At 71.0% G+C, this 54,670-nt stretch carries 58 protein-coding genes and 1 riboswitch (2 of these 59 cut by a window edge); of the genes, 40 read left to right on the forward strand and 18 right to left on the reverse strand.

The genetic code is table 11. From position 1 onward, the window contains the following. Nucleotides 1-1,514, forward strand: the 3' portion of a protein-coding gene (locus tag BG418_RS16930) for an FAD-binding and (Fe-S)-binding domain-containing protein (protein ID WP_188274718.1). The gene continues 1,447 nt to the left of window position 1, outside the view; 1,514 of the gene's 2,961 nt are visible here — the last part of the coding sequence; its start codon lies off the left edge, out of view; the stop codon is at nt 1,512-1,514. 250 nt (nt 1,515-1,764) lie between these two features. Then, nucleotides 1,765-3,186 (forward strand): Gfo/Idh/MocA family protein, encoded by a 1,422-nt coding sequence (locus tag BG418_RS16935; protein ID WP_188274719.1) that lies wholly within the window; start codon nt 1,765-1,767, stop codon nt 3,184-3,186. 47 nt (nt 3,187-3,233) lie between these two features. Here BG418_RS16935 and BG418_RS16940 read toward each other — a convergent pair whose 3' ends face one another. Continuing rightward, on the reverse strand, nt 3,234-4,844 hold the full coding sequence (locus tag BG418_RS16940) for a peptide-N4-asparagine amidase (RefSeq protein WP_317453676.1): 1,611 nt from the start codon (nt 4,842-4,844) through the stop codon (nt 3,234-3,236). 206 nt (nt 4,845-5,050) lie between these two features. Here BG418_RS16940 and BG418_RS16945 point away from each other — a divergent pair, with 206 nt between their 5' ends. Genes BG418_RS16945 through BG418_RS16955 form a run of 3 tightly spaced genes read left to right on the forward strand, consistent with a single transcriptional unit; the run spans nt 5,051 to nt 9,265 of the window. Continuing rightward, nucleotides 5,051-6,913 carry an ABC transporter ATP-binding protein gene (locus BG418_RS16945; protein WP_188274720.1) on the forward strand — a complete coding sequence of 621 codons (1,863 nt, stop codon included), beginning with the start codon at nt 5,051-5,053 and terminating at the stop codon, nt 6,911-6,913. Beyond that, a complete protein-coding gene (locus BG418_RS16950; protein ID WP_188274721.1) occupies nt 6,910-8,691 on the forward strand; it encodes an ABC transporter ATP-binding protein in 1,782 nt (593 codons plus the stop codon). The genes BG418_RS16945 and BG418_RS16950 overlap by 4 nt, the downstream gene beginning before the upstream one ends. 4 nt (nt 8,692-8,695) lie before the next feature. Further along, nucleotides 8,696-9,265, forward strand: coding sequence for a hypothetical protein (locus BG418_RS16955; RefSeq protein WP_188274722.1), 570 nt, complete (start codon nt 8,696-8,698; stop codon nt 9,263-9,265). Between the two features lie 12 nt (nt 9,266-9,277). Here BG418_RS16955 and BG418_RS16960 read toward each other — a convergent pair whose 3' ends face one another. After that, nucleotides 9,278-10,069, reverse strand: a complete 792-nt coding sequence (locus BG418_RS16960; protein ID WP_188274806.1) for a metal-dependent hydrolase — start codon at nt 10,067-10,069, stop codon at nt 9,278-9,280. Between the two features lie 123 nt (nt 10,070-10,192). Here BG418_RS16960 and BG418_RS16965 point away from each other — a divergent pair, with 123 nt between their 5' ends. Genes BG418_RS16965 through BG418_RS16975 form a run of 3 tightly spaced genes read left to right on the forward strand, consistent with a single transcriptional unit; the run spans nt 10,193 to nt 14,133 of the window. After that, complete coding sequence (locus BG418_RS16965) at nt 10,193-12,706, forward strand: RNA helicase (RefSeq protein ID WP_188274723.1); 2,514 nt, start codon at nt 10,193-10,195, stop codon at nt 12,704-12,706. A gap of 28 nt (nt 12,707-12,734) precedes the next feature. Then, entirely contained in the window at nt 12,735-13,613 is an 879-nt protein-coding gene (locus BG418_RS16970) for an acyl-CoA thioesterase II (RefSeq protein WP_188274724.1), read from the forward strand. 31 nt (nt 13,614-13,644) lie between these two features. Continuing rightward, complete coding sequence (locus BG418_RS16975) at nt 13,645-14,133, forward strand: glutathione peroxidase (RefSeq protein WP_188274725.1); 489 nt, start codon at nt 13,645-13,647, stop codon at nt 14,131-14,133. A gap of 195 nt (nt 14,134-14,328) precedes the next feature. Here BG418_RS16975 and BG418_RS16980 read toward each other — a convergent pair whose 3' ends face one another. Next, the gene (locus BG418_RS16980; RefSeq protein WP_188274726.1) at nt 14,329-15,558 is read right to left on the reverse strand and encodes an acyl-CoA dehydrogenase family protein; all 1,230 of its coding nucleotides are present in this window, start codon (nt 15,556-15,558) and stop codon (nt 14,329-14,331) included. Nucleotides 15,559-15,743: 185 nt separating this feature from the next. On the opposite strand from BG418_RS16980, the gene BG418_RS16985 reads away from it, so the two are divergent. Further along, the gene (locus BG418_RS16985) at nt 15,744-16,394 is read left to right on the forward strand and encodes a TetR family transcriptional regulator (RefSeq protein ID WP_188274727.1); all 651 of its coding nucleotides are present in this window, start codon (nt 15,744-15,746) and stop codon (nt 16,392-16,394) included. 183 nt (nt 16,395-16,577) lie between these two features. On the opposite strand, the gene def is transcribed toward BG418_RS16985, so the two are convergent. Beyond that, a complete protein-coding gene (gene def / locus BG418_RS16990) occupies nt 16,578-17,132 on the reverse strand; it encodes a peptide deformylase (protein ID WP_188274728.1) in 555 nt (184 codons plus the stop codon). Nucleotides 17,133-17,249: 117 nt separating this feature from the next. On the opposite strand from def, the gene BG418_RS16995 reads away from it, so the two are divergent. The 7 genes from BG418_RS16995 (at nt 17,250) to BG418_RS17025 (ending at nt 23,586) form a co-directional block, all read left to right on the forward strand. Beyond that, nucleotides 17,250-18,488 (forward strand): MurT ligase domain-containing protein, encoded by a 1,239-nt coding sequence (locus BG418_RS16995; protein WP_188274729.1) that lies wholly within the window; start codon nt 17,250-17,252, stop codon nt 18,486-18,488. A gap of 22 nt (nt 18,489-18,510) precedes the next feature. Beyond that, nucleotides 18,511-19,239, forward strand: a complete 729-nt coding sequence (locus BG418_RS17000) for a type 1 glutamine amidotransferase (protein ID WP_188274730.1) — start codon at nt 18,511-18,513, stop codon at nt 19,237-19,239. Nucleotides 19,240-19,396: 157 nt separating this feature from the next. Continuing rightward, nucleotides 19,397-20,422 carry a 6-phosphofructokinase gene (locus BG418_RS17005; RefSeq protein ID WP_188274731.1) on the forward strand — a complete coding sequence of 342 codons (1,026 nt, stop codon included), beginning with the start codon at nt 19,397-19,399 and terminating at the stop codon, nt 20,420-20,422. 105 nt (nt 20,423-20,527) lie between these two features. After that, a complete protein-coding gene (locus BG418_RS17010) occupies nt 20,528-21,478 on the forward strand; it encodes a cytochrome c oxidase assembly protein (RefSeq protein WP_188274732.1) in 951 nt (316 codons plus the stop codon). A 96-nt stretch (nt 21,479-21,574) separates the two neighbouring features. Beyond that, nucleotides 21,575-21,733 carry a hypothetical protein gene (locus BG418_RS17015; protein ID WP_188274733.1) on the forward strand — a complete coding sequence of 53 codons (159 nt, stop codon included), beginning with the start codon at nt 21,575-21,577 and terminating at the stop codon, nt 21,731-21,733. Between the two features lie 40 nt (nt 21,734-21,773). Next, a complete protein-coding gene (locus BG418_RS17020; protein WP_188274734.1) occupies nt 21,774-22,475 on the forward strand; it encodes a 1-acyl-sn-glycerol-3-phosphate acyltransferase in 702 nt (233 codons plus the stop codon). 64 nt (nt 22,476-22,539) lie between these two features. Then, a complete protein-coding gene (locus BG418_RS17025; protein ID WP_188274735.1) occupies nt 22,540-23,586 on the forward strand; it encodes an NAD(P)-dependent oxidoreductase in 1,047 nt (348 codons plus the stop codon). A gap of 61 nt (nt 23,587-23,647) precedes the next feature. On the opposite strand, the gene BG418_RS17030 is transcribed toward BG418_RS17025, so the two are convergent. From BG418_RS17030 to BG418_RS17065, 8 genes are all read right to left on the reverse strand, one after another. Then, nucleotides 23,648-25,225 carry an alpha/beta hydrolase gene (locus BG418_RS17030; protein ID WP_188274736.1) on the reverse strand — a complete coding sequence of 526 codons (1,578 nt, stop codon included), beginning with the start codon at nt 25,223-25,225 and terminating at the stop codon, nt 23,648-23,650. 108 nt (nt 25,226-25,333) lie between these two features. Next, nucleotides 25,334-26,128, reverse strand: coding sequence for an urease accessory protein UreD (locus BG418_RS17035; protein ID WP_188274737.1), 795 nt, complete (start codon nt 26,126-26,128; stop codon nt 25,334-25,336). Continuing rightward, the gene (gene ureG, locus BG418_RS17040) at nt 26,116-26,793 is read right to left on the reverse strand and encodes an urease accessory protein UreG (protein WP_188274738.1); all 678 of its coding nucleotides are present in this window, start codon (nt 26,791-26,793) and stop codon (nt 26,116-26,118) included. The genes BG418_RS17035 and ureG overlap by 13 nt, the downstream gene beginning before the upstream one ends. 190 nt (nt 26,794-26,983) lie before the next feature. Next, nucleotides 26,984-27,658 (reverse strand): urease accessory protein UreF, encoded by a 675-nt coding sequence (locus tag BG418_RS17045; protein ID WP_188274739.1) that lies wholly within the window; start codon nt 27,656-27,658, stop codon nt 26,984-26,986. Nucleotides 27,659-27,670: 12 nt separating this feature from the next. Then, nucleotides 27,671-29,392, reverse strand: coding sequence for an urease subunit alpha (locus tag BG418_RS17050; protein WP_188274740.1), 1,722 nt, complete (start codon nt 29,390-29,392; stop codon nt 27,671-27,673). Then, complete coding sequence (locus BG418_RS17055; RefSeq protein WP_188274741.1) at nt 29,385-29,696, reverse strand: urease subunit beta; 312 nt, start codon at nt 29,694-29,696, stop codon at nt 29,385-29,387. Before BG418_RS17055 ends, BG418_RS17050 begins: the two co-directional genes overlap by 8 nt. Nucleotides 29,697-29,712: 16 nt before the next feature. After that, a complete protein-coding gene (locus BG418_RS17060; RefSeq protein ID WP_188274742.1) occupies nt 29,713-30,015 on the reverse strand; it encodes an urease subunit gamma in 303 nt (100 codons plus the stop codon). Between the two features lie 210 nt (nt 30,016-30,225). Then, a complete protein-coding gene (locus BG418_RS17065; RefSeq protein ID WP_188274743.1) occupies nt 30,226-30,507 on the reverse strand; it encodes a type II toxin-antitoxin system Phd/YefM family antitoxin in 282 nt (93 codons plus the stop codon). A 357-nt stretch (nt 30,508-30,864) separates the two neighbouring features. Here BG418_RS17065 and BG418_RS17070 point away from each other — a divergent pair, with 357 nt between their 5' ends. The 6 genes from BG418_RS17070 (at nt 30,865) to BG418_RS17095 (ending at nt 33,603) form a co-directional block, all read left to right on the forward strand. Then, a complete protein-coding gene (locus BG418_RS17070) occupies nt 30,865-31,068 on the forward strand; it encodes a hypothetical protein (protein WP_188274744.1) in 204 nt (67 codons plus the stop codon). A 2-nt stretch (nt 31,069-31,070) separates the two neighbouring features. After that, nucleotides 31,071-31,607: a DUF6879 family protein gene (locus tag BG418_RS17075; protein WP_188274745.1), complete on the forward strand. Its 537-nt coding sequence runs from the start codon at nt 31,071-31,073 to the stop codon at nt 31,605-31,607. Next, entirely contained in the window at nt 31,604-32,449 is an 846-nt protein-coding gene (locus BG418_RS17080; protein WP_188274746.1) for a Scr1 family TA system antitoxin-like transcriptional regulator, read from the forward strand. Before BG418_RS17075 ends, BG418_RS17080 begins: the two co-directional genes overlap by 4 nt. Nucleotides 32,450-32,536: 87 nt before the next feature. Beyond that, nucleotides 32,537-32,752: a hypothetical protein gene (locus tag BG418_RS17085; protein WP_188274747.1), complete on the forward strand. Its 216-nt coding sequence runs from the start codon at nt 32,537-32,539 to the stop codon at nt 32,750-32,752. Further along, nucleotides 32,749-32,961, forward strand: coding sequence for a hypothetical protein (locus tag BG418_RS17090; protein ID WP_188274748.1), 213 nt, complete (start codon nt 32,749-32,751; stop codon nt 32,959-32,961). The genes BG418_RS17085 and BG418_RS17090 overlap by 4 nt, the downstream gene beginning before the upstream one ends. A gap of 480 nt (nt 32,962-33,441) precedes the next feature. Continuing rightward, complete coding sequence (locus BG418_RS17095) at nt 33,442-33,603, forward strand: hypothetical protein (RefSeq protein WP_188274749.1); 162 nt, start codon at nt 33,442-33,444, stop codon at nt 33,601-33,603. Nucleotides 33,604-33,750: 147 nt separating this feature from the next. Here the strand turns inward: BG418_RS17095 and BG418_RS17100 are convergent, their stop codons facing one another. After that, nucleotides 33,751-33,924 (reverse strand): hypothetical protein, encoded by a 174-nt coding sequence (locus BG418_RS17100; RefSeq protein ID WP_188274750.1) that lies wholly within the window; start codon nt 33,922-33,924, stop codon nt 33,751-33,753. A 194-nt stretch (nt 33,925-34,118) separates the two neighbouring features. Then, entirely contained in the window at nt 34,119-34,313 is a 195-nt protein-coding gene (locus tag BG418_RS17105) for a hypothetical protein (protein ID WP_188274751.1), read from the reverse strand. A 113-nt stretch (nt 34,314-34,426) separates the two neighbouring features. Between BG418_RS17105 and BG418_RS17110 the strand changes: the two genes are divergently transcribed. From BG418_RS17110 to BG418_RS17125, 4 genes are all read left to right on the forward strand, one after another. Next, on the forward strand, nt 34,427-34,786 hold the full coding sequence (locus tag BG418_RS17110) for a tyrosine-type recombinase/integrase (protein WP_317453678.1): 360 nt from the start codon (nt 34,427-34,429) through the stop codon (nt 34,784-34,786). Between the two features lie 162 nt (nt 34,787-34,948). Then, nucleotides 34,949-35,581 carry an ATP-dependent Clp protease proteolytic subunit gene (locus BG418_RS17115; protein ID WP_188274752.1) on the forward strand — a complete coding sequence of 211 codons (633 nt, stop codon included), beginning with the start codon at nt 34,949-34,951 and terminating at the stop codon, nt 35,579-35,581. A 5-nt stretch (nt 35,582-35,586) separates the two neighbouring features. Continuing rightward, nucleotides 35,587-35,892 (forward strand): hypothetical protein, encoded by a 306-nt coding sequence (locus BG418_RS17120; RefSeq protein WP_188274753.1) that lies wholly within the window; start codon nt 35,587-35,589, stop codon nt 35,890-35,892. A gap of 337 nt (nt 35,893-36,229) precedes the next feature. Then, a riboswitch (cyclic di-AMP (ydaO/yuaA leader) is annotated at nt 36,230-36,395 on the forward strand. A gap of 3 nt (nt 36,396-36,398) precedes the next feature. Beyond that, on the forward strand, nt 36,399-36,872 hold the full coding sequence (locus BG418_RS17125) for a C40 family peptidase (protein ID WP_188274754.1): 474 nt from the start codon (nt 36,399-36,401) through the stop codon (nt 36,870-36,872). A gap of 98 nt (nt 36,873-36,970) precedes the next feature. On the opposite strand, the gene BG418_RS17130 is transcribed toward BG418_RS17125, so the two are convergent. After that, nucleotides 36,971-37,402, reverse strand: coding sequence for an ATP-binding protein (locus BG418_RS17130; protein WP_188274755.1), 432 nt, complete (start codon nt 37,400-37,402; stop codon nt 36,971-36,973). Nucleotides 37,403-37,645: 243 nt separating this feature from the next. Between BG418_RS17130 and BG418_RS17135 the strand changes: the two genes are divergently transcribed. Together BG418_RS17135 and BG418_RS17140 are read left to right on the forward strand one after the other, a co-directional pair. After that, the gene (locus tag BG418_RS17135) at nt 37,646-38,503 is read left to right on the forward strand and encodes a helix-turn-helix transcriptional regulator (RefSeq protein ID WP_188274756.1); all 858 of its coding nucleotides are present in this window, start codon (nt 37,646-37,648) and stop codon (nt 38,501-38,503) included. Nucleotides 38,504-38,515: 12 nt separating this feature from the next. Beyond that, complete coding sequence (locus BG418_RS17140) at nt 38,516-38,761, forward strand: DUF397 domain-containing protein (RefSeq protein WP_188274757.1); 246 nt, start codon at nt 38,516-38,518, stop codon at nt 38,759-38,761. A gap of 24 nt (nt 38,762-38,785) precedes the next feature. On the opposite strand, the gene BG418_RS17145 is transcribed toward BG418_RS17140, so the two are convergent. Further along, entirely contained in the window at nt 38,786-39,928 is a 1,143-nt protein-coding gene (locus BG418_RS17145; RefSeq protein WP_188274758.1) for an 8-amino-7-oxononanoate synthase, read from the reverse strand. 144 nt (nt 39,929-40,072) lie between these two features. Here BG418_RS17145 and bioB point away from each other — a divergent pair, with 144 nt between their 5' ends. The 10 genes from bioB (at nt 40,073) to BG418_RS17195 (ending at nt 51,207) form a co-directional block, all read left to right on the forward strand. After that, on the forward strand, nt 40,073-41,290 hold the full coding sequence (gene bioB / locus BG418_RS17150) for a biotin synthase BioB (RefSeq protein WP_188274759.1): 1,218 nt from the start codon (nt 40,073-40,075) through the stop codon (nt 41,288-41,290). After that, a complete protein-coding gene (locus BG418_RS17155; protein WP_188274760.1) occupies nt 41,283-42,596 on the forward strand; it encodes an adenosylmethionine--8-amino-7-oxononanoate transaminase in 1,314 nt (437 codons plus the stop codon). Before bioB ends, BG418_RS17155 begins: the two co-directional genes overlap by 8 nt. Before the next feature lies 1 nt (nt 42,597). Beyond that, entirely contained in the window at nt 42,598-43,290 is a 693-nt protein-coding gene (bioD, locus tag BG418_RS17160; protein WP_188274761.1) for a dethiobiotin synthase, read from the forward strand. Continuing rightward, complete coding sequence (locus BG418_RS17165) at nt 43,290-43,643, forward strand: VOC family protein (RefSeq protein ID WP_188274762.1); 354 nt, start codon at nt 43,290-43,292, stop codon at nt 43,641-43,643. Before bioD ends, BG418_RS17165 begins: the two co-directional genes overlap by 1 nt. A gap of 94 nt (nt 43,644-43,737) precedes the next feature. Next, nucleotides 43,738-44,409: a class I SAM-dependent methyltransferase gene (locus BG418_RS17170; protein ID WP_188274763.1), complete on the forward strand. Its 672-nt coding sequence runs from the start codon at nt 43,738-43,740 to the stop codon at nt 44,407-44,409. 81 nt (nt 44,410-44,490) lie between these two features. Next, nucleotides 44,491-45,387 carry an ABC transporter ATP-binding protein gene (locus BG418_RS17175; RefSeq protein ID WP_188274764.1) on the forward strand — a complete coding sequence of 299 codons (897 nt, stop codon included), beginning with the start codon at nt 44,491-44,493 and terminating at the stop codon, nt 45,385-45,387. A 6-nt stretch (nt 45,388-45,393) separates the two neighbouring features. Then, nucleotides 45,394-47,958 carry an ABC transporter permease gene (locus BG418_RS17180; RefSeq protein ID WP_188274765.1) on the forward strand — a complete coding sequence of 855 codons (2,565 nt, stop codon included), beginning with the start codon at nt 45,394-45,396 and terminating at the stop codon, nt 47,956-47,958. A 170-nt stretch (nt 47,959-48,128) separates the two neighbouring features. Then, nucleotides 48,129-48,554, forward strand: a complete 426-nt coding sequence (locus BG418_RS17185; protein WP_188274766.1) for a GNAT family N-acetyltransferase — start codon at nt 48,129-48,131, stop codon at nt 48,552-48,554. 176 nt (nt 48,555-48,730) lie between these two features. Continuing rightward, entirely contained in the window at nt 48,731-50,191 is a 1,461-nt protein-coding gene (locus tag BG418_RS17190) for a hemolysin family protein (protein ID WP_188274767.1), read from the forward strand. Further along, on the forward strand, nt 50,188-51,207 hold the full coding sequence (locus tag BG418_RS17195) for a hemolysin family protein (protein ID WP_188274768.1): 1,020 nt from the start codon (nt 50,188-50,190) through the stop codon (nt 51,205-51,207). The genes BG418_RS17190 and BG418_RS17195 overlap by 4 nt, the downstream gene beginning before the upstream one ends. Before the next feature lie 91 nt (nt 51,208-51,298). Here BG418_RS17195 and BG418_RS17200 read toward each other — a convergent pair whose 3' ends face one another. Then, nucleotides 51,299-51,550, reverse strand: coding sequence for a holin (locus BG418_RS17200; RefSeq protein ID WP_188274769.1), 252 nt, complete (start codon nt 51,548-51,550; stop codon nt 51,299-51,301). A 266-nt stretch (nt 51,551-51,816) separates the two neighbouring features. Then, nucleotides 51,817-52,833, reverse strand: a complete 1,017-nt coding sequence (locus BG418_RS17205) for a maleylpyruvate isomerase family mycothiol-dependent enzyme (protein WP_188274770.1) — start codon at nt 52,831-52,833, stop codon at nt 51,817-51,819. Between the two features lie 64 nt (nt 52,834-52,897). Here BG418_RS17205 and BG418_RS17210 point away from each other — a divergent pair, with 64 nt between their 5' ends. Next, entirely contained in the window at nt 52,898-53,698 is an 801-nt protein-coding gene (locus BG418_RS17210) for an SGNH/GDSL hydrolase family protein (RefSeq protein WP_188274771.1), read from the forward strand. An 89-nt stretch (nt 53,699-53,787) separates the two neighbouring features. After that, on the forward strand, nt 53,788-54,670 hold the 5' portion of the coding sequence (gene purB, locus BG418_RS17215; RefSeq protein ID WP_188274772.1) for an adenylosuccinate lyase. The gene runs 560 nt beyond the window's last position; only the first 883 of its 1,443 coding nucleotides appear in the window; it begins with the start codon at nt 53,788-53,790; its stop codon lies off the right edge, out of view.

The raw sequence follows: 54,670 nt of genomic DNA on the forward strand, positions 1-54,670 counted from the left end.
CCCGCTACGCCGCGTTCATGGACGCCTTCTGCCGACTGACGGTGGAGCGCTTCGACGGCTCGCTCAAGGCCGAACACGCCACCGGCCGCAACATCGCGCCGTTCTTGGAGCTGGAGTGGGGGCCGAAGGCCACCGAGCTGATGTGGCGGACCAAGCAGGTCATCGACCCGGACGGGGTGCTCGCGCCCCGGATCGTCCTCGACCGCGACCCGCAGGCCCATCTGCGCGGCCTCAAGACCATCCCGAGGATCGAGGCGATCGGCGACCCGTGCATCGAGTGCGGGTTCTGCGAGCCGACCTGCCCCAGCCGCGACCTGACCACCACACCCCGTCAACGGATCGTGCTGCGGCGGGAGATGACCCGCCAGCCCGTCGGCTCGCCCGTCGAGGAGGCGCTGCTCGACGCGTACGGCTATGACGCCGTGGACACCTGCGCGGGCGACTCGACCTGTGCGCTCGACTGCCCGGTGGGCATCGACACCGGCGCCCTGATGCGGGAGTTGCGCCATCGGCGGCACAGCGCACGCGAGGAACGCGCCGCGGCGCTCGCCGCCCGTCACTTCAAGGCCGTCGAGTCCTCGGCGCGCCTCGCGGTCGCGGCGGCGCGCACGATCGGCGACCGTCTTGGCGACCGCGCCCTCGCGCGCGTGACGGGCCTCGCCCGCAAGGCCGTCCGCCCCGATCTGGTGCCCGAGTGGCTGCCGGAGATCCCGGGAGCGGCCGCCCGCGCCCTGCCGCGTACGCGACGGGTCGGCGCCGTGGCCGTCTACTACCCGGCGTGCGTCAACCGGATCTTCGGCGGACCCGAAGGACACCGTGGCCCGTCCCTGCCGCAGGCCCTGGTGGCGCTCGCCACGCGCGCGGAGCGGCCCGTATGGATCCCCGACGATGTGCCGGGCACCTGCTGCGCCACCATCTGGCACTCGAAGGGGTACGCCGAGGGCAACGCGGTGATGGCCAACCGGATCGTCGAGGCCGCCTGGGGCTGGACGGCGGGCGGCACGCTTCCGCTGGTCGTCGACGCCTCGTCCTGCACGCTCGGCATCGCGCGCGAGGTGGTGCCGTATCTCACCGACGACAACCGGGAGTTGCATGCCGCGATGAACGTCGTCGACTCGGTGGTCTGGGCCGCCGAGGAGCTGCTGCCCCGGCTCACCGTGCTGCGCAGGGCGCGCTCGGCGGTGCTCCACCCGACGTGCTCCATGCGGCACTTGGGCGACGAGCCGCAGCTGCGGGCCGTCGCCGAGGCGTGCGCCGACGAGGTCGTGGTGCCGCACGACGCCGGGTGCTGCGCCTTCGCGGGCGACCGGGGGATGCTCCACCAGGAGCTCACGGCGTCGGCCACCGCGCGCGAGGCCGCGGAGTTGAGTGGCCGTCACTTCGACGCGTATCTCTCGGCCAACCGCATGTGCGAGCTCGGCATGGAGCGGGCGACGGGGCATGGCTATGTCTCCGTGCTCCTGGAGCTCGAACGGGCCACCAGGCCGGGGCCGGAGTACCTGCGCCGCACCTGATCCGGCCCACTTCTGACGTATCGTCAGCGACCCGGCCGCGCCGTTCCCCCACGCCTCCCACGCCCCGGACGGATCCGGACGTACCGTGACGTCGTGCAGCGGTGTACCTCCCCGGGGCTGCCCCTGGCGTCGACAGGCCCCCTTGCGCGGCAGCAGTCCCAACAACCATGGTCCTTACCGAGGTTCGTGTAACGCCGCGCAGAAATCAGCTCCCTCATTCAGGAGACTCGCTCCCTTCCCAGGAGACTCGATGAACGACGCAGCATCGCAGAACCACGACATCAGCCGACGCACGGTCCTGGGCGCCGCGGGGGCCGCGGGCGCCGGGCTCGGGATCGGCGGCCTGGGCGCGGGCAGCGCCTCCGCCACCGAGCGTACGAGCGTCCCGGCGCAGACCCACGAGGCGCCCGCGCCGAAGCGCCAGGGCCGGTCCATGATCGGCGTGCCGTTCCAGCGGCGCTCCACGGTACGGGTCGGACTGATCGGGCTCGGCAACCGCGGCGGCAGCATGATCGACCTGTATCTCGACGTGCCCGGCGTGCGGGTCGTGGCGCTCTGCGACCCGGTGAAGGCCAAGACGCAGAGCGCCGCCGCGAAGGTGACCGCCGCCGGACAGCCCGCGCCCGCGCTCTACATGAACGGCGAGCACGACTACGAACACCTGCTCAGACGCGGCGACATCGACTTCGTGCACATCGCCACGCCCTGGGACTCGCACTTCGAGATCACCAAGGCCGCCTTGCTTGCGGGCGTCCACGCGGGCGTGGAGTGTCCCGCCTCGATGCACCTGGACCAGCTGTGGGAGCTCGTCGACCTCTCCGAGCGCACCAGACGCCACTGCATGCAGCTGGAGAACTGCTGTTACGGCAGAAACGAGATGCGTGTGCTGCGGATGGCGCACGCCGGGAAGTTCGGCCAACTGCTGCACGGCGCAGGCGCGTACATCCACGATCTGCGCGGCCTGATGTTCGACCCGAAGTACTACGAGGGCCCCTGGCGGCGGCTGTGGCACACGCGGATGCGCGGGGACCTCTACCCCACCCACGGCTTCGGCCCGGTCGCCAACTACATGGACATCAACCGCGGCGACCGCGTGGTGTCCATCGTCAGCGTCGGCTCGCCCACGCTCGGACTCGCCGAGTACCGCGCGGCCCATATGCCGGCGGGCGACCCGAGCTACAAGGAGTCGTACATCGAGAGCGACCGCACGATCAGCCTGGTCCAGACGGCGAAGGGCCGCGTCATCCGGCTCGAACACGATGTGTCGACGCCCCACCCGTACAGCCGGATCAACAGCCTCGGCGGCACCAAGGGCCTCTTCGAGGACTATCCGGAGCGGATCTACATCGAGCCGGACCAGCACGACGACAACTGGGGCGACTTCTCGAAGTACACGGACTGGGACCACTGGCTCTGGAAGGAGCATGCCAACCCGCCCGGCGGCCACGGCGGCATGGACTACATGCTGGTCTTCCGGCTGATGCAGTGCATCCGGCTCGGCCTGGTCCCCGACTTCGACGTGTACGACGCCGCCACCTGGTCGGCGCCCGTGCCGCTCAGCAACCAGTCGGTCAAAGCGAAGGGCATGCCCCAGCCGATCCCCGACTTCACCCGGGGCGAGTGGCACAAGTCCCGCCCCGGGATGGACTCCGAGAAGCCCAAGGAAGCCTGAGGGACGGGGCCCGCCCTATACGGCACGAGCCCCGCACAACAACCCGCTCAGCAGCGCCGCAGGTCCTCCGTGAGGGTGCCCTGGGCGGTCTTGAGACTCCGGTCGTAGCAGCCGTCCGAGCCGTAGAGGCGGTAGCGCTCGGCGGAGGTGCCGGTGGCGTGCCGCTGCTCGCGCGGCACGTTCATCGTCCAGGACGCGTCGCCCCGGTAGGTGTCGTCGAGGTGCGACCACGCGGTGGCGTGCCCACCGCGCGCGGTGGCCGTCTCCGCCCGGTCCCCGAGGGTGATCACCGTCCGCAGCCGGTTGTCCGTGCCGATGGTCGTGGTGCCGTCCATCGTGTACGTCCGGTCGACGCGCGCCGTGACGGCCGGGCCGCGCCCGTCCGTGGTGACCGCACTGTCATCCGTCCAACTGCCCTTCAGCCCATCGGTGTTCTCACCATCGATCCACCGGTGAACCGATTCGGCGGAGACGCTCCGGGCGACCGTGGTCGTGACGCGGCCGTGCGAGGTGTTCAGGTATCCGGCGGTCGTCAGCCGATGGCTCGCCGTGGCGTCGAGGCGAAGTTCCGTACCCGGTGTGTACGTGGTGGACGCGGCCGGGGCGCCCTCGTCGTGGCGGGTGAGCGCGCCGGTGACGACCGCGCTGCCCTTGTCCTGCCACACCAGCACATTGGTCGGCGTCGACCAGCCCGACTGCCCCTCGGGGACGCCCGCCACGGACACCTCCACGCGGTGCGCGCGGCCGTCGTTCAGAAGTGCCGCGTACGGCGTCAGGTCGTACTCGATCGGCCGTACGTCGAAGGCGTGGGGCGCGGGGACGACGTACCAGAGGAAGGGGTTCGACCAGCCGCCGGTCCATACGTTCGGGAACGGGCTGGCTATTCCGGCGAGTTGGCCGTCGACCTTGATCTGGACCTCGCGGTTGGGGCCCGCGGGCGCCTTGCAGGAGTACGGCGCGGGCTCCGGCACCGCCAGGTACCAGAACTCCTCGCAGCCGCCGCCCGACCCGGTCGCGTACACCTCGGCGACGATCCGCTCGGAGTTGCGCGGGGTCGTCAGCTGCGTGCCGTCGAGCGGGAGCACCTTGTCGGGGGCCGGGGCGGGCTTGGTGCGGCCCTCGGCGGCGTAGAACGTCAGCGTGACCTTGACGTCGATGACACCCGTGTACGTGCTGTCGACGACGTTGCCGATCAGCATCTCGACGGGCTGCGCGGAGCGGAACGTGTCGCTGTAGCGGGTGACGTCCTTCTCCACGTTCCAGGCGATGCCGTCCGGCGACGGCTCGGGGGTGGAGGTGCGCAGCACCTCGACGCCGCCGACGTGGAGGTAGCCGAGGCGGTCGTACTGACGGCCCTTGACCTTGCCGTCGAGCCGCAGCACCACCTTGCTCCACCGGTCGCCGCATCCCTTGGGGGGCGCGTAGGAGCCCTTGTAGGGCGTGAAGTCGCGGAACTGCGCCTCGGCGAGGGTGACTTGGCAGGACGTGGTGTGCGGCGTCGCGACCGGCGGCGCGGCGGTGACCGGGTCGTGCCAGTCGGTTCCGAACTCGGCGGGCGGCACGGGCGGCTGTACGGCCGTTGCCGGTCCGGCGCCCAGCAGCGTCCCCGCCACGAGCACCGCCCCGCCGATCATGGACATGATCCTCAGTCGTCTCATGCGTCAGGAGTGAAGCGTGAGAAGGGGCCTCGACGCTAGGCCCCGACCGCCGACCTTGGCGCGTTCCGGTCCCGCGGGCGGGAAATTCGATTGCTTCCGGGTGTCCGGAAGGGCGAACCTTGATCGGACTCAGCCGCTCATCCGGCCACTCTCACCGAACTCATTCCGCGGCTCACGAGGCCGCCCTTTCCGATCCTTGGGACGTCATGCAGATTCGCGATCTTCCTTATACGGATCCAGGCGAACCGGACGTCCGCTCGGGTCCCCGGTTCCTGCTCTGGCTGGGCCGCAATCAGCTCGCAGGGCAGCTCAAGTCGACGGCCTGGGGGCTGCTGCACCAGTGCGGCATCGCCGGGCTGCCGCTCGGCGTGGGCGTGGCCGTACAGGCCGTGATCGACCGTTCCGGGGCGCGTCTCGCGCTCGCGGGCGGCCTGATCGCGCTGCTCGCGGCGGCGATCGCCATCGGCGACACGATGCTGCACCGCACGGCCGTCACCAACTGGATCACGGCCGCCGCCCGCGTCCAGCAGCTGCTCGCCCGCAAGACCGCCGAGCTCGGTTCGGTGCTCACGCACCGGGTCGCCGCAGGCGAGGTCGTCGCGGTCTCCACGGGTGACGTGGAGAAGATCGGCTGGTTCGTGGAGGCGCTGTCCCGGTTCGCGGCGGCCGCCACCACGCTGGTGATCGTCTGCGTCGCGCTCGTCTTCTACCAGCCGGCGCTCGGCGTGGTGGTCGCGATCGGCGTACCGGTGCTGGCCCTGGCCGTACTGCCGCTGCTGCCGCACGCCACCAAGCGGGCGGACATCCAGCGCGAAAAGGCGGGCCGGGCCACCGAGTTGGCCTCGGACACCGTGGCCGGACTGCGGGTACTGCGCGGCATCGGCGGCGAGGAGCTGTTCCTCGGCCGCTACCGCGAGGCCTCCCAGGAGGTCCGCAAGGCCGCCGTGCGCAGCGCCCGCATGTGGTCGCTGATCTCCGCGCTGCAGGTGCTGCTGCCGGGAATCCTGCTGATCACGGTCGTCTGCTACGGGGCGGTGCTCGCCCGCGACGGCCGGATCGCGGTCGGCGAACTGGTCACCGTCTACAGCGCGGTGACGCTGATGCTCTTCCCGCTGAGCCACTTCGAGGAGATCGCCATGGCGTACTCCTTCTCGCGGCCCTCCGCCAAGCGCGCCGCGCGCGTACTGGCGCTCCAGCGGGTCGCGCAGCCGTCCGGGACGGGCACGGGGGTGTCGTCCGGGGCGGGTGCGCAAGCGGCGGAGGGGTCGTCCGGGACGACTACGGGGGTGTCGTCCCGGACTACCGCGATCCCCTCCGGGGATCTGTACGACCCGGCGACCGGGCTGCTCGCGCCGAAGGGCCGGTTCACGGCCGTCGTGTGCGGCGACCCGGACGCGGCCGGACGGCTCGCCGACCACCTGGGCGGCCATGCCGCCGAGGCGGGCGGGAAGCCGTCCGCGCTGCTCGGCGGGGTCGCGCTCGACGAGCTGCCGCTCGACGGGGCGCGTACCGCGGTCCTGGTGCAGGACAAGGACCCGGTGCTGCTCTCGGGCACGCTCCACGAGCTGCTCGACGTGCCGTCGTCCGGGCAGGTCACGGCCGCCGAGGCGCTGACGGCGGCGCAGTGCGCGGACGTCCTGGACGCGCTGGCGCAGGCGTCGGTGGACACCGACGGCGACCCGATGCGGACCCGGATCACCGAGCGCGGCCGGTCACTCTCCGGCGGACAGCGCCAACGCCTCGCCCTGGCACGCTCGTTGGTGACCGACCCGGAGGTGCTGGTCCTGGACGAGCCGACCTCGGCGGTCGACTCGCACACCGAGGCGCGGGTCGCGGCGGGCGTCAAGCGTCTTCGGACCGGCCGTACGACGGTCGTGTTCTCATCGTCGCCGCTCCTGCTGGACCTGGCCGAGCGCGTGGTGTTCGTGCACGACGGCGAGGTGGCGTCGGTGGGGGTGCACCGCGAACTGCTGCACACCGACGACCGCTACCGGGCGGTGGTCACCCGAGAGACGGACGAGTCGGCGCAGGCCGAGAAGACACTGGAGAAGTGGGAGGAGACGGCATGATCGGCGTGGCGGCACCCTCATACGACCCGGCGGCCCCGGAGTCGGCCACCACCCTGCCCGTCGGCACCCCGGCGACGGTGCGCGCGTACGTACGTGAGCTGATGCGGCGTCACCGCAAGGCGTTCGCACTGCTCGTCGGGGTCAACGCGGTCGCCGTGATCGCCTCGATGGTGGGCCCGTATCTGCTCGGCTCGATCGTCGAGGACCTGTCGCACGACGTACAGGAGCTCCATCTGGAGCGCACGGCCGCCCTGTTCGCGGGCGCGCTGCTCGTGCAGACCGTGTTCACCCGGATGGTGCGGCTGCGCGGGAGCATGCTCGGCGAGGAGATGCTGGCCGATCTGCGCGAGGACTTCCTGGTGCGCTCGGTCGGGCTGCCGCCGGGCGTCCTGGAGCGCGCGGGCACCGGCGACCTGCTGTCGCGGATCACCACCGACATCGACCGGCTGGCGGAGGCGATGCGGGAAGCCGTACCGCAGCTGGCCATCGGGGTGGTGTGGACGCTGCTGCTGATCGGCGCGCTCGGGGTCACCGCGCCGCCGCTGGCCCTCGCGGTGCTGGTCGCGGCTCCCCTTCTTGTGGTCGGGTGCCGCTGGTACTTCAAGCGGGCGCCCTCGGCGTACCGCTCGGAGGCGGCCGGTTACGCGGCGGTCGCGGCCGTGCTCGCCGAGACCGTCGACGCGGGCCGCACCATCGAGGCGCACCGCCTCGGTGCCCACCGGGTCGAGCTGTCGAACCGGCGGATCAAGGAGTGGACGGCCTGGGAGCGGTACACGCTGTGGCTACGGTCGGTCTTCTTCCCGGTTATCAACCTCACGCACACCACCATCCTGCTGGCGGTCCTGATGATCGGCGGGTCGTTCGTCCTCAACGACTGGATGACGGCGGGGCAGTTGACCACGGGCTCGCTGCTCGCCCTGATGATGGTCGAGCCGGTCGGTCTGATCCTGCGCTGGTACGACGAGTTGCAGGTGGCCCAGGTCTCGCTGGCCCGGCTCGTCGGCGTCCGCGACATCGAGCCGGACGCGGGCGACGCCGGGGTGCGGCCGGACGGCCGTGACGTCGAGGCCGACGACGTGCGGTTCGGCTACCGCGAGGGCGTGGACGTGTTGCACGAGGTGTCGCTCTCGGTGGCGCCCGGCACCCGGCTCGCCCTGGTCGGGCCGTCCGGGGCGGGCAAGTCCACGCTCGGCCGGCTCCTCGCGGGGATCTACGCCCCGCGCGAGGGCCGGGTCACGCTCGGCGCGGCCGAGCTGTCCCGGATGCCGGCGGAGCGGGTGCGCGAGCATGTGGCGCTGGTCAACCAGGAACACCATGTGTTCGTGGGCTCGCTGCGGGACAACCTGCTGCTCGCGAGGATCGGCGCCCAGGACGCCGAGCTGTGGGCGGCGCTCGGCGCGGTCGACGCCGACGGCTGGGCGCGGGCCCTGGAGAACGGCCTCGCCACCGAGGTCGGCTCCGGCGGGCTCGCCCTCACCCCGGCCCAGGCCCAGCAGATAGCGCTGGCCCGGCTCGTCCTCGCGGACCCGCACACGCTGGTCCTGGACGAGGCGACCTCGCTGCTCGACCCGCGTGCCGCCCGCCACCTGGAGCGCTCGCTGGCCCGGGTGCTCGACGGCCGCACGGTCGTGGCGATCGCCCACCGGCTGCACACCGCGCACGACGCGGACGTTATCGCGGTGGTCGAGAAAGGCCGCATCAGCGAGCTCGGCAGCCATGACGCCCTGGTCGCGGCGGACGGCGCGTACGCGGCGCTGTGGCGCTCCTGGCACGGGTGACGGCATGGCACGCAGAAGCAAGCGGCGTCCGCATGTCGACGCCTTCGTCGAGTTCGGCCGCACCGGCCGCCTCGGCGCGCTGCACGGCGGGGCCTGGCTGACGGAGGTCGCCGCCGTGCACGGCACGCCGTGGACCGGCGGGCGGGTGTACGACAAGCGGCGGTGGCCGCACTGGTTCGGCTACGGGGACGTGTCGCTGTGCGTGTGCGGCTGCCGCCGGATCGAGATGATCAGCATTCCGACCTGGCACCGCAAGTGCCTGGTCCCCGGGGACCGGCCGGACCGGCTGCGCCGGGTGCCGCCGCTCACGTACGGGATGATCGTGCCCGCGCTGGACACGGCGGGCGTCGAGTGGCACCTGGACGAGTATCCGGGCCTGCCGCAGCGCACGGTGGTGACCGAGCCGGTCGACGGCCGCGTCGAGTTCGTCTTCACCACCGAGGAGTACTGCTACGAGAGCGACCGGGAGATCCCGCTGCGCACCCCGGTGCTCAACAAGATCGTGGCCGCCGCGGCGCCGCACGAGTGCCCGCCGATCCCGCCGGGCACCCCGGACGACGGCTGGGGGTCGTGACCGGGACCGGCGCTAGATGACGTCCAGGGCTCCGGCCGCGCCGATGCCGCCGAGCACCATGAACACCGGCATCAGCACCTTCAGCTCCACCCAGCTCCCGGCCCGGAAGCGCATCGCCTTCGGCGGGCCCAGCGGGTACCAGCGCTTGCGGCCGAGCGGGATCGGCCACAGGATCGGGCAGCCCGAGACGGTCAGGGCGTCGCCGATGTCATGGACGAGAGCGCCGAGCACGATCGGCAGGCCGAGCCACAGATACTCCTGGCCGGAGCCGGAGAAGAGCCAGTCCGAGCCGTTGCCCGGCTTGTCCAGGATCCCGGCCATGATCCAGGCGCCGGCCGCGCCGAGCAGCCACACCAGGACGTCGCTGGACATCCGGGCGGCCCGCCACAGCAGGCCCTCCACGGCGAGCACCACATGGACGAAGAGGATGCCGAGCACCGCCCAGCGGCCGCCGAACATCGCCGCCGCCGAGGCGCCCGCCCCGATCAGGACCGCCCACAGCCAGGTGTGGGTGAGCGTGCGGTGGCCGCCGTTGCGGCGCGGGTCGCCGGGTCCCCTGGTCGCCTTGTAGACGGCGTGCGAGAGGTCGTCGACAAGGCCGCACAGCGCCCGCGAGACCGGCCCGAAGGCGCGCGATATGGTCGCGGACTTGTGGTCGAGGTCGGGCGCGAGCGCCGCCCCGGCGCTGATCAGCGCGCCGACGACGAGCACCGGCCAGGGCATGGCGTGCCCGGCGGCCGCGGTGGCGGCCCCCACCCCCAGCCAGGCTGCCGCTCCTGACAGTGAGTGCGCAGGTCCCATCATGACCGTGCCCCGCCCCATTTCCTGTTGTCCCATGGCCGAGTTGAGAGGGCAGCCTATCGTTCATGATCTTCTTGCCCCTCCACCGGTTCCCGCTTACGCGGTGAAGCCAGGCAAGATGGGGGCGTGACCCTTATCGATCAGCTGCCGCCGAGTGCCGACCCCGATGCCCTTTTCGAGGCCTTCTCCACCTGGGCCGAGGAGCGGGGTATCTCCCTGTACCCGGCTCAGGAAGAAGCGCTGATCGAGGTGGTCTCGGGCGCGAACGTGATCCTGTCGACCCCCACCGGATCGGGAAAGAGCCTGGTGGCGGCGGGTGCGCACTTCGCGGCGCTGGCCCGGGACGAGGTCACGTTCTACACCGCGCCGATCAAGGCGCTGGTCTCGGAGAAGTTCTTCGACCTCTGCAAGCTCTTCGGCACCGAGAACGTCGGCATGCTGACCGGCGACGCGTCCGTGAACGCGGACGCCCCGGTCATCTGCTGCACCGCCGAGGTCCTCGCCTCCATCGCGCTGCGCGACGGCAAGCACGCCGACATCGGCCAGGTCGTGATGGACGAGTTCCACTTCTACGCCGAGGCCGACCGCGGCTGGGCCTGGCAGATCCCGATCCTGGAACTCCCCCAGGCCCAGTTCGTCCTGATGTCGGCGACCCTCGGCGACGTCGCGATGTTCGAGAAGGACCTGACCCGCCGCACCGGCCGCGAGACCGCGGTGGTCCGCTCGGCGACCCGACCGGTCCCGCTCTCGTACGAGTACGTCACCACGCCGATCACCGAGACCCTGACCGAGCTCCTGGAGACCCGGCAGTCGCCGGTCTACATCGTGCACTTCACCCAGGCGCAGGCGGTCGAGCGCGCGCAGTCGCTCATGTCGATCAACATGTGCACGCGCGAGGAGAAGGACGCCATCGCCGACCTGATCGGCAACTTCCGCTTCACCACCAAGTTCGGCCAGAACCTCTCCCGTTACGTACGCCACGGCATCGGTGTGCACCACGCGGGCATGCTGCCCAAGTACCGCCGCCTGGTGGAGAAGCTGGCGCAGGCGGGCCTGTTGAAGGTGATCTGCGGTACGGACACGCTCGGCGTCGGCGTCAACGTGCCCATCCGTACCGTGCTGTTCACCGCCCTCACCAAGTACGACGGCAACCGCGTGCGCACCCTTCGCGCCCGTGAGTTCCACCAGATCGCGGGCCGGGCCGGGCGGGCCGGGTTCGACACCGCCGGGTTCGTGGTCGCCCAGGCGCCCGAGCACGTCATCGAGAACGAGAAGGCGCTCGCCAAGGCGGGCGACGACCCGAAGAAGCGCCGCAAGGTGGTCCGCAAGAAGGCCCCCGAGGGCTTCGTCGCCTGGTCGGACACCACCTTCGAGAAGCTGATCGCTGCCGATCCCGAGCCGCTGACCTCGCGTTTCCGCGTCACCAACATCATGCTGCTCTCGGTGATCGCCCGGCCCGGCAACGCCTTCGAGGCGATGCGCCGCCTGCTGGAGGACAACCACGAGCCGCGCAAGGCCCAGCTGCGGCACATCCGCCGCGCCATCGCCATCTACCGCTCGCTGCTCGACGGCGGTGTGGTGGAGCAGCTGGAGACGCCGGACGCCGAGGGCCGCACCATCCGCCTCACCGTCGACCTCCAGCAGGACTTCGCACTCAACCAGCCGCTCTCCACGTTCGCGCTCGCGGCCTTCGACCTGCTCGACCCGGAGTCGCCCTCGTACGCGCTCGACATGGTCTCGGTCGTCGAGTCGACGCTGGACGACCCGCGCCAGATCCTCGCCGCCATGCAGAACAAGGCGCGCGGCGAGGCCGTCGGGCAGATGAAGGCGGACGGCGTCGAGTACGAGGAGCGCATGGAGCGGCTCCAGGACATCTCGTACCCCAAGCCGCTGGAAGAGCTGCTGTGGCACGCGTACAACGTCTACAAGAAGTCGCACCCGTGGGTCGGCGACCACCCGGTCTCGCCGAAGTCCGTCATCCGTGACATGTACGAACGGGCGCTCACCTTCACGGAGTTCACCTCCTGGTACGAGCTGGCGCGCACCGAGGGCATCGTCCTGCGTTACCTCGCGAGCGCGTACAAGGCGCTCGACCACACCATCCCCGACGACCTGAAGACCGAGGACCTGGAAGACCTCATCGCCTGGCTCGGCGAGATGGTCCGCCAGGTCGACTCCAGCCTCCTGGACGAGTGGGAGCAGCTGGCCAACCCGGAGATCGAGACCGCCGAGCAGGCCCAGGAGAAGGCCGACGAGGTCAAGCCAGTCACCGCGAATGCCCGCGCCTTCCGCGTCCTGGTGCGCAACGCGATGTTCCGCCGCGTGGAGCTGGCCGCGCTCGACAACGTGGACGCGCTCGGCGAGATGGACGCCGAGTCCGGCTGGGACGCGGACGCCTGGGGCGAGGCGATGGACAAGTACTGGGACGAGTACGAGGACCTGGGCACCGGTCCGGACGCGCGCGGCCCGAAGCTGCTCGCCATCGAGGAGGACGCGGCGCACGGTCTGTGGCGCGTCCGGCAGACCTTCGCCGACCCGAACGGCGACCATGACTGGGGTATCAGCGCGGAGATCGATCTCGCGGCCTCCGACGAGGAGGGCCGCGCGGTGGTCCGCGTCACCGACGTAGGCCAGCTCTGACCGTCCGCTTCGAGAGGACCGCGACGCCATGACCAATCCCGCCGAAAGACTCGTCGATCTGCTCGACCTGGAGCAGATCGAGGTCAACATCTTCCGCGGCCGCAGCCCGCAGGAGTCCCTGCAGCGCGTCTTCGGCGGGCAGGTGGCCGGCCAGGCGCTGGTCGCGGCCGGGCGCACGACGGACGGCGAGCGCCCGGTGCACTCGCTGCACGCCTACTTCCTGCGCCCCGGCCACCCCGGCGTCCCCATCGTCTACCAAGTCGAACGGGTGCGGGACGGCCGGTCGTTCACCACCCGCCGGGTCACGGCGGTCCAGCAGGGCCGCACGATCTTCAATCTGACGGCCTCCTTCCACCAGCCGGAGCCCGGCAGCATCGAGCACCAGCTGCCGCCGCGTCTGGACTTCCCGGAGCCGGAGTCGCTGCCGACGGTCAGCGACGAGATCCGCGAGCACCTGGGGGCGCTGCCGGAGGCCCTGGAGCGGATGGCGCGGCGCCAGCCGTTCGACATCCGGTACGTGGACCGGCTGCGCTGGACCCCGGACGAGATCAAGGACGCGGACCCGCGCAGCGCGGTGTGGATGCGCGCGGTCGGCCCGCTGGGCGACGACCCGCTGGTGCACACCTGCGCGCTGACGTACGCGTCCGACATGACGCTCCTGGACGCGGTACGCATCCCGGTGGAGCCGCTGTGGGGGCCGCGCGGCTTCGACCTGGCCTCACTGGACCACGCGATGTGGTTCCACCGCCCGTTCCGGGCCGACGAATGGTTCCTGTACGACCAGGAGTCCCCCATCGCGACCGGCGGCCGGGGCCTGGCCCGCGGCCGCATCTACGACCGCGAGGGCCGCCTCCTGGTCTCGGTGGTCCAGGAGGGCCTGTTCCGCCCGCTGTCCACCCAGGTCTGATCAACTCACTTACTGCCATGAGGAGTTACGCATGTCCCTGTACGACATCCCGCTGCGCACCCTGACCGGCGAGCCGACCTCGCTCGCCGCCTACAAGGGCAAGGCGGTGCTGGTCGTGAACGTGGCGTCCAAGTGCGGCCTGACCCCGCAGTACGCCGGTCTGGAGCGCCTGCAGAAGCAGTACGGCGAGCGCGGCTTCACCGTGCTCGGCGTGCCCTGCAACCAGTTCCTCGGCCAGGAGCCCGGCAGCGCCGAGGAGATCCAGAGCTTCTGCTCGACGACGTACGGCGTGACGTTCCCGCTCCTGGAGAAGACGGACGTCAACGGCGACGACCGCCACCCGCTGTACGCCCGGCTGACCGAGGTCGCGGACGCGGAGGGCGCGGCCGGGGACATCCAGTGGAACTTCGAGAAGTTCCTGATCTCACCGTCCGGCGAGGTCGTCTCCCGCATCCGCCCGGCCACCGAGCCGGAGGCCCCGGAGCTGGTCGCGGCGATCGAGGCGCTGCTCTCGGCGTAAGCGCTCCGCTGGAAGTGGGGTCATTCGGCTGCGGACCGTGCGTGGCCGATCGCGCCCACGCGGCGGAGCCGCACAATGTCACAGCCCCGCGCCCCTCAGTAGGTGCGCCGGACCGCATCGGACTCCCACAAGTCCGCTGGGATCGGGCCGCACGACGGCCGGCGCGGGCTTCGGCCCCGCCGGCCCAGTGCCGATTCAACGGATCGGCATGCCCGACAGCGTGCGGGCGATCACCAGGCGCTGGATCTCGCTGGTGCCCTCGAAGATGGTGTAAATAGCCGCGTCGCGGTGCATGCGCTCGACCGGGTACTCGCGGGTGTAGCCGTTGCCGCCGAGGATCTGGATCGCCTGGGCGGTGACCTTCTTGGCCGTCTCGCTCGCGTACAGCTTGGACATCGAGCCCTCGGCCGAGGTGAACGGCTTGCCCGCGGTGGCCATCCAGGAGGCGCGCCACACCAGGAGGCGGGCCGCGTCGATCTGGGTGCGCATGTCGGCGAGCTGGAACGCGACGCCCTGGTTGTCGATGATCGGGCGGCCGAACTGCTCGCGGCCCTTGGCGTATTCGAGCGCGTAGTCGTACGCGGCGCGAGCCGTGCCGACCGCCATCGCGCCGACGGCCGGGCGGGAGGCCTCGAAGGTGGCCATGGCGGCGTTCTTGACGCGCTCGCCGCCGCCCGCCTTGGCCTTCTCGTGAGCCCGTGCCAGACGTTCGTCGAGCTTCTGCTTGCCGCCGAGCAGGCAGTGCCCGGGGACCCGCACGTCCTCCAGCACGACCTCGGCGGTGTGCGAGGCGCGGATGCCGTGCTTCTTGAACTTCTGCCCCTGGGACAGGCCCCGGGTGTTCGGCGGGACGATGAACGAGGCGTGCCCCTTCGAGCCGAGCTCGGGGTCGACGACCGCGACGACGACGTGGACGTTGGCTATGCCGCCGTTGGTGGCCCAGGTCTTGGTGCCGTTGAGGACCCACTCGTCCTTGGCCTCGTCGTAGACGGCCTTCGTACGCATCGAGGCGACGTCGGAGCCCGCGTCCGGCTCGGACGAGCAGAAGGCGGCCACCTTCACGTCGTCGACGTCGCCGTACATCTGCGGGATCCAGGTGCCGATCTGCTCCTCGGTGCCGTTGGCGAGGACGCCGACGGCGGCCAGGCCCGTCCCGACGATCGACAGGGCGATGCCCGCGTCGCCCCAGAACAGCTCCTCCATCGCGACCGGGATGCCGAGGCCGGTCGGGTCGAAGAACTGCTGGGCGTAGAAGTCCAGGGAGTAGATTCCGACCTTGGCGGCCTCCTGGATCACCGGCCAGGGGGTCTCCTCGCGCTCGTCCCACTCGGCGGCGGCGGGCCGGATGACGTCCTTGGCGAATCCGTGCAGCCAGTCCTGGACCTGCCTCTGGTCGTCGTTGAGTTCCATCGTGAACTCGGCCATGTCGTCTCCACCACTCCCTGTGCCACGAGCAAGCGTTACTTGCGGTAACAGCAGTATGTTACCGGTCGGTAGAACATGTCAACCAGCCGTTCACCACTCAGCGGACGACCTGGTCGGGGTGTTACGTTGCGCAGGCATCGCGCAAGACCGAAAACGCACAACGCAGTACGGGCGGGGAGACAGCCATGGACACCACCAACCAGGCCGAGCAGCAGCGGACGTCGGCCGAAACCCGCCGGCGCGAACTGCTGGAGGCGGCGGACCGGGTGGTACTCCGGGACGGGCCCAAGGCGTCGATGAACGCGATCGCGGCGGAGGCGGGGATCACCAAACCGATCCTTTACCGCCACTTCGGGGACAAGGGCGGGCTGTACCGCGCGCTCGCCCAGCGCCACACCGACGCGCTGCTCGCGGCGCTGCGGGCGGCCCTGGACGCGCCGGCCGAGCGCCGGGAGCGGGTGGAGGCGACGCTCGACACCTACCTCGTGGCGATCGAGGCGCGGCCGCAGGTGTACCGGTTCCTGATGCACCCGGCGGAGGAGTCCGGTGCCGGTGAGCAGCCCGGGTTCGACGTGGGGCGGCACTCGGCGCCGCTGCTGCGGCGGATGGGCGAGGAGCTGGGCGTCGTGATCGCCGAGCGGATCGACCTCGGGCCCGGCAGCGAGGCGCTCGCGCGGGTGTGGGGGCACGGGATCGTCGGCATGATGCACGCGGCGGGCGACTGGTGGCTGGGCGAACGCCCCTGCTCGCGCGCCGAGTTGGTCCGCGGCCTGGCGGACCTGCTGTGGGGCCGACTGGCAGCGGCGGGCGACCGGGCGGGCGGCCCGGGGTTTTGAGCCCCCACCCCTGGCGGGGGCTGCGCCCCCTGCACCTCGCTCTGTGGCTGCGCCCCTTCAGGGGCGCGGGGAACTGCGCGATCAGCCCCCACCGGCCCGCAGGCGGACACGTGCCCCGGGGTCCGGGGGCGAAGCCCCCGGGAAACCACCTTCACCCACAACCCCGGCCGCCCGCCCAGGGCTTCAGGTAACGGGCGGGGTGGGGGACAAACCCGCCTTGGCGGCCGACCGCACCAGCCGACGCCGCCGCCACCCCGTCAAGCGGTCCACGTACATCAACCCCTCCAGATGGTCCGCCTCGTGCTGGAGGCAGCGCGCGAAGAAGCCCGTACCGGAGACGCGGACCGGCTCCCCGGACACCGACACCCCCTCCACCACCGCCTCGTCGTACCGCTCCGTACCGGCCTCAAGTCCGGGAAGGGACAGACAGCCCTCCGACCCCCGGACCACGACCCCGTCCGTCGACACCAGACGCGGATTGACGATGTGTCCGATATGCCGGACGTCCTCGTCGTCGGGGCAGTCGTACACGAACACCCGCAACCCCACCCCGATCTGATTCGCCGCGAGCCCCACCCCGCTCGCCGCGTACATCGTCGCGAACATGTCCTCGACCAGCCGGCCGAGGGACGGACCGAAGTCGGTGACGGGCTCGCAGGGGGCATGGAGGACCGGGTCGCCGAGGAGAGACATCTCTCGTACGGTGCCGGAACTGCCGGGAATCGGACGGTGGCGCATGGCCGCAAGCGTACGTTCCGGGCCACCCTGAGCCGTCCGCGTGGTGGCGCGGTTCGGGCCGCTGTCCGGATCTCGATAGGCTGAGGTCCGACCCAGGCGCAAGGAGGATCAAGGACGATGGCAGGCAACGCGGAGCCGCTGTCACCGCGGGCCAAGCTCGCCGTGACGGCGGGCAAGGCCGCTGCGGCGGTGTCGCGCGCGGCGGGGCGGGGCAGTGGATCGGTGATCGGCGGCCGGGTGGCGCTCAAGCTGGACCCCGATCTGCTGGGGCGGCTGGCGAACCACCTGGACGTGGTCCTGGTCTCGGCGACGAACGGCAAGACGACGACGACCCGGCTCATCGCCGAGGCACTGCGGGCCAGCGGCCCGGTGGTGTCGAACGCGCTGGGCGCCAATATGCCCGCGGGCATCACCTCGGCGCTGGCGGGCGGCTCGGACTCCCGCTTCGGCGTGATCGAGGTGGACGAGAAGTACCTCTCGGGGGTGGCGCGGGATGTGACGCCCAAGGCGATCGCACTGCTCAACCTGAGCCGCGACCAGCTCGACCGGGCCGCCGAGACCCGGATGCTCGCCGAGAAGTGGCGCGAGGGACTCCAGGGCACCAAGGCCGTGGTGATCGCCAACGCCGACGACCCGCTGGTCGTCTGGGCGGCGTCCTCCTCCCCCAATGTGGTGTGGGTGGCGGCCGGCCAGGAGTGGAAGGACGACGCCTGGTCGTGCCCCGCCTGCGGCGGTGTGATGCAGCGGCCCGGCGACGACTGGTTCTGCGGCGAGTGCGGCTTCCGCCGCCCCGCCCCGAGCTGGGTGCTCAGCGGCGACTACGTCCTGGACCCGCACGGCTCGGCCTGGCCGATCCACCTCCAGCTGCCCGGCCGCGCCAACAAGGCCAACGCCGCCACGTCCGCCGCGGTCGCCGCGGTGTTCGGGGTGCCGCCGCAGGTCGCGCTGGAGCGGATGTACCAGGTGCAGGCGGTCGCGGGACGCTATGACGTCGTCTCCTTCCAGGGCCGTGAGCTGCGGCTGCTGCTGGCGAAGAACCCGGCGGGCTGGCTCGAAACGTTTTCCCTGATCGACCCGCCGCCGACGCCGGTGATCCTCTCGGTCAACGCCCGGGGCGCGGACGGCACGGACACCTCGTGGCTGTGGGACGTCGACTACACCCGGCTCGCCGGTCACCCGATCTTCGTGATCGGCGACCGCAAGCTGGACCTGGCGGTCCGCCTGGAAGTCGCCAACCTGGACTTCCGGGTCTGCGAGAGCCTGGCGGAGTGCGTACAGCTGGCGCCGCCCGGACAGATCGAGCTGATCGCCAACTACACCGCCTTCCAGGACGTGCGCCGCACGGTCGGCAACTGAGACCCCCCAAGGAGAAGCGAGCATGAGCGACAACAGCCTGCGCCTCGTGTGGGTCTACCCCGACCTGCTGAGCACCTACGGCGACCAGGGCAACGCGCTGGTCGTGGAGCGCCGGGCCCGTCAGCGCGGCCTCGACGTGGCGCGCGTCGACGTCCGCAGCGACCAGCCGGTGCCGTCGTCCGGCGACATCTATCTGATCGGCGGCGGCGAGGACCGGCCGCAGCGGCTGGCGGCCGAGCGGCTGCGCCGCGACGGCGGTCTGCAGCGCGCCGCCGCCAACGGCGCGATCATCTTCTCGGTCTGCGCCGGGTACCAGATCCTCGGCCACGAGTTCATCAACGACCTCGGTGAGCGCGAGCCCGGCCTCGGCCTGCTCGATGTGGTCTCCACCCGGGGCGAGGGCGAGCGCTGCGTCGGCGACGTCCTCGGCGACATCGACGAGCGCCTCGGGCTTCCCCAGCTCACCGGGTTCGAGAACCACCAGGGCGTCACCCATCTCGGCCCGACCGCCCGCCCGTTCGCGCGGGTGCGCCTGGGCCGGGGCAACGGCACCGGCGACGGCACCGAGGGCGCGTACAACGAGACGGTCTTCGGCACGTACATGCACGGTCCCGTCCTCGCGCGCAACCCGCAGATCGCGGACCTGCTGCTGAAGCTGGCCCTCGATGTGAACGCGCTGCCGCCGACCGACGACCGCTGGTACGAGGCGCTGCGCGCCGAGCGCATCGCCTCCGCGACCCAGCCCGCCTGACCCGACGCCGCTCTTCGGAGCGGCGTCGGACGTTTCCACGACGTCCATCAGTCGGACGTCTGATTCGGCCCCGTCACCCTGCGCCGGTAGGGTGGCGGGGATCCAACCGGACGACGTGGTCCGGTCGTCGGCCCACGTTGCAAAGGTTTTCCGGGCAATGCGAATTGGTGTGCTCACCTCCGGCGGCGACTGCCCCGGCCTGAACGCCGTCATCCGTTCCGTCGTGCACCGCGCGGTGGTCGACCACGGCGACGAGGTCATCGGCTTCCACGACGGCTGGAAGGGTCTCCTGGAGGCCGACTACCGCAAGCTCGACCTCGACGCGGTCGGCGGCATCCTCGCGCTCGGCGGCACCATCCTCGGCTCGTCCCGGGTGCAGCCCGCGCATCTGCGCGACGGCGTCGAGCGGGCCAAGGGCCATGTCGCCGAGCTCGGCCTCGACGCGATCATCCCGATCGGCGGCGAGGGCACGCTGAAGGCCGCCCATCTGCTCTCCGAGGCGGGCCTGCCGATCGTCGGTGTGCCGAAGACCATCGACAACGACATCGCGTCGACCGATGTCACCTTCGGCTTCGACACGGCCGTCGGTGTCGCCACCGACGCGCTCGACCGTCTCAAGACGACCGCCGAGTCCCACCAGCGCGTCCTGATCGTCGAGGTCATGGGCCGTCACACCGGCTGGATCGCGCTGCACTCCGGCATGGCCGCCGGCGCCCACGCGATCGTCGTGCCGGAGCGCCCCTTCGACATCGACGAGCTGACCGAGCTGGTCGGCCGCCGCTTCTCGGCGGGCAAGAAGTTCGCGATCGTCGTGGTCGCCGAAGGCGCCAAGCCGCGCGAGGGCTCGATGAGCTTCGACGTGGGCGGCACCGACATCTACGGCCACGAGCGGTTCGCGGGCGTCGCCAGCCAGCTCTCCGTCGAGCTGGAGCGCCGTCTGAACAAGGAGGCCCGCGCGGTCATCCTCGGCCACGTCCAGCGCGGCGGCACCCCGACCGCATACGACCGCGTCCTGGCCACCCGCTTCGGCTGGCACGCCGTGGAGGCGGTGCACCGCCGTGAGTTCGGGATGCTGACCGCGCTGCGCGGCACCGACATCACCATGGTCCCGCTGGGCGAGGCGACGGCGACGCTCAAGACGGTCCCGGCCGAGCGGTACGCCGAGGCGGAGTGCGTGCTCTGACGTACGGGTAGTTTCACACGCAACGAGCCGCCCCCGGTCGCACCAGCGACCGGGGGCGGTTCTACTCTGGGTCCGGACAACCGGTACGAAATCAGGAGTCAGCGGATGGATCACAGCGGGCACGGCATGACCATGGATCTGCCGCCGTTCACGCTGGCGCGGGGTATGGAGTGGTCCGCGGACCCGTTCTTCCTGATCGGCTGTGTGCTCGGGCTCGGTCTGTACGGCTACGCGGTCGTGCGGCTGCGCAGGCGCGGCGACAGCTGGCCGGTCAGCCGGATGATCTTCTGGACCCTCGGTGTGCTGAGCATCGCCCTGGTGATGTGCACCAAGCTGAACGACTACGGCATGGTCATGTTCAGCGTCCACATGGTCCAGCACATGGTCATCAGCATGCTCTCGCCGATCCTGCTGCTCCTGGGCGCGCCGATCACGCTGATGCTTCGCGCGCTGCCGGTCGCGGGCCGGGGCCGCAAGGGCCCGCGCGAGCTGCTGCTCGCGCTGCTGCACAGCCGGTACATGAAGATCATCACGCACCCCGCGTTCACGATCCCGCTGTTCATCGCGAGCCTGTACGCGCTCTACTTCTCACCCCTGTTCGACTTCCTGATGGAGTCGAAGACCGGCCATATCGCGATGATGGTCCACTTCCTCGCCGTCGGCCTGGTCTTCTTCTGGCCGATCATGGGCGTCGACCCGGGCCCGCACCGCCCCGGCTACATCATGCGGATGCTGGAGCTCTTCGCGGGCATGCCGTTCCACGCCTTCTTCGGCATCGCGCTGATGATGGCGACCCAGCCGATGATCGGCACGTACAAGAACCCGCCCGCCTCCCTCAACATCGACGCGCTCTCCGACCAGGAGGCGGCCGGCGGCATCGCCTGGGCCTTCAGCGAGATCCCGTCCGTGGTCGTCCTGATCGCGCTGGTCTTCCAGTGGTACGCGACCGAGAAGCGCGAGGCCAAGCGCCAGGACCGGGCCGCCGACCGCAACGGCGACAAGGAGCTGGCGGCGTACAACGCCTATCTCGCCTCGCTGAACGCACGCGGGCAGTAACCACCCGTACGCCGCCCGTGCGCACGTCTGGCGCCGGGGGCGTCCCCGGGGCGACCATGGACTTCCACGGCAGCGGCCGGTCGGAAGGGGACGCCCATGCCCGGCACGACGAAGGCGATGGTGGTGCTCACCGTCGTGGCGCTGGTGGTGATCACGGCCTACACGGTGGCGCTCGGCAGCAGCGGCTGGCTCTGGTTCGGCTGGGTGGTCCTCGGCCTGTCCACGGTCGGCATGGCGGCTTCGCGCAGCGCCTGAACGACGGCCCGGCGGGCGGGCCGAGTGAGGAGCCGGTGCGTTGCTGTACTACGTGCTCAAGTACGTCCTGCTCGGGCCACTGCTGAGGCTGCTGTTCCGGCCGAGGATCGAGGGGCTGGAGCACATTCCGCAGGACGGCCCGGCGATCGTGGCGGGCAACCACCTGTCGTTCTCCGACCACTTCCTGATGCCCGTGATGCTGAAGCGCCGCATCACCTTCCTCGCCAAGCAGGAGTACTTCACCGGCCCCGGCATCAAGGGCCGCCTCACCGCCGCGTTCTTCCGCGCGATAGGTCAGATCCCGGTCGACCGGTCCGGCAAGGAGGCCGGGCAGGCGGCCATCCGCGAGGGTCTGGGGGTGCTGGCGAAGGACGAGCTCCTGGGCATCTACCCGGAGGGCACCCGCTCGCACGACGGACGCCTCTACAAGGGCAAGGTCGGGGTCGCCGTGATGGCGCTCAGGGCCCAGGTCCCGGTGATCCCGTGCGCGATGGTCGGCACGTTCGAGATCCAGCCGCCCGGCCAGGTGATGCCGAAGATCCGCCGGGTCACCATCCGGTTCGGCGAGCCGCTGGACTTCTCCCGCTACCTCGGGATGGAGAACGAGAAGGCGGTGCTGCGGGCCGTCACCGACGAGCTGATGTACAAGATCCTTGAGCTCTCCGGGCAGGAGTACGTGGACCGGTACGCGGCCGACGTGAAGGCCGAGGAGGCCGGAAAGTTCCCCAGGATCCTCGGCTGACAGCGGATCCGCCCAGGGCACAAAGGGCTGGCCGCCAAGATCGTACGGTCGTAGCGTCCCGTCCATGGACACGGGAGACAAGGGAACGGCGTTCGTCGTAGGGGCCACGGGACAGATCGGGCGGGCCGCCGTGCGCGCGCTCGCCGAGGACGGCTGGCGGGTGCGGGCCGCCTCGCGCGGCGGCGGGACGGATCCCGACTGGCCGGACGGGGTGGAGGCGGTCGCGCTCGACCGCGACGCGGACGGGGCGCTCGCCACCGCGCTGGGCGACGGCGTCGACGTCCTGGTCGACATGGTCGCGTTCGGCCGCGACCACGCGCGGCAGCTGACCGCGCTCAAGGACCGGATCGGCTCCGCGGTGGTCATCTCCACCGGCGCGCTCTACGAGGACGACCAGGGCCACAGCTTCGACACCCAGGACGAACCGGGCAAACAGCCGCGCTATCCGGTCCCGTTGCCGGAGACCCACCGCACGGTCGCGCCCGGCGACAGCACGTACGGGAGCCGGAAGGTGCTCCTGGAGCGGGAGTTGCTGGCGTCCGGGCTGTCGACGACGCTGCTGCGGGCCGGTGCGGTCCACGGGCCGCACTCGCGCTTTCCGCGTGAGTTCTACTTCGTCCAGCGGGCGCTGGACCGTCGGCCCGTGCGGGTCCTCGCGTACGGCGGACGCAACCGGTTCCATCCGGTGCATGTCTCCAACCTGGCCGAGATGATCCGCCTGGCGGCGCTCAGGCCCGGCGCGCGGGTGCTCAACGCCGGGGATCCCGAGGTGCCGACGGTCGCCGGGATCAGCGCAGCGATCGACAAGGTGATGGGCGTGCGCAGCGAGCTGGTGACGGTGGAGGGACCGGCCCCGGTGGGCACCGTCGGGCTCACACCGTGGAGCCTGGAACATCCCATGGTGTACGACATGTCCGCCGCCGAGCGGGAGTTGGGGTACCGGGCGGTGACCGGGTACGAGCAGTCGCTGCCGGGGACGGTCGCGTGGCTGGTGGACCAGGTGCGCGAGCGCGACTGGCGGGAGGCGTTCCCCAGGATGGTGGAGCTGTACGGCGCGGTGGACCCGTTCGACTACGCGGCCGAGGACGCGTGGCTGGCGGGGCGCGGGTAGCGAAAGGGGCGGCCGGAGTTCCGGCCGCCCCTCCTTGCTGCTTCTTACCGCTGATTCGCCGTTACGGCTTCGGCGTGGCGTGCGGGGTGCACGTCACATCGGCGGCGTCGACCTTGCCGGTGAGGAAGTAGGCCTCCACCCGCGAGTTGATGCAGGGGTTGACCAGACCGGTCACACCGTGCGAACCGGCGTCCTTCTCGGTGATCAGACGCGATCCCTTGAAGCGCTGGTGCAGCGAGACGGCGCCCTGGTACGGCGTCGCCGCGTCCCGGGTGCTCTGGACGATCATGACCGGCGGCAGGCCCTTGCCGGTCTTGACCTCGACCGGGGTCTGCTGCGGCGCCTGCCAGGTGGCACACGGCAGGTTCATCCAGGCGTTCGCCCAGGTCATGAACGGGTTGGTCTTGTTGAGCCGGGTGTTGTCCCGGTCCCACTTCTTCCAGCTGGTGGGCCACTTGGCGTCGGCGCACTCCACGGCCGTGTAGACCGCGTTGCCGTTCTCGGAGCTGATGTTGCCCGCGATGTCCGACATGTCGGCACCGGCGGCCGCGATCAGCGCCTTGCTGTCACCCGCCACGTACTGGCTCCACGCCTTGGCGACGGGCACCCACGACGAGTCGTAGTACGGGGCCTTCTGGAAGTACCCGATGAGCTCGGCCGGGCCGACCACACCACCGATGGGGCTCTTCTTGGCCGCGGCGCGCAGCTTGACCCACTGCTGCTCGACCTTGGCCGCCGTGTCGCCGAGGTGGAAGGTCGCGTCGTTCTTGGCGACCCAGTTCTCCCAGTCGTTCCAGCGGCCCTGGAAGGCGATGTCCTGGTTCAGGTTGGCCTGGTACCAGATGTTGTCGCGCGCCGGGTCGACGACGCTGTCCACCAGCATGCGGCGCACGTGCGACGGGAAGAGCGTGCCGTAGACCGCGCCCAGGTAGGTGCCGTAGGAGACGCCCAGGTAGTTGAGCTTCTTCTCACCGAGCGCGGCGCGGATGACATCCAGGTCGCGGGCGGTGTTCGGGGTGGTCATGAACGGCAGCATCCAGCCGCTGCGCTCGGCGCACCCGTCCGCGTACTCGGCGGCGAGCTTGCGCTGGGCGCGCTTGTCGGCCTCGCTGCCGGGCACCGGGTCGGCCTTCGGCGTCTTGACGAACTCCTGCGGGTCCATGCAGGAGATCGGCGTCGAGTGGCCCACACCGCGCGGGTCGAAGCCCACGAAGTCGTACGCCTTGGCCGTGTTGGCCCACAGCGGGTTCTTGCCGGTCACCCGGGTCGGGAACCGCATACCGGAGGCGCCGGGGCCACCGGGGTTGTAGACGAGGGCGCCCTGGCGCTCGGCCGGGGTGCCGGTCGAGGAGATCCGGTCCACGGCGAGCTTGATCTGCTGGCCGTACGGGTGGGCGTAGTCGAGCGGGACGCTGACGTAGCCGCACTGGATCGGCTTGGCGAAGCCCCAGTCGGCCGGGCAGTCGGTCCAGTCGATGCCCTTCTTGGCGGCCCGCTCGGCGGCGAGCTGTACGCCGCGCGCCTCGGACGTGCCGTGGTGACGGCTCTCGGCGGTGGCCGCCGGGGCCGCGATCGCGCCGGCTATGAGCGTGCCCGCGATCAGAGTGCCGGCCGAACCGAGCACTGCGGTGCGTCTCAAGTGGTTCCTCCCCCTGCTGCTGTGCGCCACCTGTGGTGGCGCATTTTGTGGTCTCGGGGGATCCTCGCGCCTCTGACCTTGTCCGGAACAGGTCGTACTGGCGTTTCTTTACCGAACCGATAGACGGGACGCCGTGTCCCGCTGAGCGGTCAGGACGTCATCCAGCACGCGATCGAGTACGCGCCGCAGCAGCCGGGCGTCCGGCGCGAGGGCCGTCACCAGGAAGGCGGGCCCGACCAGCGGCGTGAGCACGGCGTTCTCGCCGAGCAGTTGCGGCTCGGCGGGTTTGTCCACCAACTCCGGGTCCACGACGAGCAGTTGCCCGACCGCCCGATGGCCGCCGAGCACAGCCCCGCCGTCCCATCCTCCGGGCGCGCCGGGCCCGTACGCGAGTTCCTGGTCGAGCAGCGGGCGGCCCGCCAGGTGGACGGTGAGGCGGGTGGCGAGCGTACCGGGGTCCTCGCCATGGCGTCCGAGGATCTGCTCCTCGCGCAGCACGAGGCGCGCGCCCGGCGCGAGGTCGACGCGGGTGCGCATCCGCAGATCGCTGCCCCGGGCGGAGATCAGCTGCTCGGGCAGCCAGTGCAGCTCGGCGTCCTGACGAACCGTCAGACATATGTCGTACTGAGCGCGCTCACCGTCACGACCCGGCAGGGCGATGGTGGCGGCGGCCGAGTCGACGGTGAGCCGCGCCCCGTCCATCACCTCGGCCTCGACGGCGATGTGGTCGCCGCCGAGCGGGGCGCTCATCGCACCGACGACGGTGACGCGATGACGGTCCGGGGTCCCCCGGGTGCGGCGCAGCGCGAGCGGCCCCTCCCCCGCCAGGACGGGCAGCCCCTCGCGGGTGGCGACGATGCGGGCGGTGGCGCGCACCCCCGCGCCGGTGGTCAGCCCTGCCATGCGGCGAGCCGCTCCCGTACCCACTCGGCGACCGCGTCCACGCCGCCCTCGGACCGCAACGACTGGAAGACGACGGGGAGTTCGGTCCGCTGCTCCTTGGCGTCCCGGGCCATCCGCTCCAGGTCGGAGCCGACGTACGGGGCGAGGTCGGTCTTGTTGACGACGAGGAGGTCGGCGGTGGTGACGCCGGGACCGCCCTTGCGCGGGATGTCGTCGCCGCCCGCCACGTCGATGACGAAGATCTGCGCGTCGACCAGACCCTTGGAGAAGGTGGCGGTGAGGTTGTCGCCGCCGGACTCGACCAGGATCAGATCGAGCGGCCCGACCGCGTCCTCCAGGTCCTCGACGGCTTCGAGGTTGGCGGAGATGTCGTCCCGGATGGCGGTGTGCGGGCAGGCCCCGGTCTCCACGGCCTGGATCCGCTCGGGCGGCAGCACCGCGTTGCGCAGCAGGAACTCGGCGTCCTCGCGGGTGTAGATGTCATTGGTGACGACGGCGAGCGAGAACCGCTCGCGCAGGGCCCGGCAGAGCGCGGCAACGGTGGCGGTCTTCCCGGACCCCACGGGCCCGCCGAGCCCGATGCGCAGCGCACGGCGGGTCCCGTCGGGGCGATGGGCGTCGGCGCTGATGGCGGCAGGGCCGTCGTGGGAGTGGTCGAGGTGCATGAGGCGGCTCCACTTTCGGTTCGCCGGGCGACTTCGGTCATTTCAGCCCGCCCGGGGACTTCAGCCCGTCCGGCGTTTGAGGACGAGCCCGTTAAGGGCGATAAGGGGGGTCCGGGGGCAGAGCCCCCGGCAACGGCGCCCCACCCCCACCGGCCCCCGGCAGGGTTTCGGGAAGCGGCGGGGTGGGGGACTAAGACGCGAACAGCCGCACCGCCCAAGCCGCATGCGCCTCCGCCATGACATCGAGCAGCGGCGCAGAGGCGGCAGGCAACACACCCACCCCCTCCACGGCGGCCGAGGCCGCCAGCCGCGCGGCCCGCGAAGCCACCGCATCCAGCTCGGGCGCCAACCGCGCGAGCACAGACGTCGCATCGAACGGGTCGAGGCTCAACAACCGCACCACCGCGGTCGCGGGCCCACTCACACACTCGTACGCCACACAGTGCGCCGCATCCTCCGCCCCCAGCCCCGCCGCCCGCGCGGCGAGCCCGAGCACGATCGGCTGATGCGCACCCCGCGGCCGGGCGGCGGCGAGCGCGGCCAGCTCCTCGCTCGGCCAGGTGGCCCGCGCCGCCCGCATCATCTGCCGCCCGAGCTTGCGCGCGGTGACCCGCAACGCGGGAGACGGCGTGCGGGCATCGGCGGCCTCGTCGAGGGCGAGCGGATCGAGCCCGAGGGCGGCCGCCGCGGCGAGCGAGGCGGACACCAGACCCGCCGTGTGCAGCCGCCCCCGGCAGAACTCCGCCAGGGAGGCCGCGTCCCGGACACGACCCGCCTTCACGGCGGGTTCGGCACCGCCCGAGTGGGCGTGGCCGCCCGCCGGGAAGCGGCCGTCGGCGAGGACGAGCAGAGCCGCGCGAGACATGTTCAGCCGCTCTCAGAAGAGGAAGTACCGCTGGGCCATGGGCAGTTCGGCGGCGGGCGCGGGTTCGACCGCGTCGCCGTCGATGGTCACCGTGAAGGTGTCCGGGTCGACCCTGACGTCCGGCAGGGCGTCGTTCTCGCGCATGTCGGCCTTGCCCACCCGGCGGGTGTTCTTGATGGCGACGAACTCCTTGTCCAGGCCGAGCCGTTCGGGCAGCCCGTCGTCGAGGGCGGCCTCGGACACGAAGTTGAGCGAGTTGGCCGCGGGTGCCTTGCCGTACGCGCCGAACATCGGGCGCGGCAGGATCGGCTGCGGGGTGGGGATGGACGCGTTGGCGTCGCCCATCTGCGCGTACGCGATCTGGCCGCCCTTGATGACGAGCTGCGGCTTGACGCCGAAGAACGCGGGCTCCCACAGCACCAGGTCGGCGAGCTTGCCCGGCTCGACCGAGCCGATCTCGCCGTCGAGGCCCTGCGCGACGGCCGGGTTGATCGTGTACTTGGCGACATAGCGACGCGCCCGGTGGTTGTCGGCCCGTCCGTCACCGGCGAGCGCGCCCCGGCGCACCTTCATGACGTGCGCGGTCTGCCACGTACGCATGATGACCTCGCCGATCCGCCCCATCGCCTGGGAGTCGGAGGACAGGATCGAGATGGCGCCCAGGTCGTGCAGGATGTCCTCGGCCGCTATGGTCGACGGCCGGATGCGGGACTCGGCGAACGACAGGTCCTCCGGCACGGCCGGGTTGAGATGGTGACAGACCATCAGCATGTCGAGGTGTTCCTCGATGGTGTTGATGGTGTGCGGCCGGGTCGGGTTGGTCGAGCTGGGCAGGACGTACGGCTCGGACACCACGGTGATGATGTCGGGCGCGTGCCCGCCGCCCGCGCCCTCGGTGTGGTACGCGTGGATGGAGCGGCCCGCGATGGCGGCGAGGGTGTCGCCGACGAAGCCCGCCTCGTTCAACGTGTCGGTGTGGATGGCGAGTTGGGCACCGGTCTCGTCGCAGACGCTCAGACAGGCGTCGATGACGGCCGGGGTCGCCCCCCAGTCCTCGTGGATCTTGAACCCGAGCGCGCCGCCGCGCAGCTGGGAGTGCATCGCCTCGCGCGACATGGTGTTGCCCTTGCCGAGCAGACCGATGTTGACGGGCGCGTTCTCCAGCGCCGCGAACATTCGGGCGAGGTGCCAGGGGCCGGGCGTGATCGTGGTCGCCTTGGTGCCCTCGGCGGGGCCGGTGCCGCCGCCGACGAGGGTGGTGATGCCCGAGGAGAGCGCCTGGTCGATCAGGGTCGGCGAGATGAAGTGGACATGGGTGTCCACCGCGCCGGCCGTGAGGATCTTCCCGTTCCCGGCGATGATCTCGGTCTCGGGGCCGATGACCAGATCGGGGTGGACCCCGTCCATCGTGTCGGGGTTGCCGGCCTTGCCGATGGCGGTGATGCGGCCGTCCCGGATGCCGATGTCGGCCTTGACGATCCCCCAGTGGTCGAGGACGACGGCGCCGGTGACAACGGTGTCGGGTGCGCCTTCGGCGCGGGTGGTGCGAGCCTGGCCCATCGACTCGCGGATCACCTTGCCGCCGCCGAACACCGCCTCGTCGCCGGAGCGTCCGGGCCCGCCGCAGCGGTCCTCCTCGATCTCCACGAGCAGATCGGTGTCGGCGAGCCGGATGCGGTCGCCGGTGGTGGGGCCGAACAGGTCGGCGTACACGGCACGGTTGAGCTCAGCCATCGAGAGGACCTCCGATCTCGCCGCGCAGCCCGGGCACGACCCGGCGTCCCGTGAAGGGGACGAGTTCGACGTCCACGGGGATGCCGGGTTCGAAGCGCACGGCGGTGCCCGCGGCGATGTTCAGCCGCAGCCCGCGGGCGGCGGCGCGGTCGAAGTCCAGGCCGGGGTTGGCCTCGGCGAAGTGGTAGTGCGAGCCGACCTGTACGGGCCGGTCGGCGGCGTTCAGGACGGTCATCCGGGTGACCTCGCGGCCCTCGTTGAGGGCGACGGGCTCGTCCGCGAAGAGGATCTCTCCTGGGATCATCGGCTCCGCTCCCCCGTCAGACGATCGGCTCGTGCACGGTGACGAGCTTGGTGCCGTCGGGGAAGGTCGCCTCGACCTGGACGTCGTGGATCATCTCCGGGATGCCGGGCATGACCTCCTCGCGGGTGAGCACCTTGCGCCCGGACGCCATGAGTTCGGCGACCGTACGACCGTCGCGGGCGCCTTCGAGGATGTGCGAGGTGATCAGCGCGACGGACTCGGGGTGATTGAGCCTCACCCCGCGCGCCCGGCGCTTCTCCGCGACGTCCGCGGCGACATGGATGAGCAGTCTCTCCTGCTCGTGCGGCGTCAGTTGCACGCTTCCCACCTCACTGTCGTGCCCAGAGCGGGTGACTCCCGCCTCGACGCTGCGGGACCCTATCCGAGTTCAACACTCTGTTGACCTGGGGTTCCCTGCTCCGCAGCGAGGCATTGCACGTTACGGCGGAAGTTTTTCCGGCTCGTTAACTGACGCTTTGCATATTCATGGCCAATACATCCATCGTCGGCTCCGGCGATCCGGAAGCGTTCAGTCACCCGCCGGCGGCTGCCGGTGCTCGGCTGCGATGCCGAACCGTCGCCGTTCGCCGGGAGCGGATGCGACCTGGCGCACCGACGACACCGAGCTGATCACCCGCTCCTCGTCCGACTCCGTCGCACCTTCGAGTCGTTCCAGGTCAGCGGCGGACACCAGGGCGACGAGGGGCTTGCCGTGCCGGGTCACGACGACGCGCTCCCCGCCGTACACCACGCGGTTGATCAGCTCGGCGAGCTCAGCTCGGGCTTGCGTCACCGGAATCTCGTAGGCCATGCTCCCCAGCTTATCCGGGGGTCAAGCAGTCCGGATGGTCCACGGAGAGACATAAAAAGGCAGGTCAGAGACTCTTTGCGCGCACGCGCGCAAGCTGACGCCCCTGACATGTCAGAGGTGTCAGCTGCTTTCGGGGCGCCGGTCGTAAGCTCCAGGGTCGCCTTCGCGGTCGACGATGAACTCCAAGGGCCCCACTCCCGTCCGGAGTGGGGCCCTTCGGCATGTCCGGCTACCGGCTGCCGTCGTTGCGCGCAACACTCCGGTGTGGCCGCCGATTCGCAATCGGCCGCAATCCCCGCCACAGGCGCGGATGTCTGTCGCATCCTGGTTGCCCGACCAGCGCAGATGGAGGGCGACATGACGCTCAGGTTCATCGGCACCACCAGCGAGTACGGCAACTGCCCCACCCTGTACGAGGTCGTTGAGACCGGCGACATCGTCGTACAGGGGGACCAGCTGACGGACCCCGAGCACCTCGGGCAGCTCCGCGACGTCGGAGCGGGTGAGGCGTTTGTCGTCATCCCTCGCGATCTGCTCACGCGATTCGCGCCGAAGGAGTGACCTTGCCGCCTCTGATCCCGTTCGACGAGATCATCCACCTGTTCTCAGAGTTCCAGCACACGGCCTTTCGACTGGAGACACGCCGCGGCTACGCCTCCGACCGGCAGGGGCAACGCTTCCAGGCATTCATGCAGGGCATCGCCCCGCAGCCCGAGCCGGACCATCCGTGGAACATCAACGTGCGCGAACGGGCGGCGCAAGGTGCCCGGTTCTCCCGAGTCCGCATCATCGACGAACCTCCAACCGACGGACAGCGGTTCCTGATGGCGGCGGCGGCCGGAAACATCGCGGCCGGCGAAGACATCCGTGTTCTGCGTCGCTCCGAGGCCGAGCGGCTGTACTTGCCCGGCTTCGACCTGTGGCTGTTCGACTCGCGCATCCTGGTTCGCCTCGACATCGACGACACAGACACCACGCTCGGCGTTGAGGTCATCGAGGACCCCGCCGAAGTGCTGGCTGCGTGCCGGGCACGGGATGCGGCTTGGCGCTGCGCAGTGCCTACTGCCGAGGTCTGGGCGCAGGTACGTTCGTCCGTGTGAGCACGGACTTTCAGAGCGCCAGGATCGCCCTCGGTGCGCGCTTGCGAGAGCTGCGTACCGAGGGTGGCCTCAACGGCAAGGACATTGCCGCCCGTCTCGGCTGGGCACGGTCCAAAGTGTCGCGGCTGGAGAACGGCAAGCAGACGGCGACCGCCGAAGACCTCGACGCCTGGGCAGCCGCGGCAGGCGCGCCAGAGCAGGCCGACGACCTCAAGAGCCGTCTGCGTGGCCTGGAATCCCAGCAACGTTCGTGGCGGCGTCAGCTGGCCGCTGGGCAGCGTCCCGTGCAGGACCGGTACGTCGTCGAATACCGCAGCACCACCGTCGTGCGCGGGTACGAGGCCACCGTCATTCCCGGGCTGTTCCAGACCCCGGACTATGCCCGCCACCTGATGGCCAAGAACGCCGAGTTACTGCAGTCCACCCCGCGCGATACCGACGCGGCTGTCCAGGCGCGGATGAGACGGCAGGAAGTCCTGTATGAGACGGGCAGGCTGTTCCGGGTCCTGATCTGGGAAGGCGCCCTCCATGCACTGATCTGTCCGCGCGAGGCGATGGCCGGCCAGTTGGACCGGATCGTCGGTCTGATCGGCATGAGCACGGTGGAGCTCGGGATCGTACCGTTCGGCGCGCCGCTCAAACTGAGCCCGAAACACGGCTTCTGGATCTTCGATGAGGAGCGCGTGGTCGTCGAAACCATCAACACGGAGCTGCAGTTCGAGTCCGCCGACGACGTTGCTCTGTACGGGCGGGTGTGGGACGGGCTCAACGAGGCGGCGGCCTACGGCCCGCACGCGCATCGCCTGATCGCGCGTGCTCGGACCCAGATGCACCCCGGATAAGCAATCGGCGCGAACCGCCTCACATGTACGCGCAATCCGGCGCAATCGGTCAGCCGGGCCGCAATCGCGGTGCCTAGCGTGCTGGCCATGCCTTCAGATGCACCCCACCAGCAGCAGTCGGTCGACGCGGCGCAGTACCGGATTTGCGAGATCTGCAAGGAACCGGGTGCCGACGTCATCACGTACATGTACATCAGCGAGAGCGGCGGCGGGCAGTCCCGCTACGCACATCGCCCCTGCGCCGCGACAGCCGAGATCTCCGCTGTCGACGCACCGGCATCGGCGCCGACGGTCTTGCCATGACGGCCGCGCTCAGACGCCTGCCGCACTACAACACCCTGTCGCAGGCGCAGCGCCGCGGCATCACCTGCGTATGGTGCGGCCTCGTGCTCACCGCAGCATCAGCGGTCGACCTGGGGCCGCAACCACTTCGCATCCTCGACTACACGACGAGCTGGTTCCCAAGAACCTGCCGTCAGCACGCCAACGGACCGGAGGGCGAAGCATCGTGACCCGCATCTGCTGCGTCTGCGACAAGCCCATCGAGGGGAAAGCCGAAGTACTGCCGAGGTTCTCGTCGAGCGGTGCCCGGCCCGACGCCTACCGGCACCCCGCCAACACCCCCGGCTGCGGCCTTAAGCCGCGCCGTACTCCCTAGCCTCGTCAAACCCCTGCGGCCCGCAGCACCCCCTCGGCGGGCCGCAGACGGGAAAGCCCCGGCCGGGGCTTCTGCGTGCGCTACGCGCCTGCGTCTGGACGCCGTGGAGTGCCCGGCGCCCCTGAAACCGCTGATCCGCAGACGTCGGCGCTGCCCCGACGGTACCGTCCTGCCTTCGACGATTCCTGGGGGAACCATGGGGTGGATCAAAGACGCCAAGGCAGAAGCGATCAGCAAGGAAGCTCAACGAGCCATAGACGAGGGCCGGACGGTGTTCGTGTGCCGCGTCAACCAGGGGGCACTGCAAAGCAACTTCTCGGGATCCTTGTCAGGGGTGGCTGAGCAGATCGAGGCGATCGAGGCCGTGGGCTGGCAGCTCGATCAAGCGTCCTTCTCCCACGACCACAAGGACCACGCCTCGGCGTTCCTGATCTTCCGTAGGCCGAAGGCTGCCGCGCCGTCCGTACAGCGCCAGGCCACTTGGGGCGGTCAGTGACACCCGCGCCGCCCTCGGCTACGACACCTAGGGCTCTCCAACGGGTCTGGGTCGACCCGCCGGACTCTGCAAGGAAACGTCCACCCCAGTTTTCCGGGCCATGGTCGGGTTGAGCCCGGAACCCTATGGGGTGGACAAGGCACGCTTTCAGGCAAGGACCTGCTTCACGAAGGTGATGATCGCTTCGGCGCTGTCTCGCAGGAAGGAAAGACCGTTGTTTACGGTGCCTGCGGCGTCTGCCGCGTTGGCGGGTGCCACCGCGACCGCAAGGACAACTGCCGTGGCTCCGAGGGTGGCCGCTACGCGCTTGAAGGTAGTCATATCCGATGAACGAGGAGCGGTTGCTCCGGCTCTTGAAGCACGCCGACAGCCACTCGGACCGGTGGGTTCCGGTCTCTCTGACCAGATCGCACCTCCGGCAAGTCGGTCACACGACCCGTCAGACACACCCTAGGACGCCTACTGCACCGCCGAGTTCAGAAGGCCCCGGCCGGCCGCTACCCCCGGCCGGGGCTTCAACGTACGGCGTCCAACTCGGAGATGACGTCATCCAGATCGGCCAGACGGGCAGGAGCGGCACCGAACCGGCGGCCCGTCACCGCGATGTACCGCTCCCGCGAGTAGAGCTCGGGGTCTGCGGCCGGCGGAGTCGCCGGGCTCCGGTGGGCCGACCTCGACTTCGAGGCGGCAACCCTCGCGGTGGCCAACACCCGGACCATGGTGGGGAATGCGCGGGTCCTGGAGAAGGACACCAAGTCCGAGGCCGGCGAGCGGACCCTGCCCCTGCCCGAGCCGGTACGGCTGGCCCTGCTGAACTTCCGGCGTGATCCAGGCGGCCGAGCGCGCGGCGATGGGGTCGTACTACATCGACTCGGGTTACGTGTTCGTCGATCTGCTCGGCCAGGCGATGAGCACCCGTCAGCTGCGGGAGCATGCTTACGCGCTGATGGCGAAGCTGGATCTGCGCCGGGTCCGGCTGTACGACGCCCGGCACTCCTGCCTGACCTTCCTGGCGGTCAACGGAGTCGCCGACACGATCCTCGCGGCGTGGGCCGGGCACGCGAACGCCTCGTTCACGAAGCGCGTGTACGTCCATCCGACGGCCGCCGACATGGGCACTGCGGTGATCCATCTCAACGAGCCTCTGGGCGTCGCCAACGTCCAGCCTGGCACCACTATGTGAGAGAAGGTGAGATTTCAGCTCTCACGCCGAGAGCGAAACCGCCTCTGACCTGTTGCCTCTCCTCGATCGCTAGGCCATGCTCCCCATCATATCGGCCTGTACGTCCTGTACATTTTTTACAGAGACCCCGGGTCATGAGTCCGGTACGAGATGAGGTACGTCATGCACGGCCCAGCCGCCCGCTATGTCCTGCCCGAGTTCACCGAGCGCACCTCGAACGGGGTCCGCACCCTCGACCCCTACTCCGAGCTGCTCGAAGAGCGCATCGTCTTCCTCGGCACCCCCGTCGACGACACCACCGCCAACGATGTGATGGCCCAGTTCATGCATCTGGAGCACGCGGACCCCGACCGGGACATCTCGCTCTACATCAACTCCCCCGGCGGCTCGCTCACCGCGATGTCGGCGATCTACGACACGATCCGGTTCGTCACCTGTGACGTGGAGACGGTCTGCATCGGCCAGGCCGCGTCCGCCGCAGCGGTGCTGCTCGCCGCGGGCACCCCCGGCAAGCGGCTCGCGCTGCCGGGTGCGCGGGTGCTGATCCACCAGCCGTCCGTCGAGGAGCCGTTGCGGGGCCAGCCGTCCGATCTGGAGATCTACGCGGCCGAACTCCAGCGCGGGCGCGCGATGTTGACCGAGCTGCTTGCCAAGCACACCGGCCGGTCCGTCGAGCAGGTGAGCGCCGACATCGAGCGGGACACCATCCTGGACGCCCAGGGCGCCGCCGCGTACGGCCTGGTCGACCATGTCGTGTCCAGCCGCAAGAACTCCCGTACGCAACCGGGGAGGTAGAGCACGTGGTGCCCGAACTGCCGCCGCTGCCCGCGCTCACGCGCGCGGAGGGCGAGTTCATCGACGCGTATCTCGACGCCCTGGACCAGTTGGGCCGGATCAACCCCGCCCGGCACTCGGACACCTATGGCGCGCTGCGGGCCGCGCAGGCGCTCGTGGGGCGCGCGGTGGCGCTGCGGGACGCGCTGACGACGATGCATCTGCGCGGCGAGAGCCAGCTGCACTCCGAGACGCTGGCGCGGGCCCTGCGGGTGCTCGACGGGGAGCGCCGGGCGGGTCGCGTCACGGTGCCGCCGCCCTCCGCGAGTTGATGCCTCACAGGCGCCCGGACGGCACCTTCGTTGGTACGAGTCGGCGTCCCCCGTTCGCACCATCCGATGGTCCGAACGACGTATCAGTTCCCTTGCGCCATATGGGCAGACACGCGACGGAACATGTCATTCCGACGCTGGTACGGGGCTGGTCGGACCCCCTGCGGAAGGCTTCAAAACATCCGCGTCCACCCGAACGGGTCAGTCGTGAGGAGCCTCACAAAACGCCGTTTCGGCTCGGAAATCCGACACTTCGTGGGTCAAGATCCCTTCCGACGACAAGCCCCCGCCACCGAGGCGGGGCGGTCCGGGCGGACGCCGAGTCCTGCCGCCGTACCCGGATGACTGGTCGACTGATGGATCGGCAGGAGTGGAGGACCCGAGCAGTGCGGGCCGACCGGGCAACCGGGAGGCCCTTGGGGTGAAGCCGCGTGAGCGGCCGGGCATCTTCGCCAGTCCGAACCCGACAGGTCATCCTTCGCAGGCGGTTTGACGAAGGGTCGCGCATGTCTGCGCAGAATCACGTCCCGTCCCTGCTGACTCGTGTCGGCGCGGTCTCCGCACTCACTCTGGCCGCCGTGGGCGGCACCTTGCTGGCGCCGGGCGCCACGAGTGAGGCGAGCGCCGCGACACTCGCGACGAAGGCGCTCAATGTCGCCGCGTCGAAGAAGGGATCGCCCTACCAGTACGGGGCCAGCGGCCCGTACCGGTTCGACTGCTCGGGGCTCGCCGCCTACTCGTACAAGCAGGCGGGCAAGAAGCTGCCGCGCACCACGCAGCAGCAGTACAACAGCACACGCCACATCTCGTCGTCCTCGCGCCAACGCGGTGACCTGGTCTTCTTCCACTCCGGCTCGAACGTCTACCACGTGGGGATCTACGCCGGCGAGGGGAAGATCTGGCACTCCCCCAAGACCGGGTCCGTGGTCCGGCTGGAGAAGATCTGGTCCAGCAGCGTCTGGTACGGCCGCGTGCGCTGACAGCGGCTCGTACGGGGCGGTGAGCGCGGGCGCCCGCGCTCACCGCCTTCGCCCGGCGGCCGGACGGCCCCGGCTCCGGGCGTTCGGTTCCGGACCGCTCAGCTCTGGACGGGGGCCGTCCACGGCAGAGCGATCCAGACGGTCTTGCCGCCCTCGGGCGTCGGCGTCACCGACAGACGCCCCCCGCACTCGGCGGCCAGCCAGCGAATGATCACCATGCCCCGCCCGTTGTCCTGCTGGACGGCGGCGGGAAGACGTTTCGGCCAGCGTGGATGGCTGTCGGTCACGCCGATGTGCAACTGCTCGTCGCACTCCAGGCGCATGTCCACGGTGAATGTGGGCGACTGGCCGAAAGTGTGCTGTACGGCATTGGTCGCGAGTTCGGAGACGATCAGGCGGATCGTATCCGCGGTTTCGCCGTCCGACGCGAGACCCCACTCGGTGAGTACGCCGGCGACATATCTACGGGCGGCGGAGACCGAGGCGGGATCGCTCGGCAGAGTGACGGTTGATTCCTGATGGTCTGCCATGGCGACGCTGTCCCTTTCCCACCCGGACCGGCCCGCTTGACCCGCGACGAGCGGACAAACGCGAGGACGGCCCGGACATGTGCTTCGCGCCAGAGTGCCACTCATCGTGCCGTTGGATGCGCCGATCCACCAAGATATGCATATATCTGTCGCTCAAAGCGGTGAACTCTGCGCCGAAGGACCGTATTTGGGCGCCACACTTGCCCATCGCCCGAATCGCCGCCGGGTGGGAGGAGACCCAAGATGTGGCACGGTCCCGCGGTACGCCGCCGCAAGCTCGGTGAGGAGCTGCGGCGGCTGCGTGTCGCGGCCGCCCTCACCAGCGCCGAGGTGGCCCGGCAACTCGGCTGGCACCAGTCCAAGGTGAGCCGGATCGAGACCGGCCGCAGCGGTGTGAAGCCGGCCGACGTGGCCCGGCTGCTCGAACTGTACGGCGTCGACGACCCGCGCCTCCGCGCCCTGCTGGAAGCGCTCGCGGGCTCGGCCGACGGGCGCGCGGACCAGTGGTGGCAGGCCTATCGTGGGCTGTTGCCGCCGCAGTACCGGGACTTCATCAGTCTGGAGTCGCAGGCGTCGGCGGCGCGCACCCTGGAGACGTCGGTGGTGCCGGGGCTGCTCCAGACGCCCGAGTACGCCCGGGCGGTGACCCGGGCCGCGCTCCACGGGCTCGACGCGGCACGGGTGGACTCACTGGTCCAGGTGCGCCTCGCGCGCCAGGAGGTGCTGCGGGCGGATCCGCCGCTGCGGCTCAGCGCGGTGGTCGACGAGGCGGCGCTGCGCCGCGAGGTGGGCGGGGCGGCCGCGATGCGACGGCAGTTGCGGTATCTCGTGGACATGGCGCAACTGCCCCAAGTCCGGCTGCGGGTGCTGCCTTTCAGCAGCGGTGGCCATATCTGTCTCACCGGGCCTTTCGTTATCTTCTCCTTTCCGCACATTTCCGATCTGGACGTGGTTGTTATCGACCACTTGACGAGTAGCCTCTATCTCGAACGGAAAGAAGACCTTGAGGCGTACGGCGCCGCGTTCCACACGGTCGAGGCGCAGGCCCTTTCGTACAAGGAATCGTTGAATCTCATCGCCGGGCTCGCTGACGGCGCGTAAGGGAGGCATGTGATGCCCGAACCCCCCGCGCATGTACCTTCCAGCACTTCTCTGAACGGCGCGCAGTGGCGGCGCAGCAGCCGCAGTGTAGGAATGAACAATTGCGTCGAGACAGCACGTATCGACGCAGCGACGCTGGCCGTCCGTGACTCCAAGAGGACCACCGGACCCGCGCTCCTCTTCGGAACGCGGGCCTGGCACGGTTTTCTCACGGGTCTGTCCACCGGGCTCGACGAGGCGCCCGACAGCAGGAGTTGAGTACGTGAACGGGGGAACGGGGGACTAGGCGGTGGGCGCGGTCCGCAGGATCGTGTCCACCGCCCACTCGATCTGACTCTGTGTCAAATCTGCTCGGGCGGTCAGCCGCAGCCGGGAGATGCCGTCCGGCACCGACGGCGGGCGGAAGCACCCGACCACGAGCCCGGCGGCCCGGCAGTCGGCCGCCCAGCCCACCGCCGCCTCCGGCGAGGGCGCCCGCACCGACACCACGGCCGCGTCCGGGCGTACCGCCGTCAGACCCGCGGCCGTCAGCCGTCCGTGCAGCTCGGCCGCCACTTCGCGGGCCCGGCCCGCCCGTTCGGGCTCGCCGCGCAGCAGCCGCAGCGCCGCCAGGGCGCCGCCCGCGGCGGCGGGTGCGAGGCCGGTGTCGAAGATGAACGTACGGGCCGCGTTGACGAGGTGCTGGATGACCTTGGCCGGGCCGAGGACCGCGCCGCCCTGGCTGCCGAGCGACTTGGACAGGGTGAGCGTGGCGACCACGTCGTCCCCGCCCGCGAGCCCGGCCGCGTGCAGCGCGCCGCGCCCGCCCTCGCCCAGGACCCCGAGGCCATGGGCGTCGTCCACCACCAGGGCCGCGCCGAACTCCCGGCAGGCGCCGATGAGTTGGGGCAGCGGCGCGGCGTCGCCGTCCACCGAGAAGACCGAGTCGCTGACGACCAACGCGCGCCCGTCGTGCGCCTCCAGGGTCTTGCGCACGGCCTCCGGGTCCGCGTGCGGGACCACGGCGGTCTCCGCGCGCGCGAGGCGGCAGCCGTCGACGATCGAGGCGTGGTTGGCCGCGTCGGAGACGATCAGCGAGTCGCGCTCCCCCAGCGCGGTCAGCGCCGCGAGGTTGGCCGCGTAACCGGAGGAGAAGACCAGCGCCGCCTCGAAGCCGCAGAACTCGGCGAGCTCCGCTTCCAGCTCGGCGTGCAGCGCGGTGGTGCCGGTGACCAGGCGGGAGCCGGTGGCCCCGGCGCCCCAGCGGCGGGCGGCCGCGGCCGCGCCCTCGGTCACCGCCGGGTGCCGGGTCAGCCCCAGGTAGTCGTTGCTCGCCAGGTCCAGCAGATCCTGGTCGGCGGTGCGCGGCCGGAGCACCCGGACCAGACCGGCGCGCTCGCGCCGCTCGGTCGCTCCGTCGATCCAGTCGAATGGCGCTCGGGGCATGGTGAAGATCCCTTTTGTAGGCAGCGCACAGACCCTATTCCGCCGCAACCGAGGTCAGGGTGTGGCAATACACACACCTTCCAAGGGCGCAGTTGTACGATCCCTCCTTGGCTGGAAGCGGTGTCTTGGGCAAGGATCTGGCCCATGGACCTGCTGAACACGCTGGTGGACAAGGGGCTGCGGCGCGAACTGCCGAGCCGCGAAGAGGCGCTCGCCGTACTGGCGACCTCCGACGAGGAACTGCTCGATGTGGTGGCCGCGGCCGGCAAGGTGCGCCGCCAGTGGTTCGGGCGGCGGGTGAAGCTCAACTACCTGGTGAACCTGAAGTCCGGGCTGTGCCCCGAGGACTGTTCGTACTGCTCGCAGCGGCTCGGCTCCAAGGCCGAGATCCTGAAGTACACCTGGCTCAAGCCCGACGAGGCGTCCAAGGCCGCCGCCGCGGGTGTCGCGGGCGGCGCGAAGCGGGTCTGCCTGGTGGCCAGCGGCCGCGGCCCGACCGACCGCGACGTGGACCGCGTCTCGCAGACGATCGAGGCGATCAAGGAGCAGAACGAGGGCGTCGAGGTGTGCGCCTGCCTCGGTCTGCTCTCCGACGGCCAGGCCGAGCGGCTGCGCGCGGCGGGCGCCGACGCGTACAACCACAACCTCAACACGTCCGAGGGGACGTACGGGGACATCACGACCACCCACACCTACGCCGACCGCGTGGACACCGTGCAGAAGGCGCACGGGGCCGGGCTCTCCGCCTGCTCCGGGCTGATCGCGGGCATGGGCGAGAGCGACGAGGACCTGGTCGACGTGGTCTTCGCGCTGCGCGAGCTCGACCCGGACTCGGTGCCGGTCAACTTCCTCATCCCGTTCGAGGGCACTCCGCTGGCCAAGGAGTGGAACCTCACCCCCCAGCGCTGCCTGCGCATCCTCGCCATGGTGCGGTTCGTCTGCCCGGACGTCGAGGTGCGCCTGGCGGGCGGCCGTGAGGTGCATCTGCGCTCGATGCAGCCGCTGGCCCTGAACCTGGTCAACTCGATCTTCCTCGGCGACTACCTCACCAGTGAGGGCCAGGAAGGCAAGGCGGACCTGGAGATGATCGCGGACGCCGGTTTCGAGGTGGAGGGCGCGGGCACCACGACGCTGCCCGAGCACCGCGCCGACGCGCTCGCCGCCGGTGGCTGCGGTTCGCACGCCCAGAGCGGCTGCGGCTCGCACGAGGGCGGTGCGTGCGGTTCGCACGAGGGCGGCGCCTGCGGCCCGTGCGGCGAGAGCGCGCCGGTGGCCGCTGCCGCCGAGGTTCCCGAGGCGCGTACGGACCTGGTCGCGGTGCGCCGCCGCGGCGCGGGCACGGATCTGGCCCCCAATGCCTGATCGCACGCCCTCGTACGACGTCGCCGAGCTGCGGGCCCTGGACCGCCAGCACGTCTGGCACCCGTACGGCCCCATGCCGGGCCGTACGGAACCGCTGGTCGTGGAGTCCGCATCCGGGGTCCGGCTGCGGCTGGCCCAGGAGACGCAGGGACACCGCGAGCTGGTCGACGGCATGGCCTCCTGGTGGTCGGCGCTGCACGGCTACAACCACCCGGTCCTCAACAAGGCCGCGCACGGCCAGCTGGACCGGATGAGCCATGTGATGTTCGGCGGGCTCACCCACGAGCCCGCCGTCCGGCTCGCCGTGAAGCTCGTCGAGATCACGCCCGAGCCGCTTCAGCACGTCTTCCTCAGCGACTCGGGCTCGGTCTCGGTCGAGGTCGCCATCAAGATGTGCCTGCAGTACTGGAAGTCGGTCGGCAAGCCCGCCAAGCAGCGGCTGCTGACCTGGCGCGGCGGCTACCACGGCGACACCTGGCAGCCGATGTCGGTGTGCGACCCCGACGGCGGCATGCACTCCCTGTGGTCCGGCCGACTGCCGGAGCAGGTCTTCGCGGACGCGCCGCCGACCGGCTACGACGCGGAGCCCGACGAGGCGTACGTACGCCATGTGCGGGACCTGATCGCGCGCCACGCCGATGAAGTGGCCGCGGTGATCGTCGAGCCGGTGGTGCAGAACGCGGGCGGGATGCGGTTCCACACCCCCGCGTATCTGCGGGTGCTGCGCGAGGCGTGCGACGAGCACGGCGTGCTGCTCGTCTTCGACGAGATCGCCACCGGCTTCGGCCGCACCGGCACGCTCTTCGCCTCCGAGCACGCGGGCGTCTCCCCCGATGTGCTGTGCGTCGGCAAGGCGATGACCGGCGGCTATATGACGATGGCCGCGACGCTGTGCACCACCGAGGTCGCCGAAGGCATCTCCTCGGGCGAGGTCCCGGTCCTGGCGCACGGCCCGACCTACATGGGCAACCCGCTCGCGGCGTCCGTCGCCTGCGCCTCCATCGACCTGCTGCTCTCGCAGGACTGGCAGGGCGAGCTGAAGCGGCTGGAGAACGGGCTGCGCGACGGTCTGGGCGAGCACGCCGGACTGCCCGGGGTGAAGGACGTACGCGTCCTCGGCGGCATCGGTGTGGTCCAGCTCGACCACGAGGTGGACGTGGCGGCGGCGACCCGGGCGGCGGTGCGGGAGGGCGTGTGGCTGCGCCCGTTCCGCGACCTCGTCTACACGATGCCGCCCTATGTGACGGACGACGCGGATCTCGCGCGCATCTGCCGAGCGGTGGGCGCGGCGGCTCGGGAGGGCTGAGATGACGGTACTGATCGTGAGCGGTACGGGCACGGAGATCGGCAAGACGGTCGTCACGGCGGCCGTCGCCGCCCTGGCGCGCGCCGCCGGGCGCAGCGTCGCCGTCCTCAAGCCGGCCCAGACCGGGGTCGCCCCCGGCGAGGACGGCGATGTGGCGGAGGTGCGGCGCCTCGCGGGCGACGACATCACCGGGACCGAACTCGCTCGGTTCCCCGAGCCGTTGGCCCCCGACACCGCCGCACGGCGGGCCGGGCTCACCCCGGTGCGCCCGGCCGACGTCGCCGAGGCGGCCGAGAAGCTGGCCGCCGAGCACGATCTGGTCCTCGTGGAAGGCGCGGGCGGGCTGCTCGTCCGCTACGACGACGAGGGCGGCACGCTCGCGGACGCGGCACGTCTGCTCGGCGCGCCCGTCCTGGTCGTCGCCCCGGCCGGACTGGGCACACTCAACATGACGGCGCTGACCGCCGAGGCACTTGAGGCCCGAGGTCTCGCGTGCGCGGGCGTGGTCGTCGGCAGCTGGCCCGCCGAGCCGGACCTGGCCTCCCGCTGCAACCTGGCAGACCTGCCCAAGGCGGCGGGCTCGCCCCTGGTCGGCCTGGTGCCGGAAGGGGCCGGGCGGCTGTCCGGCCCGGACTTCCGCGCGGCGGCGCCGAGTTGGCTCGGCCCGGAGCTCGGCGGCGACTGGAGTCTGTGATGGCGGTCTTACGGGCACGGCTGCGCCAGATCGTCGTCGACTGCGCCGCCCCGGACCGCCTCGCGCGGTTCTGGGCGGCGCTGCTCGGCGGCACCCCGGTGGTCCGCGACGCGGGCTGGACGTATCTCGACGCGCCGGGCACCCTCCGGCTCGCCTTCCAGCGGGTTCCGGAGGCGAAGGCGGGCAGGAACCGGCTCCATCTCGACCTCGCGGTGGAGGACGTCGCCCGCGCCCGGGCCGCCGCCGTACGCCTGGGCGCGAGGGCGGTGGGGGCGACGGTGACCGATGCCCAGGGCTCCTTCCAGGTGATGCGCGACCCGGAGGGGAACGAGTTCTGCTTCGTGAGCGGGTGACGGCTTCCTGAGCGGGTGACGGCCGGGCGGGGCGGGGACAATCCCGGTGACCGCCTCCGCCCGTCCGCCACCCGTCCGCTGGGAGGGTCCCCCCATGGAGCAGCGTGCCAAGATCGCCCCGAACGCCGTGCACCACCCGCTGTTCGCCCGGTTCTACGCCCGGTTCGGCGAGGCGGCCGACCGGCGTGGCGACATCGCCGCGTACCGCCGCGACCTGCTCGCCGGGCTGAGCGGCCGCGTCATCGAGATCGGCGCGGGCACCGGCCTCAACTTCCCGCACTACCCGGCCGCCGTCGCCGAGGTGGTCGCCATCGAACCCGAGCGCGCACTGCGCGCACACGCGGTCCGGGCGGCGCTGCGCGCGGACGTGCCGGTGGATGTGGTGCCCGGGGCCGCCGAGGCGCTGCCGGTCAAGAGCGAGGCGTTCGACGCGGCCGTGGTGTCGCTGGTGCTGTGTTCCGTACGCGATGTACCGCGCTCGCTCGCCGAGATCCGCCGTGTGCTGCGCCCCGGCGGCGAGCTGCGCTTCTTCGAACACGGGCTGGCCGAGGGCCGGATGGCTTCGGCGGTCCAGCGCACGGCCGACCGAACGCTGTGGCCCCTTCTCTTCGGCGGCTGCCACACCGCACGCGATCCGCTGGTGGCGATCGAGACGGCGGGCTTCCCGCTCGTCGAGTTCCGGCGGCTGCGCCTGCCGGCGAGAGGCCCGTGGCATCCCGCCTCGCCCTGTGTGCTGGGCACGGCCCGGCGCCCGGATCCGGACTGATCTCCCCCTTCCGCCGGATGGCCCCGCTGCCTGCGCGGCTCTACGCTCGTATGCCGTACGGGAGTCCGGCCCAGCAGTGCCATGACCCGGGAGGCGGCCTTGTCGACAGCTGCGAGTGAAGGGGTCGCCGCCCGGGCACGGGCGCTGACCAAGGCGTACGGCACGGGCGAGACGACGGTCCTGGCGCTCGACTCGGTCGACGTGGACATCGCGCGCGGCCGGTTCACCGCGGTCATGGGCCCCTCCGGCTCGGGCAAGTCCACGCTGATGCACTGTCTGGCCGGGCTCGACTCGGTCTCGGCGGGTCAGGTGTGGCTCGGCGACACCGAGATCACCGGGCTCAAGGACCGTGAGCTGACCCGGCTGCGGCGCGACCGGATCGGCTTTATGTTCCAGGCGTTCAACCTGCTGCCGACGCTCACGGCCGCCGAGAACATCACGCTGCCGATGGACATCGCCGGGCGCAAACCCGACCGGGAGTGGCTGGAGCAGGTCATCGACACGCTGGGGCTGCGCGACCGGCTCAAGCACCGGCCCGCGCAGCTCTCCGGCGGGCAGCAGCAGCGGGTGGCGTGCGCCCGGGCGCTGGCGTCCCGGCCGGAACTGATCTTCGCGGACGAGCCGACCGGGAACCTGGACTCGCGGGCGGGCGCCGAGGTCCTGACGTTTCTGCGGGAGGCCGTGGACCGGCTCTCGCAGACGGTCGTGATGGTCACGCACGACCCGGTCGCGGCGGGCGGGGCCGATCTGGTGCTGTTCCTGGCGGACGGGCGGATCGTCGACGAGATGCCCCGGCCGACGGCGGAGGCGGTCCTGGACCGGCTGCGGCTGTTCTCCGGCGGACCGGACACCCCGTCCGGCGCGTCCGGTTCCGCGTCCGGCGGACCCGGATCGACGGGAGCGGTCGAGTCCACGGGAGCGGCCGACGCCACCGATCCCGACACCCGCCCCGGCTTCGACTCGTTGCGCAAGGGCTGAGCGGCCGTGCTGAAGGCGACCCTGCGCAGCTTCCTCGCCCACAAGGGACGGCTGCTGCTGTCCGCGCTCGCGGTGATCCTCTCGGTGGCGTTCGTCGCCGGTTCGCTGATCTTCTCGGACACCGTGGCCCGTACGTTCGACAGGCTCTTCGCCTCGACGTCCGCCGATGTGACGGTCGCTCCGGCCAAGGAGTTCGACGAACAGGTCTCGTCCGGGGTGACCCGTACGGTCCCGGCGTCGCTCGCGGACCGGATCGCGGCCGTCGACGGGGTGGCCGGGACGCACATCGACGCGGAGGTCCAGAACATCACCGTCGTCGACGCCGCCAACAAGTCGGTCGGCCCGACCAGCGGCGCCCCCACCATCGCCACCAACTGGTATGTCACCAAGCGCAGTCCGGTGAAACTGACGAGCGGTCATGAACCGCACGGCCCGGGCGAGGCGCTGCTCGACAAGGACACCGCCGACAAGAAGCACGTGCGCATCGGCGACTCGCTGACCGTGCTGGCCCAGCCCGGCTCCTTCAAGGTCCAAGTCGTCGGCATCGCCACCTTCACCACCACCAACCCCGGCGCGGCGCTGGTCTTCCTGGACACCCCGACCGCGCAGACCAGGCTGCTCGGCAAGGCGGACGCCGCCAGCGCCATCTCGGTCGACGCGGCCCGGGGCGTCTCCGACGAGGTCCTGAAACAGCGCGTCGCCGCCGCCGTCGGCCCCTCGTACGACCTCAAGACCGCCGCCCAGCAGGCGAAGTCGGCCACCGACCAGCTCGGCGGCTTCCTCGACGTCATCAAGTACGTGATGTTGGGATTCGCCGGGGTCGCCACACTCGTCGGAATCTTCCTGATCGTCAACACCTTCTCGATGCTGATCGCCCAACGCACCCGGGAACTGGGCCTGTTGCGGGCACTCGGCGCGGACCGGCGCCAGGTGCGGCGGTCGGTGCTCCTCGAAGCACTGCTGCTCGGCCTCGTCGGCTCCACGCTGGGACTCGCGGCCGGGATCGGTCTCGCCGCCGGGCTCATGGCCCTGATGAGCCTGCTCGGGATGAAGCTCAGGGCCACCGAGATGGTGATCGGCTGGGGCACGCCGGTGGCGGCGTACGCGGTCGGCGTGGGCGTGACGTTCGTCGCCGCGTATCTGCCCGCCCGCCGGGCCGCCCGGGTCTCGCCGATGGCGGCCCTCGCGGACGCCGAAGTGTCCGGTATCGGGCGGCCGTTGCGGGTCCGGGCCGTGGTCGGCACGCTGCTCGCGGCGGCCGGTGCGGCGGCGATCGCCGGGTGCGCGGCGTCCAAGAAGACGGCGACCGCCTCCTCGCTGCTGGGCCTCGGCGTCCTGCTCACGCTGATCGCGGCCGTGGTGGCGGGTCCGCTGCTGGTACGGCCGGTGATCCGGGTGCTCGGCGCCGCCTTCCCGCGGCTGTACGGTCCGGTGGGCCGGATGAGCCAGCGCAACGCCCTGCGCAACCCGCGCCGTACGGGCGCCACCGCGTCCGCGCTGATGGTGGGGATCGCCCTGGTCGCCGGGCTGTCGGTGGCCAGCGCCTCGATGACCAAGTCGTTCGACCAGGAGATCGACCGGACGCTGGGCGCCGACTTCGTCGTACAGAACCGCAGCTTCCAGCCGTTCCCGCAGGAGATCACCGCGAAGGTGCGGGCCGTGAAGGGCGTGGACACGGTCGTACGCCAGCGGTACGCGCCCGTGCGCCTCACGCTGCCCGACGGCAGGACTCCCCGTACTACGGCGTCCGGCTACGACCCGCAGCTCGACGACGTCGCCCATCTCACCTACGCGTCGGGCGGCTCGGCGGAGGCCCTGGCGCCTGGGAACCTGGCGATGGACCGCGGCTACGCGCGCGACCATCACCTCCGCCTCGGCGACTCGCTGCCCGTCACGTTCTCGACCGGCGCGCGGGCGCGGCTGAAGGTGGCGGCGCTGACCAACATGGACACGTCGGGCGGATTCGGCGTGGAGGGCGGGGTGTTCATGGGGCTCGCCACCGTGGAGCGCTATCTTCCGGGCGGTCAGGACGCGGCGGTGTTCGTCAACGCCGCGAGCGGCACCAACCCCGAGCAGCTGCGCACCGCCCTGGAGAAGGCCCTCGACCCGTATCCGCAGGTGCAGGTGCGCAACCAGGCGGACTACAAGAAGCTGATCCGCGATCAGATCGCCGTGATGCTCTACCTGGTGTACGCGCTGCTCGGCCTCGCGATCGTGATCGCGGTCCTCGGCGTGGTCAACACCCTCGCCCTGTCGGTGGTCGAGCGGACCCGGGAGATCGGACTGCTGCGCGCCATCGGGCTCTCGCGGGTCCAGCTGCGCCGCATGATCCGGCTGGAGTCCGTGGTGATCGCGGTGTTCGGAGCGCTCCTCGGGCTCGTCCTGGGGCTGGTGTGGGGCGTGGGCATCCAGCAGGTGCTCGCGCTCCAGGGCCTGAAGGCGTTCGCCGTGCCGTGGACGACGGTGATCGCGGTGGCGGTGGGCGCGGCGGCCGTGGGCCTGCTGGCGGCGCTGCTCCCGGCGCTGCGTGCGTCACGGATGAATGTGCTGACGGCGATCGCGCACGAGTAGCGGGTGGCGCACTTCCGGGAGGCGCGCTGTGTGCGAGGGTGCGCGTTCCCGAGGCAGAGGGCGGCGCGTTCCGGGAGGCGCTGTGCGCGAGGACGCGCGTTCCCGGGGCGCGCCTCCCACATCCTGAAACCGGGTCGCCCGGGGCGCGGCGGCGGTGATGGGATACCACCATGGGCGATCTTCGGATACGTACGGCGGGCCCCGGCGACCTCGACGCGGTCCTCGCGTTCTGGAAGACGGCCGCCGAGGGCACGAGCATCAGCGACGACCGCGACGGCGTCGCGCGCCTGGTCGCCCGCGACCCGCAGGCCCTGATCCTGGCCGAGCGCGACGGTGAGCTGGTCGGCACGGTGATCGCGGGCTTCGACGGCTGGCGCTGCCATCTGTACCGGCTCGCGGTCCACCCGGACCACCGCCGGCGCGGCATCGGCGGCGCGCTCCTGGACGCGGCCCACGAGCGTTTCGTACGGCTGGGAGGGCGGCGCGGCGACGCGATGGTCCTGGACCGCAACGAGCGGGCACACCACGCCTGGCGCGCGGCCGGGTACACGCCGGAGCCGCAGTGGTCCCGCTGGGTCAGGCCACTGGGTGACTGAACCGGCCTGCACCGACCACCCCACTTTGCCAGTGCTTTACCATGGGTGGACCGTCCCACGACTGAAAGGTGTGAGCGTCCGCCCATGGGCGAGCCTCCCAGTACCCGTCCCCGTACCGGTACCCGACATCGCGCGATCCTCCTGGCCCTGCCCGATCATGGGACGGAGGTGACCCGATGACCGAAGTGCTTCTGCTCCTGGTGGCCGTGCTGCTGTCGCTGGCCTGCGGGGCCTTCGTAGCGGCCGAGTTCTCGCTCACCACCGTCGAGCGCGGCGAGCTGGAGCGGGCCGTCGAGCGCGGCGAGCGGGGTGCGAGCAGCGCCCTCAAGGCCGTGCGCAGCCTCACCTTCCAGCTCTCGGGCGCCCAGCTCGGCATCACCGTCACCAATCTGGTGATCGGTATGCTCGCCGAGCCCTCGATCGCCAAGCTGATCAGCGGCCCCCTCGGTTCCCTCGGCCTGTCCGGCGCCGCCGCCCACTCGGTCGCGCTGGTCCTCGGCACCGCCCTGTCGACCGTCTTCCTGATGGTCGTCGGCGAGCTCGTCCCGAAGAACTGGGCCATCTCGGCGCCGCTCGCGGTGGCGAAGGTCGTCGCGACGCCGCAGCGCGTCTTCAGCGCGGCCTTCCGCCCGTTCATCAGCCACCTCAACAACACCGCCAACCGCATGGTGCGCCGTCTGGGCCTGGAGCCCGCCGAGGAGCTGGCCTCCGCCCGCACCCCGCAGGAGCTGGTCGCGCTGGCCCGCCACTCCGCCAAGGCGGGCGCCCTGGAGGCGGACACCGCCGAGCTCTTCGTGCGTACGCTCAACCTGGCGGAGCTCGACGCCGAGAACGTGATGACCCCGCGCGTGCAGGTCACCGCGCTTGAGGTGCACGCGACCGCCGAGGACGTCGCGAACGCCACGCGCGCGACGGGCCTGTCCCGCTTCCCGGTCTACCGGGGCAGCCTCGACACGGTCGTCGGCATCGCCCACATCAAGGACGTCCTCGCCATACCCGCCGAGCAGCGGCCCCGCCACCCGGTGACCGAGCTGCTGCGCGAGCCCCTGCTCGTACCGGAGACGCTGACCGTGGACCGGCTCCTCGACCAGCTGTACGGGCGGCGGACCATGGCCGTGGTCATCGACGAGTACGGCGGCACCGCCGGGGTCGTGACCCTGGAGGACATCGTCGAGGAGGTCGTCGGCGAGGTGCGGGACGAGCACGACCCGCACGAGACGTCCGACCTGGCCCGCTCCGGCGAGGACGCCGACGGCCGCCTGCTCTACTCGGCCGACGGCGCCGCCCGCACCGACCAGCTGGAGACCATCGGACTGCGCGTCCCCGAGGGCCCGTACGAGACGCTCGCGGGCCTGATCGCCACTGTGCTCGGGCGGATCCCGACGGTCGGCGACAGCGTGGAGCTGGCCGGCTGGCGCCTCGACGTGGTCGACGCGTCGGGCCGCCGCGCGGCGCGCGTACAGCTGCACGCGCCGCTGCGGACGGATGAGGGCGACGAGAACGAAGACGGCGCCGGGGGCACCCGACGTCGTGGTCGGGGCACGAGGCATCAGGGCAAGAGCTCCGGGCGCCATGACAAGGGCGCCGAAGGCCACGGCAAGGGCAGCGGGCGTCATGACAAGGGGGCCGGCCGATGACCGTCATCCAGTTGATCATCGGTCTGGCGACCCTGGTCGTCAACGCGTTCTTCGTCGGCGCCGAGTTCGCGCTGATCTCGGTGCGCCGCAGCCAGATCGAACCGCTCGCCGAGCAGGGCAACCGCCGTGCGCGCAGCGTGATCTGGGGTCTGGAACATGTGTCGGCACTGATGGCGGCGGCCCAGCTGGGCATCACGCTGTGCACCCTGGTGCTCGGTGTGGTCGCCGAGCCCGCCATCGAGCATCTGCTTGAGCCGGTGTTCCACCTGGTCGGGATGCCCGAGGGCGCGGTGCGGCCGGTCTCGTTCTTCATCGCGCTCGCCGTGGCCACTTATCTGCACATGCTGCTCGGCGAGATGGTGCCGAAGAACATCGCGCTCGCCGAGCCGGCCAGGACCGCCCTGCTCCTCGGACCGCCGCTGGTCACCCTGGCACGGGCGCTGCGCCCGGTGATCTTCTCGATCAACGCCTTCGCCAACACCCTGCTGAAGCTGCTGCGCGTCGAGACCAAGGGCGAGGTCGCCGCGACCTTCTCGGACGACGAGCTGGCCCGGATGGTCACGGACGCGGGCGACGCCGGTCTGCTCGACGACCGGGCCGCCGAGCGGCTGCACGACGCCCTTGAACTGGGGCGACGGCCGGTACGGGACGTGGTGGTCCCGCTGGAGCAGGTCGTCCACACCCCGGCGGGCACGACCCCGGAGGAGCTGGAGCGCCTTGCCGCGCTCTCGGGCTTCTCCCGCTTCCCGGTCGTCGACCCCGGCAACCGCATCCTCGGCTATCTGCACGTCAAGGACGCGCTGGACGCCGCGCCGCGCGATGTGGCGTTCCCGGCGACGGCACAGCGGCCGATCGCCCGGGTCAAGGCCTCGACCCCGCTGGACGACGTCCTGACCGCGATGCGCCGCAGCCGTACGCACCTCGCGGCGGTACTCGACGACGACGGCCGACTGGCCGGCCTGGTCACCATGGAGGACGTCCTGCGTGAGCTGGTGGGTCGGCCGGAGGGGGCGTAGGTCTGCGGCGCACCGGGTCTACGGGGTGTGGGCCTGCGGTCGCGCGTGAAGCCGGGGCGCCGTGCGAGGCGCCCCGGCGGCGGGACGCCGCTCAGGCAACGTGCTTGGCAGGCACGTCGGTTCCCGTGGTCTCGGTGAGGCCCGGGCCCGGCCGCCCCACCCCCGCCGAACCGACCGCCATCAGTATGGAGAGCAGCGTCGCCATGCCCGCGGTCGCGAGCGCCGCCTTCCAGTCGACGTCGAGCAGATTGGTCGCCCCCGCCGTCAGCACCGCGGCGAGCGACTGGGCGAAGGTGCGGATGGCCCGCTCGGCGGTGGCCTTCCAGAAGGCTTTGGTGAACATCGATCGCTCGCTCTCTCGTCGCGTCGGCAGGTGGTGCGGTGATCAGTCAACCAAGTGGGGCGGCGAAACCGTGAGTTGAGGTGCTCCTGGCATACCGCGGAACACGCCACGCGGACAGGGGCCCGGCAGCAGCCGGGCCGCATCGATACAACACCCGGGATCCGCCGTCCGCGACGATGGCCGGAATTCGCCGTCGTGCCAGCGGGCGTGCGAGGTCGCCAGAGGTCGCGGGACATCGGCGGAGGCCGCCCGAGGCCCACCGGACGTCAGAAAGCCATCGCCGCCAACCAGGCGTCGAGCACCTCACGGTCGCCCATGACCGTGAACTCCGCGTCGCCGGGCGCCCGTCGGCCGTACACCAGGAGCAGCAGGTCACCCGAGGGACCCTCGACGCTCACCGTGGCCTCGCCGCGTGCGGTGTTCTCCCAGCGGAAGCCGCCCTCACCGCCGAGGACGACCGTCCAGGCAGCGCCGGTGTCGGTGGCCCGCAGCCGCAGCGAGGCGCCGTCACGGCCGAGCGCGGCGACGCGTTCGACGATCCAGTCGAGGCACTGCAGGTTCTCCAGGAACTCCTCGATGCCGTCGCCCGCCGTACACGCCTCGATGCGCGGTACCCGCCCCAACGCCAGCTCCGCGTCCGCGAGATGCACCACGGCCTCGAAGAGCAGCCGCCGGGCGTAGAACCGCACATGCTGGTCGGCGCCGTACGACCACATCGGCGTCTCGGGATCGGCCGCGCGCAGCACCCGCAGCGACTCCTCGACCCCCGCCGCCAGCCACTCGGGGTACTCCGTCGCGTCGTCCGGAACCTCCATCGGCACGTCCCGCACCCAGACGCTTTCGGTGACCCGGTGGCGTACGAGATGGGCCGCCCAGCGGTGCGCGACGGCGTGGTGACGGGTGAGGTCGGCGATGGTCCAGCCCGGACAGGTGGGCACCGGCGTCGCCGGATCGACCGCGCGCACGGTCTCGACGAACCGCCGCACATTCACCTGGAGGGCGTCGCAGTACAGCTCGTGCTGGTCCTCGTCGAGCCCGAAGCCGTCGCCGACCTTGAGGAGGTCGTCGCGCCAGGGCCCCTCGGGCTCGCGCAACGCGGCCGCCCGGAACAGCGCGGAGAGCCGCCGGCGATCCGCCGGAGCGAGCCGGTCCAGGATGTACGCGCTGCCTTCCAGCCACTTCACGGCGGTATCGGGGTCGAGTACGTCGTCGTCGCAGGTGTCCACCGCGGTCACCAGGCCCGCGAGCGCCTCCGCCAGCGCCTGCTCCAGTGCCTCGCTCATCCGCTTCTCCTCACCGTCTCCACCCGGACCGCGCGACACTACCGCGCGGTACGATCGCTCCGCCATGGAGATGCATGCCAGCTACACAAGCTTTGTCGCAGTCGGCGATTCCTTTACCGAGGGCATGTCCGACCTGATGCCCGACGGCTCGTACCGCGGCTGGGCGGATCTGCTCGCCGCCCGCCTCGCCGCCCGGACGCCCGACTTCCGGTACGCCAACCTCGCCGTGCGCGGAAAACTCATCGGCCAGATCGTCGACGAGCAGGTCGCCCCCGCGGCCGCCATGCGGGCCGACGTGGTGACCCTGGTCGGTGGCCTCAACGACGCCCTGCGCCCCAAGGTCGACATGGGCAGGGTGCGCGGGCTGCTCACCGAGGCCGTCGAGAAGCTGACGCCGTCGTGCGGCCAACTCGTCCTGATGCGCAGCCCCGGCCGCAACGGCCCCGTGATGGAACGCTTCCGGCCTCGCATGGAAGAGCTCTTCGCCCACATCGACCAACTCGCCGCCGAACACGGCGCGTTGGTCGTCGACCTGTACGGCGCCCCGGTGCTCGGCGAACCCCGCATGTGGGACGTCGACCGGCTCCATCTGACCGCCGAGGGCCACCGCCGGGTCTGCGAGGCCGTCTGGCAGACGCTCGGACTCCCGGCCGAGAACGACTGGCTCGCCCCACTCCCGCCCGCCCCGCAGCCACGCTGGGCAACGCGCCGCGTGGCCGACGCACGCTTCGCCCGCCAGCACCTGGTGCCCTGGATCGGCCGCCGCCTCACCGGCCGGTCCTCGGGCGACGGCCGCCCCGCCAAACGCCCCGAGCTCCTGCCGTACGAGACGACCCCGCCGGCCGATCCGGCCCCGCAGCCATAGACGTACGACCGGCGCGAGACCCTCTCGTAGCAATCCACAAACCGGACCGGGGCACTGGCCTGCAGAAATCACCAGTAGAATCCGGACACGTGACTGCTGTGTCTGCGAAGCCTCGCATCCCCAATGTCCTGGCCGGCCGCTACGCCTCCACGGAGCTGGCCGTCCTCTGGTCCCCCGAGCAGAAGGTGAAGCTGGAGCGTCAGCTCTGGCTCGCCGTGCTGCGCGCGCAGAAGGACCTCGGGATCGAGGTGCCGGACGCCGCTCTCGCCGACTACGAGCGCGTACTCGACCAGGTCGACCTCGCCTCGATCGCCGAGCGCGAGAAGGTCACCCGGCACGACGTGAAGGCGCGGATCGAGGAGTTCAACGCTCTCGCCGGCCACGAGCAGGTCCACAAGGGAATGACCTCCCGTGACCTGACCGAGAACGTCGAGCAGCTGCAGATCCGCCTCTCCCTCGAGCTGATGCGCGACCGCACCGTCGCCGTCCTCGCCCGCCTCGGCAAGCTCTCCGGCGAGTACGCCGAGCTGGTCATGGCAGGCCGCTCCCACAACGTCGCCGCGCAGGCCACCACCCTGGGCAAGCGCTTCGCCACCGCCGCCGACGAGCTGCTCGTCGCCTACGGCCGCCTGGAGGAGCTGCTCGGCCGCTACCCGCTGCGCGGCATCAAGGGCCCGGTCGGCACCGCCCAGGACATGCTCGACCTGCTCGGCGGCGACGCCGCGAAGCTCGCCGACCTCGAACAGCGCATCGCCTGCCACCTCGGCTTCGCGCACGCCTTCACCTCCGTCGGTCAGGTCTACCCGCGCTCGCTCGACTACGAGGTCGTCACCTCCCTGGTCCAGCTCGCCGCCGCTCCTTCCTCGGTCGCCAAGACGATCCGCCTGATGGCCGGCCACGAACTGGTCACCGAGGGCTTCAAGCCCGGCCAGGTCGGCTCGTCCGCGATGCCGCACAAGATGAACACCCGCT

The organism is Streptomyces sp. CBMA152, assembly GCF_014596475.1.
Classification (GTDB): Bacteria; Actinomycetota; Actinomycetes; order Streptomycetales; family Streptomycetaceae; genus Streptomyces.

Excerpts from the sequence above, each read along its gene's own strand:
- BG418_RS16935 (WP_188274719.1), top strand. The coding sequence starts at position 1,765 with ATGAACGACGCAGCATCGCAGAACCACGACATCAGCCGACGCACGGTC.
- BG418_RS16940 (WP_317453676.1), bottom strand. The coding sequence starts at position 4,844 with ATGAGACGACTGAGGATCATGTCCATGATCGGCGGGGCGGTGCTCGTG.
- BG418_RS16945 (WP_188274720.1), top strand. The coding sequence starts at position 5,051 with ATGCAGATTCGCGATCTTCCTTATACGGATCCAGGCGAACCGGACGTC.
- BG418_RS16950 (WP_188274721.1), top strand. The coding sequence starts at position 6,910 with ATGATCGGCGTGGCGGCACCCTCATACGACCCGGCGGCCCCGGAGTCG.
- BG418_RS16955 (WP_188274722.1), top strand. The coding sequence starts at position 8,696 with ATGGCACGCAGAAGCAAGCGGCGTCCGCATGTCGACGCCTTCGTCGAG.
- BG418_RS16960 (WP_188274806.1), bottom strand. The coding sequence starts at position 10,069 with ATGATGGGACCTGCGCACTCACTGTCAGGAGCGGCAGCCTGGCTGGGG.
- BG418_RS16970 (WP_188274724.1), top strand. The coding sequence starts at position 12,735 with ATGACCAATCCCGCCGAAAGACTCGTCGATCTGCTCGACCTGGAGCAG.
- BG418_RS16975 (WP_188274725.1), top strand. The coding sequence starts at position 13,645 with ATGTCCCTGTACGACATCCCGCTGCGCACCCTGACCGGCGAGCCGACC.
- BG418_RS16980 (WP_188274726.1), bottom strand. The coding sequence starts at position 15,558 with ATGGCCGAGTTCACGATGGAACTCAACGACGACCAGAGGCAGGTCCAG.
- BG418_RS16985 (WP_188274727.1), top strand. The coding sequence starts at position 15,744 with ATGGACACCACCAACCAGGCCGAGCAGCAGCGGACGTCGGCCGAAACC.
- def (WP_188274728.1), bottom strand. The coding sequence starts at position 17,132 with ATGCGCCACCGTCCGATTCCCGGCAGTTCCGGCACCGTACGAGAGATG.
- BG418_RS16995 (WP_188274729.1), top strand. The coding sequence starts at position 17,250 with ATGGCAGGCAACGCGGAGCCGCTGTCACCGCGGGCCAAGCTCGCCGTG.
- BG418_RS17000 (WP_188274730.1), top strand. The coding sequence starts at position 18,511 with ATGAGCGACAACAGCCTGCGCCTCGTGTGGGTCTACCCCGACCTGCTG.
- BG418_RS17005 (WP_188274731.1), top strand. The coding sequence starts at position 19,397 with ATGCGAATTGGTGTGCTCACCTCCGGCGGCGACTGCCCCGGCCTGAAC.
- BG418_RS17010 (WP_188274732.1), top strand. The coding sequence starts at position 20,528 with ATGGATCACAGCGGGCACGGCATGACCATGGATCTGCCGCCGTTCACG.
- BG418_RS17015 (WP_188274733.1), top strand. The coding sequence starts at position 21,575 with ATGCCCGGCACGACGAAGGCGATGGTGGTGCTCACCGTCGTGGCGCTG.
- BG418_RS17025 (WP_188274735.1), top strand. The coding sequence starts at position 22,540 with ATGGACACGGGAGACAAGGGAACGGCGTTCGTCGTAGGGGCCACGGGA.
- BG418_RS17035 (WP_188274737.1), bottom strand. The coding sequence starts at position 26,128 with ATGGCAGGGCTGACCACCGGCGCGGGGGTGCGCGCCACCGCCCGCATC.
- ureG (WP_188274738.1), bottom strand. The coding sequence starts at position 26,793 with ATGCACCTCGACCACTCCCACGACGGCCCTGCCGCCATCAGCGCCGAC.
- BG418_RS17045 (WP_188274739.1), bottom strand. The coding sequence starts at position 27,658 with ATGTCTCGCGCGGCTCTGCTCGTCCTCGCCGACGGCCGCTTCCCGGCG.
- BG418_RS17050 (WP_188274740.1), bottom strand. The coding sequence starts at position 29,392 with ATGGCTGAGCTCAACCGTGCCGTGTACGCCGACCTGTTCGGCCCCACC.
- BG418_RS17055 (WP_188274741.1), bottom strand. The coding sequence starts at position 29,696 with ATGATCCCAGGAGAGATCCTCTTCGCGGACGAGCCCGTCGCCCTCAAC.
- BG418_RS17065 (WP_188274743.1), bottom strand. The coding sequence starts at position 30,507 with ATGGCCTACGAGATTCCGGTGACGCAAGCCCGAGCTGAGCTCGCCGAG.
- BG418_RS17070 (WP_188274744.1), top strand. The coding sequence starts at position 30,865 with ATGACGCTCAGGTTCATCGGCACCACCAGCGAGTACGGCAACTGCCCC.
- BG418_RS17085 (WP_188274747.1), top strand. The coding sequence starts at position 32,537 with ATGCCTTCAGATGCACCCCACCAGCAGCAGTCGGTCGACGCGGCGCAG.
- BG418_RS17090 (WP_188274748.1), top strand. The coding sequence starts at position 32,749 with ATGACGGCCGCGCTCAGACGCCTGCCGCACTACAACACCCTGTCGCAG.
- BG418_RS17100 (WP_188274750.1), bottom strand. The coding sequence starts at position 33,924 with ATGACTACCTTCAAGCGCGTAGCGGCCACCCTCGGAGCCACGGCAGTT.
- BG418_RS17115 (WP_188274752.1), top strand. The coding sequence starts at position 34,949 with ATGCACGGCCCAGCCGCCCGCTATGTCCTGCCCGAGTTCACCGAGCGC.
- BG418_RS17125 (WP_188274754.1), top strand. The coding sequence starts at position 36,399 with ATGTCTGCGCAGAATCACGTCCCGTCCCTGCTGACTCGTGTCGGCGCG.
- BG418_RS17130 (WP_188274755.1), bottom strand. The coding sequence starts at position 37,402 with ATGGCAGACCATCAGGAATCAACCGTCACTCTGCCGAGCGATCCCGCC.
- BG418_RS17135 (WP_188274756.1), top strand. The coding sequence starts at position 37,646 with ATGTGGCACGGTCCCGCGGTACGCCGCCGCAAGCTCGGTGAGGAGCTG.
- BG418_RS17140 (WP_188274757.1), top strand. The coding sequence starts at position 38,516 with ATGCCCGAACCCCCCGCGCATGTACCTTCCAGCACTTCTCTGAACGGC.
- BG418_RS17145 (WP_188274758.1), bottom strand. The coding sequence starts at position 39,928 with ATGCCCCGAGCGCCATTCGACTGGATCGACGGAGCGACCGAGCGGCGC.
- bioB (WP_188274759.1), top strand. The coding sequence starts at position 40,073 with ATGGACCTGCTGAACACGCTGGTGGACAAGGGGCTGCGGCGCGAACTG.
- BG418_RS17155 (WP_188274760.1), top strand. The coding sequence starts at position 41,283 with ATGCCTGATCGCACGCCCTCGTACGACGTCGCCGAGCTGCGGGCCCTG.
- bioD (WP_188274761.1), top strand. The coding sequence starts at position 42,598 with ATGACGGTACTGATCGTGAGCGGTACGGGCACGGAGATCGGCAAGACG.
- BG418_RS17165 (WP_188274762.1), top strand. The coding sequence starts at position 43,290 with ATGGCGGTCTTACGGGCACGGCTGCGCCAGATCGTCGTCGACTGCGCC.
- BG418_RS17170 (WP_188274763.1), top strand. The coding sequence starts at position 43,738 with ATGGAGCAGCGTGCCAAGATCGCCCCGAACGCCGTGCACCACCCGCTG.
- BG418_RS17175 (WP_188274764.1), top strand. The coding sequence starts at position 44,491 with ATGACCCGGGAGGCGGCCTTGTCGACAGCTGCGAGTGAAGGGGTCGCC.
- BG418_RS17185 (WP_188274766.1), top strand. The coding sequence starts at position 48,129 with ATGGGCGATCTTCGGATACGTACGGCGGGCCCCGGCGACCTCGACGCG.
- BG418_RS17190 (WP_188274767.1), top strand. The coding sequence starts at position 48,731 with ATGACCGAAGTGCTTCTGCTCCTGGTGGCCGTGCTGCTGTCGCTGGCC.
- BG418_RS17195 (WP_188274768.1), top strand. The coding sequence starts at position 50,188 with ATGACCGTCATCCAGTTGATCATCGGTCTGGCGACCCTGGTCGTCAAC.
- BG418_RS17200 (WP_188274769.1), bottom strand. The coding sequence starts at position 51,550 with ATGTTCACCAAAGCCTTCTGGAAGGCCACCGCCGAGCGGGCCATCCGC.
- BG418_RS17205 (WP_188274770.1), bottom strand. The coding sequence starts at position 52,833 with ATGAGCGAGGCACTGGAGCAGGCGCTGGCGGAGGCGCTCGCGGGCCTG.
- BG418_RS17210 (WP_188274771.1), top strand. The coding sequence starts at position 52,898 with ATGGAGATGCATGCCAGCTACACAAGCTTTGTCGCAGTCGGCGATTCC.